We start from the raw sequence: 56,860 nt of genomic DNA on the forward strand, positions 1-56,860 counted from the left end.
CAATGCGGATGGAGAGCCATGCGGGAAACAGCAGAAAAGGGAAACAAACCAGAAGCGGCAGAATGTAGTATCCGCGCGAGTTCAGGTAGATAAAGAAGTTCCAGCCGCTGGCAGGGGTGAAAAGGGTTACCTCCACGTCGGAGTGGGGCGATTTCAGGGTTCGGCTGGTCCAGATGCGACCTTCACTTTGAACGTGCTCCATTTCACCTTGTCGAGTATTTGTTACCCCTGCGGGTGCTCCGTCGGATGAAAAAATAACGGTATTATTTTTGCGAACGATGAGGTTAATCGACAGCAGGGGATCTTCCCCTCCGCCGTAACCTTCACGCAGCGCCTTGCTGAAGGCCTCCAGCACGGCGGTACGGTCCTGCGGGCGTCCGTCCATACGCTCAGCCAGGGTAAAAACGGTTTCGTACGTTTTGCTGCCCGTGATGATAGGAGGGCTACGCAGGTCCTCCCACAGAATGAAGGTTAAAAAAAGACACCACAGCAGGGTAAGCAGCAGCATCTGGGCGATGATAATTCGCCGTACCAGCGTCGGTCGCCTCAGGTGATACCAGACGTTTTGCATCAACCGGTCACCTTCTGTATTGAGACGGTATCAATAACGTACCCGACGCCCCGGACCGTTCGCACATAGCCGTCGCCGATTTTTCGCCGTAAATTTCCCATATGCACGTCGAGCGCGTTGCTGAGGTTCTCTTTGTTGCCGAATATCCTTTCTTCCAGAAACCGCCGGGTCAGCACGCGGTCCGCGCGCAGCATCAACGTTTCCAGCAGCGCGTATTCACTGGCCGTTAAATCGATATGGCGCGCGCTCACCGTCACGCGACGCGTCGGTATATGAAGAGAGAGCCCGCGAATTTCTATCGCCTCATTCTCAAAACCGTAGCTGCGCCGTGCAAGAGCCCTCACTCGCGCCAGCAGCTCGGCGAGAATAAAAGGTTTGACGAGATAGTCGTCCGCGCCGGCATCCAACCCCCGCAGGCGATCCTGCAATGTTCCTCGCGCCGTCAGGATGATGACCGGGATCCCCTTGAGCTGCTGACGCAAACGCGTCATCAGGCTCATGCCATCTCCGTCGGGCAGGCCGAGGTCGAGCAAAATAAGTTCCGGCACGCAGACGTCAAGCTGATGCAGCGCATCCTCTTTACGGCGAACCCATATGACGTCAAACCCTTGATCTGAGAGAGCGATACGTACGCCATTGCCGAGATCCAGGTCGTCTTCGATTAGTAGAATTTTCACATTGGTAACGGTATCAACCGTGAATGAAGAACATCTTAAGAAAAAAACGGTATCAGGAAATCAGCCTGGTATACAGCACCTGCTTGCGCTTCAGCGTTTCTTCATTTTCGGCTCATAAGAACCTTAGGGTGAGTATTCAAAATGGGCGTTCTGGCGGTTAACCGCATGCATCGTCATCATTTGAATCCATAAGGACTTCCTTAATGAGAAACATCGAACTGCGTCATACGTTCCCTCATTTACTTTCGGGCCGCTGCCTGAAAACCATCGTGCCGGGCGTCGTTCTGGCGTTACTGGCTACGCCTGTGCTGGCGGAAGAACAGCGGCAGGGTAACGTCTTAACCCTGGGGGGCGGCGTGGACGTAGGACCACGCTATTCGGGTTCAGATAAAACCCGCGTCTCAGCGGCTCAGGTAGTGGATTATTCCATGGAAAATGGATTCTTTATCGGCACCACGCGAGGGATCGGTTACGGTAACAACATCGGCAACCTGGATTACAGCGCAGCGCTGAGCTATAGAACGGGCCGTAAAGATAAAGACGTGAGCAGCGATTCGATCGGCTCCGGCAGCGACGAGCTGCGAGGAATGGGGGAGATTAAAGGCTCGGCTATCGTAGTGCCCGGGCTTGAGTACAAGGTGACCGACTGGCTTCACCTGCAGCTGCAGGCTGAGGTACCGGTTTCTGAAAGAGACAACGGTGAAGCGGTACATTTTGGTATTTCCAGCCCGTTCTACACCTCACCAAAAAATGAGGTGGCGCTGGCGCTGACCGGCAGTTGGGGATCGGACAAGTATATGCAGACGTACTACGGGGTAAACGCCGCCCAATCGGCCGCATCGGGTTTTGCCCGACATGACGCCGGGGCCGGGATTTATGCCTGGTCGATGAACCTTGACTGGACCCACAAGCTCACCTCGCGCTGGAGCGTACTTGCCTCAGCGGGTGTGACGCAGCTGACGGGGGATGCAGGGGACAGCCCGATTGTGCAACGCAAAACGTCACCTACGGGGAGTTTGAAGGTGACGTATAGTTTTTAGCTTGTGGTTTTGAGCGTGCACCAGCGGTAATTTAAGCCCCTCCGGTTGAGACGGTGGGGCGGTTCCCCTTACGGGCAGTTACAGCACTGCACACATGGTTGACGGATTTATCTAAAGCTCCATTGGGCCGTGATGACAAAAACGGAGGGGATGATAATACCCACATCCATACCAAAATAAGACGTAAAATTATACTGAAATCCATGATATATGTAGGGAGAAAAACCTATCCCTGTTACTTTTTTAAAATCATGGTATGAACCATGGTCGCCACAATCATCGAAAGTATCAAAGAAAAATTCGCCTACATATCCATAGATTCCCTTAAAAACCCAACCGTTATTCCATCCAGCCCAGTCTCTTCTTACGCCGGCGGCCAGACATCTGTCATTAAAGCTGTTTTTCATTGTGCCTAGCACAACACTATATTTCGACGTATCCGAGAATTTCCGCTCCACGGATATAAACTTGTTTTCAAAGTTCTCCGTGTATTGTCCGTGATTATTTGTCAGATGATAAACGTATGAGCCAGTGTTAATTGAATACAGATTTATTTCATCTGCAGAGCAATTCAATGTCGCCAGATAGAAACTTCCGCACCAAAGCCATGCGGGGTATCTTTTCAGGATTATCTGCTTATGTGGAATATTATCCATATTCGCTCGCTTTGGCTAACGTACTGAAATTTTAAAGGGGGATTTTCGATCTGCAGTTGCAAAAATTTTAGCATATATACGGAAACTTGAGATACTCACTTAATGGGGCGGGGGCTGAGATCGCCTTACAGAACATGTTCAGCAAACCATTTCGCCCACACGCTTACAATGCTCAAAATCCGCTTTTTTATAACCCCTTAATTCATAGCCCCAGGTATAATGTCTGCTCAGATAAACGGCAAAGAGGAGGTGACAAGATGCTGACATATATCACCATAGGTACAAATGACCTTCAGCGCTCCGTGGCGTTTTATGACGCTGTTTTTAACGTGCTTGGCTATTCACGTTTGCCTGCCTGGACAGAGAACTGGGCAATGTGGGGAGATGAAAATCATCCGGATGAGGGATTCAGCTTCTGTATTTGCCCTCCTTTTGACGGGCATCCCGCAACGGCGGGAAACGAGACAATGTTCGCATTCCGTGCAGATAACGCGGACCTTGTCAGACGTTTCCATGCAGCAGGACTTCTTGCGGGAGGGAAAAATGAAGGCGCGCCAGGGACACGAACCGCGTACGGCCCCGATTTTTATGTTGCCTATCTTCGCGATCCTGACGGGAATAAGCTGGCATGTGTTTTTCAGCACTATTCGCCGGAATCAGATGAAAATTCAAAGGAACAATAGTTACTCCATGGATGAAATTTTAGGATGTTTAGCGGTGACGAAATCAGCCGTGCGATAAAGCTATATCAATAAAGGTGTCTACAGCAAATTGTGAAAGTAACGCTGTTGTTCCATAGTTGCTGAAGCAGTTTTGAGCGAGGAGTGGACGCTGGCCTTTTATACTCGCCGATCTGTCTGACGTATGTATCATAGATTCATGGGCGCATGACTATGCGCGGAGATTGCACATGCTTATTTATAACGTTTTGGACGTCATATGGCGTTAAGCGTAAGAACGATCGATGGCTGGTATTTCGCGCTAACCTGACCGAGATAGTTTTCTCGACTCTATGACATCGCTATTCCAGACGATATGAGAGAAGGTGAGATTACCAGCGTGCAGCACTGCAGCGTCCGGCCAGGCCAACCCCGGCTAAGGGGTAGTTTATGAACTATGTTTAATACCAGTCAGAAAAGTACGATGGCTGTAGTTTTATCAGGAACTGAGAGGCGGCGGCCTCAGTCCGGAGCATTTGAAAGCCAGAACCTCACTGAGAAGTGTGCCAGCATGACGTGGCAAATATCCCTGTCCGGAGAAGAATGTGTTCGGAAAACTATTGTTAAACTACATGCCAGGTTTACAAAATTTGTTAGCCTACGATAAAAGCTGGCTAAAACATGATGTTAAAGCCGGGTTATCCGTTGCGGCTGTAGCGCTACCCGTTGCGATTGCTTACGCTGAGCTGGCGGGTGTTGGGGCAATTGTAGGGCTCTATTCCTGCGTTTTACCAATGATAGCTTACGCACTGTTTGGCTCTTCACGCCAGCTTATTGTGGGCCCAGATGCAACGACATGCGCGGTGATTGCGGCCGTCGTGTTTCCGCTTTCTGCGGGGAATCCCGAACTACACTGGCAGCTGACAATTATCATGACATTGATGATGGGCGGGTGGTGCCTGCTTGCCAGTAAATTCCGCCTGGGCGCACTTGCCGATCTGCTTTCTCATCCCATTCTTACCGGCCTGCTTAACGGCGTAGCGGTGACGATTATTGTCGGGCAACTAGGCAAGGTGTTGGCGATTAAGCTTGATGAGGCGCAGGTTATTGAAAAAATAATCGCCTTGCCAGGCCGACTTTCAGATAGCCATTTATTAACCGTAGGGATATCCCTTTTTACGTTAATTATTTTAATGGCGATTAAAACGTATCGCAGCCAGTGGCCAGCGCCTTTAATTGCTATTGTGATAACAACGGCGCTGGTATGGGTGACCTCTGCGCAACAGTATGGAATTGCCACGATTGGGGGAGAAGGCTTCCATCCCGGTTTACCCATCGTTAACTGGGGGGCGTTCCAGCCCGGTCCGATGCGTGATTTAGTGATCCCGGCGCTGAACCTGGCGTTGGTCAGTTTTGTCAGCCTGATGCTGACCGCCCGCAGTTTCGCCGCGAAAAATGGCTATGAAATTAATGCTGATGCAGAGTTCCGCGCGCTGGGTATTGCGAACATTATGTCGGGGTTATCTCAGGGGTTTGCTATCAGTGGCGCCGATTCCCGGACCGCGGTTAATGATTCGGTTGGGGGGAAAAGTCAGCTGGTTTCGGTGGTCGCAGCTTTGATCATCGGTATTGTCGTGGTGTTTTTCACTCAGCCATTACAATACATTCCGGTATCTGCGTTAGGTATAGTTCTAATGTATGCCTCGTGGTCATTAATCGATTTACGTGGATTATGGAACCTGAGGCGCAGAAATAAGCAGGCATTTCGTCTGGCCTTTTTCACGTTTGGCTGCGTTTTAATTATCGGCGTTATCCAGGGGATCGGCCTTGCGGTGTTGCTTGGCCTGTTACAGTTCCTTCGTACAGTGTTTCGTCCCTCTGAGCACCTGCTGGGCACTGACGACGATGGAATGATTCACTCATTAGGAAATACGAACGATATTAAAATGGTCCCGGGCGTGCTGATGTATCGATTTAACTCGCCGTTGACCTATTTTAACGTGGCTTATTTTAAACGTCGGGTTTTGAACCTGGTTGATGGGGCTGCCTTACAGCCTAAATGGGTGGTCATTGATGCCGTTGCCTGCTTCACCTATTCAGACATCAGCGTTCTGGCAACCATTAATGAGTTAAAGCGCGATCTGAAAGGTCGACAGATAAAATTAATCCTTGCGGGCAGGAAAACAGAGTTAACCCGCTGGTTTAAAGAGAGTCGGCCAACAATGAATGATGATGACATGATTCTGGCGCCAGACCTCTACCTGGCACTTCGGTTCATTCAAAGTAAAGAGAGTGCGAGTGAATCAGGAGGAGAGGTTTAAACCATCCTGGCTTGCCCGCCATCCGCGAGCAAGCCACACCCCTTAGCGATACAGCGTCTTTTCCGCAACCGGAATAAGCAGCCCCGATCGCCAGTCCGCGAGCGTCAGCTGCGCAAGCCTACCCAGCGCGGTATAAAACGGATGCCCGGCGTTGTCGACAAATACGGACAGGAAGCGGGTGCTCCATGGCAGCAGGTGCCAGGCCAGAAGCCGATCGCACTCAGCATCGCGACCATTCTCGGCCAGCCACGCTGCCAGCAGCAGCAATGTCCCAAAGTGGTCTTCCGGTTCGTTCTGCTGCATCTCAAACGCGATATTGTTCTCCCGCATCCACTGACGCAGGGCGAGGGTCGAGTCGCCGAACAGCACGGATTCGCGGTCGAGCCAGATGGAGCCCCACGGCGGAGCGGGCAGGGCGTAAGGGCCAATAAACAGCCGTTGCCACGCGTCCGTCAGCGGCTCGTCGGCAGGCGAGGCAAAGGATTCGTCAATGGGCTGCAGCGTTTCCGGCGGCAGAGGCCAGTCCTGAACCCAGTCGCCCGCGGTCAGGGCCTTGACCAGCGGAGCAGCCTGCTCGCTGTCGGGTGAAAAATAAAACAGCGCGCCCAGTACGCGGGCGCTAAACGCGAACGATTCACGCTGTGAGACGTCTTTCATTACATCTTCCTTGCTCGCGCGGATTTCGCCCGCGCGACTGTGTTAAACCAATTTATAGACCATAGAATAAACAACGGTCATGCGCTTCACTTTTTAGACCTTCTCGATCTGCACCAGATTGGTGTGCTGCGGGTTGCCTTTTGCCAGCGGCGACGGGCGGTGCGTGGTAAGCGTGTTGATGCATGAGCCGTGGTCGATACGATCGCCGTTCATGTTGGCGTCGTGCCAGGCACCCTGGCCCATGGCGCTCACGCCGGGCATGATGCGCGGCGTGACTTTCGCTTCAATTCTCACCTCACCGCGATCGTTAAACACGCGCACCGTATCCCCGTTCTTAATACCGCGTTTTTCGGCATCAACAGGATTAAGCCAGACCTCCTGGCGGCAGGCTGCTTTAAGCACGTCGACGTTACCGTAGCTTGAGTGGGTACGGGCTTTGAAGTGGAAGCCAAACAGCTGCAGCGGGAACCGCGCGCGCTCGGGCGCATCCCAGCCGTCAAAGGTCGAGGCATAGACGGGCAGAGGGCTGATGGTCTCATCTTTTTCAAGCTCCCAGGTGGCCGCAATCTCCGCCAGCTTGCTGGAGTAAATCTCAATCTTGCCCGAAGGCGTTTTCAGCGGATTGGCATCCGGGTTTTCGCGGAACTTTTTATAGGCCACAAAATGTCCGTTCGGATCTTTACGCTTGTAAATGCCCATTTTTTTTCAGCTCGTCATAGGACGGCAGCTGAGGGTCTTTTTCGAGCATTTTGGCATACAGATACTGCAGCCACTGCTCCTGCGTGCGTCCTTCGGTAAATTTCTGATGGATATCCGGCCCGAGGCGTTTCGCCACTTCGCTCATGATCCAGTAGATGGGCTTGCGCTCAAACTTCGGCGCAGTCACGGGCTGGAGGAAAATCAGGTAGCCCATATTGCCCGCATAATCGTTAGGAATGATGTCTTCCTGCTCGACGGTCATCAGGTCCGGCAAGATGATATCGGCGTATTTCGCTGACGACGTCATGAAGTTATCGATGACCACAATCATTTCGCACTTGCTTTCATCCTGCAGGATATCGTGGGTTTTATTGATATCGGAGTGCTGGTTGATGATGGTATTGCCCGCGTAGTTCCATATGAACTTAATCGGCACGTCCAGCTTATCCTTTCCGCGTACGCCGTCGCGCAGGGCGGTCATTTCCGGCCCGCGGGCGATGGCATCCGTCCAGCTGAAGCAGGAGATTTGCGTTTTGACCGGGTTATCCGGCAGCGGCATACGCTCAATGGTGATGGTGTAGGTCGACTCTCGCGCGCCGCTGTTCCCGCCGTTGATCCCCACGTTTCCGGTGAGGATCGGCAGCATCGCGATGGCGCGCGAGGTCAGCTCGCCGTTCGCCTGACGCTGGGGTCCCCAGCCCTGACAGATATAGGCCGGCTTCGCGGAGCCAATTTCCCGGGCAAGCTTAACGATGCGTTCTGCGGGAATGCCGGTGATGCGTGAGGCCCACTCCGGCGTTTTCGCCGTGTGGTCATCGCCCTGGCCGAGAATATACGCTTTGTAGTGACCGTTAGCGGGCGCGCCTTCCGGCAGCGTTTTTTGGTCGTAGCCAACGCAGTATTTGTCCAGGAACGGCTGGTCGACCAGGTTTTCGTCGATTAATACCCAGGCAATACCCGCCACCAGCGCGGCATCGGTTCCAGGACGGATCGGGATCCATTCATCTTCGCGTCCGGCTGCCGTGTCGGTGTAGCGCGGGTCGATAACAATCATGCGCGCGTTGGACCGCTCGCGGGCCTGCTCAAGATAGTATGTAATCCCGCCGCCGCTCATGCGCGTTTCCGCCGGGTTATTGCCGAACATCACCACCAGTTTAGTGTTTTCGATATCCGAGATGCTGTTGCCGTCGTTGCTGCCATAGGTGTAGGGCATCGCGCAGGCAATTTGCGCCGTGCTGTAGGTGCCGTAGTGGCTCAGGAAACCGCCGTAGCAGTTCATCAGGCGCGCCACCAGCGAAGCGTAAGGGGAAGAGCGGGTGATATTGCCGCCGACAATTCCGGAAGAGTAGTTGATATACACCGCTTCGTTGCCATATTTAGCCACCACGTCTTTCAGGCTGGCGGTGATAGTGTCGAGCGCTTCATCCCACGTGATGCGTTCAAACCTGCCTTCGCCGCGTTTGCCCACGCGCTTCATCGGGTAGTTCAGACGGTCAGGGTGATTGATGCGGCGGCGGATTGAACGTCCGCGCAGGCAGGCGCGCACCTGGTGATCGCCATACACATCCTCGCCGGTGTTGTCCGTTTCGACCCAGTACACTTCGTTGTCACGCACGTGCAGACGCAGCGCACAGCGGCTGCCGCAGTTGACAGAGCAGGCGCCCCACACGACGGTATCTTCAGGGGGCTGGACGGCGCCCTTCACCGCGGCGGCAGCGCTTTTAAGACCAAATGGAAGCGAGATCCCACCAGCGGCAAGCGCCAGAGAACCTATCGCCGTAGATTTCACGAGAGTTCGACGGCTAATTCCGCCGTGATTTTCAGCATCGGACATGGCTCACCCCATCATTATAATTGCGTATTATTTTTCCCGAAATGATATCCGGGCTAATGATGGGGTGAGTGTCACTAATTTGGGGAGACTAAATATTAATCCTTATCAAATCAAAGTGGATTGAAGCTCAATTACTGAGGTTCAGCTGCCGCACCGCTGCCAGTGCGGGTGTACAAAATCTTAAACGTGTCGTTAGCGCAGTGGCCCACCACCTGCGTGCCTGGCTGGTCGGCCTGGTCGTTCGGCACGATGTTCAGCGTAAAACCTGACTCAGGCACGCCGTTGTTGACGATCTTCTGCTGAATGTCGCTTTTCACGCGCTCGCAGGAATCCGGTGCCGCCAGCGCGGCCGTCGAGGCACTCATTAACAGCAGGGCGGTAATCCAGGGTAACCGTTTCATCTATAGCTCCTTTTCTCTGTGTGTTGAATTAGTGTAGCAGGGGAGACTTAAGTCTATGTTTTTATCTGTAATTTTCTGATTAATCTTAATGCTGTTACGCGTAGCTGGCTCCCCCGCGCGGCGAGCCGCTATCATTTAATCGAACGGGAATGCTCTGGTGAGACATTCTCAAATATTTCATCAAAAAAACGATGAAACGCATTAAAGCACTCAGCAATCATCTGGCTGGCTTTATTTCTTTCCTCTTCCGTTAAATTCAGGGTATCTACAATCTCATCCTCGCTCCCCATTGAATGTCCAGTCTCATGACTCAAATGTAAATGACCGCAGTATTCCAGCTGTTTATCCGTGCCCTTTGTTATGGATGCCAGCGTATCAAATGTCGCATTGCCGGTTGCCTCCATGACTTCAATTACGATTAAACGCATTTTGGCGCTTTGATTGTGAAGTGTCTGAATTAAATGGTAAGTCAGCTTTCGGCTGTTAATCAGGTTATCAGACCACAGAAAGCTCAGGTGTTCTGTGAGGCTAGCGGCGGAATTTTGCCCGCTGGTCTGCAGATCGTTTAGAAACCAGGGCCAGTGTTCGGCATCCTCCCTGGCATGGGTATTCACTGCCCGTTCCAGCGCATTGGCGGGCGTCGCAAACGGCAAAATATATTTATTAATATCGGCAAAGCTCATGACAAAATGTGAAATATAGGGTAAAAACCTCAGTCGCTCATCAAGCGATAATGCATCGTCATTGAGATAATTAAATAACGGATGATTCAGGAAGTTCGTTTTGTAATATTCAATCTCTTTTGAAATGCCCGTCATAATATATCCTTTAGCGTTGACCGTTCCCCATAAAATATAGCCTGGTTTCCCGTCTGCGTGGGCGAGACCGGTTTTCTCCGCGTTCAGATGATTCGTTTTCACTATCGCGTAAGCCGCTGTATTTGCTAATATGATTGGGAATAATCTCCCTTTACGGAAATGAATGTGAAGATATACGCAGCGATAACGCTACTGGCAGCAACACTGGTGGGGTGCGACAACAGCTCCGCGCCGCTGTCGTTTACGCCCGAGATGGCGAGTTTTTCAAACGAGTTTGATTTTGACCCGCTGCGCGGCCCGGTCAAAGACTTTACCCAGACGCTGTTCAACGAGAAGGGCGAAGTGTCCAAACGGGTCACCGGCACCGTCTCGTCGGAAGGGTGTTTCGATACGCTGGAGCTGCACGACCTGGAGGCCAACACCGGCGTGGCGCTGGTGCTGGATGCCAATTACTATCTTGACGCTGAAACCCAGCAGCGCAAAGTGAAGCTGCAGGGGAAATGCCAGCTGGCCGAACTGCCGTCAGCCGGGATAACGTGGGATACCGACGACAACGGTTTTGTGGTGGCGGCGCACGGCAAAGAGATGGAAGTGAAGTATCGCTACGACGCGGATGGCTACCCGCTGGGCAAAACCACCGTTTCCGGGGATCAGCACCTGTCCGTTCAGTCGACGCCGTCTAAAGATCTTCGCAAAAGAATGGATTACTCGGCCGTGAGCATGTTGAACGACAAGCCGCTGGGTAACGTGAAGCAGAGCTGCGACTACGACCGCCACAATAACCCGGTGAGCTGCGATCTGACGATCACGGACGACAGCGTCAAACCCGCCGTTGAGCGCAAGTACACCATCAAAAATACGATTGAATACTACTGAGAATAAAACCGCGCAGGTTACTGCGCGGTCGGTTTCAGCAGGCTGGCGCCAGACGGTTTATGTCCGGCCAGGTGCTGATGCTGGAAAATGCACATGCGAATGGTATTGCGGTATTCACCGTTAATAAAGAACTCGTGAATCAGCTCGCCTTCCACCATAAAGCCCAGCTTGCGGTAGATATGGATCGCTTTCTCGTTCTCTTTATCCACAATCAGGTAAAGCTTGTAGAGATTCAGAACGTTGAATCCGTAATCCATTGCCAGCTTGGCCGCCCGTGACGCAAGGCCTTTTCCCTGATGCTCAGGGGAGATGATTATCTGGAACTCCGCCCGGCGGTGAACGTGGTTGATCTCAACCAGCTCCACCAGCCCGGCTTTTTCACCTTCACACTCCACCACAAAACGACGTTCACTCTGATCGTGAATGTGTTTATCGTAGAGATCGGACAGCTCGACAAACGCCTCGTAAGGCTCTTCGAACCAGTAGCGCATTACGCTGGCATTGTTGTCGAGCTGGTGCACAAAGCGCAGGTCTTCACGCTCCAGCGGACGGAGTTTGACGTCGCAGGACACCGACATTACGGGGCTACCGTGCGGCCAGTGCGGCGATCCAGGCAGCGCAGGGTGTTTGGCTCCCAGTATGCATTGACGTTTGCACTTTGCTGACACTTATCGCGTGCGTCAAAAGCAACATCTTCTTTGTCCCACTCTTTTTCGGCACGTTTGTTGACCTTCTGGCGAAGGCTACGGGTGTCATTCCATTGTTCTTTGTCCATAGCGGCGTTCTGGCGGCTTTGCGCGCTGTCACCAGACTCAATAATGAGCTTGCTGGTTTCTGCTGTCGCAGAGGCGGCAAAGGCGAACGATGACAGCGCCAGCAGGGCTGTCAGACAAAGGCGTTTGCTTAATGTGGTCATAGCGTTTCCTTTTAAATGGGTGCAGGTAATCAGGTTACCCCGTACAGATTCTACACTAATGCGAAATGACGGCATACCCGCGGGGCAAGTATGGAAAAGTAAAGAGCATCATCAGGTATGATGGTTAAATAAATCCTCACCTGACGTGAAATATGCTTAAAACGACACTGCTTTTTTTTGCCACCGCGCTATGCGAAATCATCGGCTGCTTCCTGCCCTGGCTCTGGCTGAAGAAGGGGGGAAGCGCACTGCTGCTGATCCCTGCGGGCGTCGCGCTTGCCCTGTTTGTCTGGCTGTTAACGCTGCATCCGGCGGCCAGTGGTCGCGTTTACGCGGCTTACGGTGGTGTTTATGTGTGTACAGCGCTGCTGTGGTTGCGCGTCGTGGACGGCGTCAAACTCAGCGCATACGACTGGGCCGGGGCGCTGATTGCCCTGTGCGGTATGCTGATTATTGTGGTGGGATGGGGGCGCGCCTGAGCCCCCGGTTTTTGTGATCGTTAGCTGATTTTATGATCTTTATACTTGTATGGTAGTAGTGTAGTTGCGTAAGTTTCCAGCATCACAACGAGCGATGTAAGGAAAGGAATTATGAAGATTGTCGCGGCTGACGTGTTTGTTACCTGCCCGGGGCGGAACTTTGTCACCCTTAAAATCACCACTGATGAGGGGATTGTCGGTCTCGGTGACGCTACGCTAAACGGGCGCGAGCTCTCCGTGGCCTCATACCTGAAGGATCACCTTTGCCCGCAGCTGATTGGCCGCGATGCGCACCGCATCGAAGACATCTGGCAGTTTTTCTATAAAGGCGCCTACTGGCGTCGCGGCCCGGTTACCATGTCGGCCATCTCCGCCGTAGATATGGCGCTGTGGGATATCAAAGCCAAAGCGGCCAACATGCCGCTCTACCAGCTGCTGGGCGGCGCCTCCCGGGAAGGAGTGATGGTCTATTGCCATACCACCGGCCATACCATTGACGACGTGCTGGAAGATTACGCCCGCCATAAAGAGATGGGCTTCAAGGCGATCCGCGTGCAGTGCGGCGTGCCGGGCATGAAAACCACCTACGGCATGGCCAAAGGGAAGGGGCTGGCCTACGAGCCTGCGACCAAAGGCGACTGGCCGGAAGAACAGCTCTGGTCCACCGAAAAATACCTCGATTTCACGCCGAAGCTGTTCGACGCGGTGCGCAGTAAATTCGGGTTCAATGAGCATCTCCTGCACGACATGCACCACCGCCTGACGCCCATTGAAGCGGCGCGCTTCGGCAAGAGCATCGAAGCATTCCGCATGTTCTGGATGGAGGATCCAACGCCTGCGGAAAACCAGGCCTGCTTCCGTCTGATCCGCCAGCACACCGTCACCCCCATTGCGGTAGGCGAAGTGTTTAACAGCATCTGGGACTGCAAGCAGCTTATCGAAGAGCAGCTTATCGACTATATCCGCACCACCATTACCCACGCGGGCGGCATTACCGGGATGCGTCGCATCGCTGATTTTGCCTCGCTCTATCAGGTGCGTACCGGTTCACACGGTCCGTCGGATCTGTCGCCCGTTTGTCATGCCGCCGCGCTGCATTTCGACCTGTGGGTGCCGAACTTTGGCGTGCAGGAATACATGGGCTACTCCGAACAGATGCTGGAAGTCTTCCCGCACAACTGGCGCTTTGATAACGGCTATATGCATCCGGGCGATAAGCCGGGGCTGGGCATTGAGTTTGATGAAAAGCTGGCGGCGAAATACCCCTACGATCCGGCCTATCTGCCGGTGGCCCGCCTTGAAGACGGCACGCTGTGGAACTGGTAAGCGAGGAGCAAACGATGAAAAGCGTAGTGATTCAGCAGCCAAACCAACTGGTGATTGAAGAGCGGCCGCGCCCGGAGCCAGGCGCAGGCGAAGTGCGCGTCAAGATTAAACTGGCCGGGATTTGCGGTTCAGACAGCCACATCTACCGCGGGCATAACCCGTTTGCTAAGTACCCACGCGTCATTGGCCATGAGTTCTTTGGCGCGATCGACGCCGTAGGCGAGGGCGTTGATGCTGCCCGCCTGGGCCAGCGCGTCTCGGTTGACCCGGTGATCAGCTGCGGGCACTGCTACCCGTGCTCGGTGGGAAAACCGAACGTCTGCACCTCGCTGGTGGTGCTGGGCGTTCACCGTGACGGCGGCTTCAGCGAATATGCGGCAGTACCTGCACAAAATGCCTGGCCCATTCCGGATGACATTCCTGATAAACACGCCGTTATGGTGGAGCCCTTCACCATCGCCGCCAACGTGACGGGGCAGGCCAGTCCCACCGGGCAGGACGTCGCGCTGATTTACGGCGCAGGCCCGATGGGGCTGGTCACCGTGCAGGCGCTGAAAGGCGTCTATCAGGTGAAGCAGGTTATCGTGGTTGACCGCATAGACGAGCGCCTGGCGATGGCCCGGCGCAGCGGCGCGGATTGGGTCTTTAATAACGGCGAGCAGTCGCTGCAGGCCGCACTGGACGAAAAGGGCATCAAACCGACGTTAATCATTGATGCCGCCTGCCATCCAGCTATTTTGCAGGAAGCGATAACCCTGGCCTCTCCGGCGGCGCGCATCGTGCTGATGGGCTTTTCCAGCGAGCCGAGCCAGATTGTTCAGCAGGGCATCACCGGCAAAGAGCTGGCGATCTTCTCCTCGCGCCTCAATTCCAATAAATTCCCGGTCGTCATCGACTGGCTGAAGAAGGGGCTGATCGACCCGGAAAAACTGATCACCCATACCTTTGACTATCACCATGTAACAGACGCCATCGAACTGTTTGAAAAAGACCAGCGGCAGTGCTGCAAAGTCTTACTCACGTTCGGCCAATAATCAAATACGCGGTTAAGAGCCTGCGCAGACAGGCTCTGGTGGTACGCATCTTACCTTTCAGAGATAGCCATTATGACGCAAGCACAACCTCAAAGAACCACTTCCGATCTGGTGAAAGCCGCCGTTTCCGGCTGGCTGGGCACCGCTCTGGAGTTTATGGACTTTCAGCTTTACTCGCTGGGGGCCGCCCTGGTCTTCCATGAGATCTTCTTCCCCGAACAGTCCGCCGCGATGGCGCTGATCCTGGCGATGGGGACCTACGGCGCAGGCTATATCGCACGCATTGTCGGCGCCTTTATCTTCGGCAGAATGGGCGACAGCATTGGCCGTAAGAAGGTGCTGTTCATCACCATCACCATGATGGGGATCTGCACCACGCTGATTGGCGTCCTGCCGACCTACGCGCAGATCGGGATTTTTGCCCCCGTGCTGCTGGTGACGCTGCGCATTATTCAGGGCCTGGGCGCCGGGGCTGAGATCTCCGGGGCGGGGACCATGCTGGCGGAGTACGCGCCGAAAGGGAAACGCGGCATCATCTCCTCGCTGGTGGCGATGGGCACGAACTGCGGAACGCTCAGCGCCACGGCGATCTGGGCGGTGATGTTCTTTGTCCTCGATCGTGAAGAGCTGATTGCCTGGGGCTGGCGCGTGCCGTTCCTCGCCAGCGTCGTGGTGATGATCTTCGCCATCTGGCTGCGTATGAATCTCAAGGAGAGCCCGGTCTTTGAGAAAGTAAACGATGCACAAAGCGTGCAGCCGGATACCTCGCTGGGTTCCATGGTGAAAAGCAAATCCTTCTGGCTGGCGACCGGCCTGCGGTTTGGTCAGGCGGGTAATTCGGGTCTGATCCAGACTTTCCTTGCCGGGTATCTGGTCCAGACGCTGCTGTTCGATAAGGCCATCCCGACCGATGCGCTGATGATCAGCTCCATTCTCGGGTTTATCTCCATCCCGCTGCTGGGCTGGCTTTCCGATAAAGTGGGGCGCCGTCTGCCGTATATTATCCTCAACATCTCCGCCATTCTGCTCGCCTACCCGATGCTGTCGATCATCGTCGATAAGAGCTATGCGCCGGGGACGATCATGCTCTCTATCATCGTTATCCATAACTTCGCCGTTCTGGGGCTCTTCGCGCTGGAAAATATCACCATGGCGGAGATGTTTGGCTCGGGAAATCGCTTTACGCGTATGGCCATCTCCAAAGAGGCGGGCGGTCTGGTGGCGGTGGGCTTTGGTCCGGTGCTGGCAGGGATCTTCTGCAATATGACCGGCTCCTGGTGGCCCATTGTTGCCATGCTGGTGGCCTATTCCGCGATTGGACTGGTCTCGGCGATCCTGATGCCGGAAGTGCGCGACCGTGATTTGAGCGCGGCGCATGACGCAGCCGAGTCTGCGCCAGAAGAGAGTGTGGGTTACGGTGCTGTCTCTTCGCGACGCTAGTGGTTTACAGCCTGCGCGACCTGTCACACAACTTTGTTTTTATGTCACACCAGATGAGCAAAAGTTAATATATATCAAAAAATCAAACGGCAGTTTCAGTATGGTTGATGGCAGTTCTCTTTTTACTCCAACTGCCATTCTAGTTGGTATAGTCAGCAGGCGCTGCCGCTTCAAAAAGAGCGGCAGCGATCCACAGCTTTCTAATTAACGAGTCTTAATCATGGAAAACACATTATTAGAGGCCAACGCGACGCTGCCTCAGTACGATCGCGACAGCCTTCAATCACGCATTGTACATTTAGGCTTCGGCGCATTTCACCGGGCGCACCAGGCGGTATACGCCGACATCCTCGCCGCTGAGCACGGCAGCGACTGGGGCTACTGTGAGGTTAACCTGATTGGCGGCGAGCAGCAGATTGCCGATCTGAAGGCCCAGGATAATCTCTATACCGTGGCGGAGATGTCTGCCGATGCGTGGACTTCCCGCGTAGTTGGCGTAGTCAAAAAGGCGCTGCATGCGCAGGTTGACGGGCTGGAGACGGTGCTGGCGGCGATGTGCGAACCGCAGGTGGCGATTGTCTCGCTGACCATCACTGAGAAGGGGTACTGTCACTCACCGGCGACCGGGCAACTGATGCTCGATCATCCGTTTATCGTCGCAGACCTGCAAAACCCGCACCAGCCAAAATCCGCGCCGGGTGTCGTCGTGGAAGCGCTCGCGCGCCGTAAGGCGGCGGGTCTGCCGGCGTTTAGCGTGATGTCCTGCGACAACATGCCGGAGAACGGTCACGTGATGCGCAATGTCACCTGCGCGTACGCCCGAGCGGTAAACGGTGAGCTGGCGGACTGGATCGAATCCCACGTCACCTTCCCGTCAACTATGGTGGATCGCATCGTGCCCGCGGTCACTCCCGATACGCTGGATAAAATCGAACGGCTGACCGGCGTGCGCGATCCGGCGGCGGTGGCCTGTGAACCGTTCCGCCAGTGGGTGATCGAAGATAACTTTGTGGCGGGTCGGCCTGCGTGGGAAAAAGCCGGAGCCGAGCTGGTCTCGGACGTGATCCCGTTTGAAGAGATGAAGCTGCGCATGCTCAACGGCAGCCACTCGTTCCTGGCGTACCTGGGCTATCTGGCGGGCTATCAGCATATCAACGACTGCATGGAAGATAAGAACTACCGCCTCGCCGCGCACGCGCTGATGCTCAACGAGCAGGCGCCCACGCTGAAGGTCAAAGGCGTCGATTTAGGACGCTATGCCGATCTCCTGATTGCCCGCTACAGCAACCCGGCCCTGCGCCATCGGACCTGGCAAATTGCGATGGACGGCAGCCAGAAGCTTCCGCAGCGCATGCTGGATTCCGTGCGCTGGTACCTGGTGCATCAGAAGCCTTTCCCGCTGCTGGCACTGGGCGTGGCAGGGTGGATGCGGTATGTCGGCGGCGTGGACGAGCAGGGTAATGCGATTGACGTGAGCGATCCGCAGCTGGCAGTGATTCAGGCGGCGGTTAAAGGCAGTGCGGAAGGGGAAAGCCGGGTCAAGGCGCTGCTCGGCATCGAGGCCATCTTCGGCAAGGAGTTACCGCGTGAAGCCGTCTTTGTTGACGCGGTGATGAAGGCCTACCTGACGCTGCTGCAAAAGGGAGCGAAAGCGACCGTGGAGCAGTATGTGTCTCATCGGTAATTCAGCACATGCCGCCGTGCGCGGCGGCATGTCTGCGCACCGCTTAGTGCATACCCAGGCGAATCAGCTCAATCGGTTCGAACTTACCTTCGCATCCTTCCACTTCAACCGTTTTGCTGCGGCGCACCTGCGCGGCATCCAGGCCGTCGCTGTGGATCGCTTTAATCACGCCAGTTTTGCCCGTGCCGCTAATCATGACGCGGCTGCCGGTAGTGATTGCATTGCGGTTACGGTCGTATGTCATCATGGTATTTTCTCCTCTCTAACCTGTTCGTTACGGCGTTATTTCAGGGTTGCCGTTCACGGAGCATATAAATACGCCTGTCTGCATCACATGTTTTTGTTTTTGATCAAACTCACACTTTTTTCTTTATTGTGCCGGGCGCTGACGGTTCACTACAGCAATTTACAAAGCAGACCGTTATTTTCATTAAATGATAGTTTCAGCAGGGAAGCGTTGAGGGTTGGTTTATATTCCTGATGCCATTCTGGGTACAGGAAATAACCCTTTCATCGGAATAAGGAGTCAGGCTTATGTATAAGAAGATTTTGATGCCTGTTGATGTGTTTGAAATGGATTTGAGCGACAAAGCGGTTCGCCACGCGGCAAACCTTGCGAAGGCGGAGGGCGCCTCGATTACCCTGGTCAATATTCTGCCGGCCAGCAGCCGATCCCTGCTGCGTGGATTTAACGCCGATATTAAAAAGTTCGAAGAGTATATGACCGAGGAATCCGGTAAGAAGATGAACGCGTTAAAAAGACTTTTCGATATTTCGCCGGAGAAAATTGACAGCCTGGTTCGCTTTGGCAACGTCCGCGATGAAATCATCAGGCTGAGCAAAGAAGGAGAATATGACGCGATCGTCATCGGGTCGAAAAATCCGGGCATCAGCACCCATCTGCTGGGGTCAAATGCGGAATCTATCCTGCGCTACGCCACTATTCCGGTGTTAGTCGTTCGCTAAACCCATCGCCGCGTCCGAAAGGGGCGGCGAATATTACTCTTCGCTAAACCACTCGCTATTTTCCTGACGAATCAGCTGCACGGATTCGCTAATTTCCTGCAGATGCAGCGTCATCGCTTTTTCCACGCCGTCCGGGTCGCGTTTTTCCAGCGCGCTGAAAATATCATGATGCTGTCGAAGCAGCATTTCCGGCGGGGAGACGTGATCGAGGCTCATATAACGCACGCGGTCGATGGTGGCCTTGATGTTTTCGATGGTGTCCCAGGCAAGCTGGCAATCCGCAATCTGCGCCAGTTTCTGGTGGAATTCATCATCAAGCTGGAAGAAATCATTCAGCTGCTTACGGTCAATCGCAATTCGCTGCTGATGCAGGTTTTGCTCCAGCAGGTAACACTGCTTGTCGTTGATGAGCGTTGCGGCACGGCGCGCCACCGCGCATTCAATGGCCTGGCGAACAAAACAGCCGTTGCGCACCTGAGAGAGTGAAATTTTGTTCACGTAGCTGCCGCGCTGCGGGCGGATCTGAATCAGACCGTTTTCCGCAAGCTTAATAAACGCTTCACGCACCGGCTGACGGGAAACGTCAAAACGCACGGACACCTCTTTTTCAGAAAGCGGCGTTCCCGGTGGGATCAGGCAATGGACAATATCACGTCGCAAAATGCGATAGATTTGCTGGTTTACGGGCTGGGTGGGGTTGAGTTGCGATTCAGCGGCCATGAGTTGTCATTTCTCAGAGAGTTAGCCTGAACATACTACCATTCTTTTATAACCCGAAACAGACCCGGCCCGCAGGCCGGGAAGGGCAGATTTAGCCGCGATGGACGCTCAGTCCGGCAAAACTCTGGCTGACCGGCATCATTTCTACTGTATTGATGTTGACATGTTTTGGCAGCGTCGCCACCCACCAGACCGTCTCGGTGACATCTTCCGGCGTCAGGGCGTTAGCGTTTTCGTAGGTTTTGTCTGCTTTCGCGTCATCGCCCTTGAAGCGCACGTTGGAAAACTCGGTGCCGCCCACGAGGCCCGGCTCGATGTCGGTGACGCGAATGGCGGTGCCGTGCAGATCGGTCCGCAGGTTAAGGCTGAACTGGCGCACAAACGCTTTCGTCGCGCCGTAGACGTTGCCGCCCGCATAAGGCCAGCTTCCGGCGGTGGAGCCGATATTGATAATGTGGCCGCGATTACGTTCAACCATGCCCGGCAGCACCGCGCGGGTCATATAGACCAGCCCTTTATTGTTGGTGTCGATCATGTTTTCCCAGTCTTCCACGCTGGCTTTGTGGGCGGGCTCCATGCCCAGCGCCAGACCGGCATTGTTGACCAGCACGTCGATGGCGCGCCATTCTGCTGGCAGATTCGCAATCATCTCTTCGATCGCCGCGCGGTTACGCACGTCCAGCTGCGCGGTCAGAATGCTGTCGCCTAGTTCGTCCTTCAGCTCCTGCAGACGTTCCTGACGGCGGCCGGTCGCGATAACCTTGTGCCCGTTGGCGACGAAGCGACGCGTGATGCTTTCACCAAAACCTGCCGTTGCCCCGGTAACTAAAATAATCATCTCACTGTTCCTCAACGCTTTTTGTGTTGTACTAACATAGCACGGCCGCAGAGGGTGCGTTAAGGCAACATTTGTATGACGGCGTTGCAGGGGATGGCGGCCTGGCCTACTCTGGGAGGATACCCGTACTCAGGAGCGAAAGATGACGGCCACCAATCCCTTTTTTGACATCAGCCTGCTGCCTTACCAGGCCCCCCATTTTGATAAGATCGACGACAGCCACTATCGTCCGGCCTTCGATGAAGCCCTTCGCCAGAAGCGGGCGGACATTGACGCGATTGTCTCTCAGTCCGCTGCGCCTGACTTCACGAACACCGTACTGGCGCTGGAGAAAAGCGGCGCTTTGCTCGCGCGCGTCAGCAGCGTGTTCTTCGCCATGACTTCCGCGCACACCAATCCGTATTTACAGGAGCTGGAAGAACAGTTCTCCACCGAGCTTGCCGCGCTGGCAAACGATATCTGGCTGAATGACGTGCTGTTCGCCCGCGTGGAAAGCGTCTGGCAGGACCGTGCCGCGCTGGACGCCGAATCCCGTCGTCTGGTCGAGGAGACGTATCAGCGGTTTATTCTGGCCGGTGCGCGTATGAATGAGACGGAAAAGGCCGAGCTGAAGGCACTGAATACCGAGGCTGCCTCCCTGACCAGCCAGTTTAACCAGCGCCTGCTGGCTGCCGATAAAACGGGTGGGCTGGTGGTGGATTACGCGCACCAGCTTGACGGGCTCAGCGCCGGTGAAATCGCGGACGCCGCGCAGGCTGCCGCGGAGCGAGGGCTGAACGATCGCTGGCTGATCCCGCTTCTGAACACCACCCAGCAGCCCGCGCTTTCCGCGCTGCGCAATCGTCAGACCCGCGAAAACCTTTTCAACGCAGGCTGGACGCGCACCCAGAAAGGGGATGAAAACGACACTCGCGAGCTGATCCTTCGTCTGACGGCGCTGCGCGCGCGGCAAGCCCGCCTGCTGGGCTTTGAGGATTACGCCAGCTGGAGTATCGCCGATCAGATGGCGAAAACCCCGGCCGCCGCGCTGGAATTTATGCGCGGCATTGTGCCTGCCGCGCGCGCCCGCGCGGAACGCGAGCAGGCCGACATTCAGAAAGTCATTGACGATGAGCAGGGCGATTTCACCGTCCAGGCCTGGGACTGGGCGTTTTATGCCGAACGCGTGCGCCAGGCAAAATATGCCCTTGATGAGTCGCAGATCAGGCCCTACTTTGCGCTCAATACCGTGCTGCAGGATGGCGTATTCTGGGCCGCCAGCCAGCTGTTTGGCATTCGCTTCGTCGAGCGCTTTGATATCCCGGTGTATCATCCGGACGTCCGCGTATGGGAAATTTTCGACCACACCGGTGAGGGCATGGCGCTGTTTTACGGTGACTTCTTTGCCCGTGATTCCAAACAGGGCGGGGCATGGATGGGGAATTTCGTCGAGCAATCCTTCGAGTTTGCTGCCCGTCCGGTGATCTACAACGTCTGTAACTATCAAAAACCGGCGAATGGCGGTGTCGCGCTTCTCTCCTGGGATGACGTGATAACCCTGTTCCACGAGTTTGGCCATACGCTGCACGGTCTTTTTGCCAGCCAGCGTTTCGCCACGCTTTCCGGCACCAATACGCCGCGTGATTTTGTTGAGTTCCCGTCGCAAATCAACGAGCACTGGGCCAGCCATCCACAGGTGTTTACCCATTATGCGCGCCATTACGAAACCGGGGAGCCGATGCCGGACGCTCTGCGGGAAAGCATGCTCAACGCGACCCATTTCAACAAGGGGTATGACATGACGGAGCTGCTGGCTGCCGCGCTGCTGGACATGAACTGGCACGGCATCGGCGAGGCCGTTTCGGACGTTGAAGGCTTTGAAGCGGCAGCGTTGAAAAAAGAAGGGCTGGATCTGCCCGCCGTACCGCCGCGCTACCGCAGCAGCTATTTTGCCCATATTTTCGGCGGCGGGTACGCGGCGGGGTATTACGCCTACCTGTGGACGCAGATGCTGGCGGATGATGGCTATCAATGGTTTGTCGAGCAGGGCGGCTTAACTCGTGAAAACGGGCAAAAATTCCGCGAGGCGATTTTGTCTCGTGGTAACAGCACGGATCTGGCTGAACTTTATCGCAGCTGGCGCGGGCGCGATCCGAAGATTGAACCGATGCTGGAGAATCGCGGGTTGAGCGAATAGCGACAGTTTCGTCAGAAAAAAGAGCCGGGCTTTACGCCCGGTTTTTTAATTTCATCTTGCTGGTAAATGCTTTAGCAAAAAAGTTTTAACAGGCATTCTTTATAAATAAAAAATGTGAGATTAAAACTCGCTTCTACCGGTATATATAATTTTCCAAGTGTAGTCTGTAAGTGAGTGAATAATTAATACTTTGATCTGGATTGTAAAAATAAAAAATCTTTTAACTGCGAATTTTTAGCTATAAATTTTTATTATTTTGTGCCGATAAATGAAAATGGCATAAGAATCGACGCAGTAGCAGTCAAGAAGGCGAAAGATGACCCTACCTCTGAACAATCCGGGCTTCACGGATACCGAGCCTTCTAAAGGCCTGATAAATAAAACTTTTAGCTATATAGTAACGTTGTTGATAAGTATTTTTATTGCAGCAATAATTTCCCTGCTCATAATAAAAGATAATGTTAATGAAATCAGCGACAAGCACGATGAATTTTTGTTAAGGAAGGCCCTGGATACCCGCCAGGAAAACATGCGAAGTCATTTGAAAGACAATGCCGAGTGGGGAGATGCCTACAAACATCTTCATCTGACCACTGACGTTCACTGGGCATGGGATAAGCAGAATCTGGGTAAGTCCCTGTATGACAACTTTGGCTACGAAGGGGTGTTTGTTCTCTCTCCGGAAGGGAGCACGCGATACAGCGTGGTTGACGGGAAACTGAAGCTTCAGGATCTGGAGCGCTGGTTAGACAAATCAACCAAAGACCGTTTACTGCGTGAGATAAGCATAAAAAATGGATTGCCGGTTTCTGTGCTAACGCTTATCAATTCGGTCCCGGCCATTGTTTCTGCTGAATGGATAACGACCGGCGATGATACGAGCGTGCAACCCTTACCGGGAAAATCTTCGACAATGGTGTTTATAGATAAGTTAACGGCTAAAAAACTCCTCACGATTGGGCAGGATGCCGGCATTCTGAATGTTCGTACCTCACCGGCTACAGTGACTTCTCAAATAAATAATCAGACGGAATTTACCTTAAGCACCCAGAATGGTGATGTGCAAATTATCTGGGACGGTGAAAATCCCGGCCAGGCGTTGATAATTTATTTTTTGCCATTACTCATTCTTTCAGTCGTTCTGACGGTATCAATGACGCTAATATTAATGCGTCATATTATGCACAAGGCGAGAATGCTTGATGAAAATAGCTTTCTCCTTGAGCAGGCGCGATTAAATCTAATTACGAGTGAAAAACGATTCCGGGACGTCAGTGAAACAACCAGCGACTGGTTCTGGGAAACAGATTTATCGTTAAAGATAACATGGCTGTCAGGTCGTTTTACTACAATAACGGGATATGAAAATAGCAAATGGATAGGCCGCAGCCTGGATGAACTCTTTCCGTCGACTAGCGGGTTATCACATGCCTGTGCCAGCCAGCGGGACTTAACTGAGCGCTTTGAATTTAAAAACTGTCCTTATACTCACGCGCATCAAACCACGTCATATTGCACGCTCCTGGCAAAATTTTCTGCTCAGCCTGATGGAACGGTGGTTTTGCGAGGCGCGGCAACCGATGTCTCTCAGGAAGTTGAAGCAACAAAACGTGTGGAGTTTCTGTCACGTCATGATGAATTAACCGGTCTGCCGAACCGCTATCATATTAAGGAATTTCTGGCAGGCCAGCTGGCTAAAGAAGACCTTAACCATTATCCCTTTGCCATGATTTGTCTCGATTTAGACAAGTTTAAACCCGTCAATGATATTTTTGGGCACTCTACTGGGGATGCTCTGCTCGGTGAGGTCGCTTCACGTCTTAAATATTGCGTTCGACGAGGTGATTTTGTCGCACGGCAGGGAGGTGATGAATTTATGATTCTCCTCGGCAACACCAGCCAGCAAGACCAGATTGAAGAGGTGTGTCGCCGTATTGTGCAAGAACTGAACCGACCTTTTTCCATTGAAGGGAATGAGGTAGCGATAGGTGTAAGCATGGGCATTGCACAGGCTCCCCGGGATAGCATCAGCGCAAACGATCTTCTACGCTATGCAGATATTGCGCTGTATCAGGCAAAGCAATCCGGCAGAAACCGATGGGTCTATTATCGCCCGGATATGTCGGAAAAGCTGACCGAACGCAGGAAACTGGAAGTAGAGCTGAAGACCGCGATTCGCGAAGAACAACTCTACCTGGTTTACCAGCCCCGTTATAACCTCCGGTATTCTAAAATAGAGGCCGTCGAAGCGCTGGTACGCTGGCAGCACCCGACTCGGGGGACCATAATGCCCGACCAGTTTATTCCGCTGGCAGAAGAAACCGGGCTTATTATTAGCCTGAGCAACTGGGTCATACGCAAAGCGTGTGCGGAAACGAAAGAAAAATTGCCGGGATTATCGGTATCCGTAAATATTTCTGCTATCGAATTCCAGGCAAGCGATCTTGCTGAAAGGATTAAAGAGCTACTTCGCGAAACAGGGCTTGAATCCAACCGCCTGGAAATAGAAGTGACGGAAAACGTAACGCTTTCCGATCCTGAAAAAACGCTGCAGACCATGAAGTCTCTCAAAAAAATGGGCGTGCGCATTCTGATTGACGATTTCGGAACCGGCTACGCCTCTCTGAGCTATCTGCGGAAGTTTCAATTTGATGGGCTTAAGCTCGACAAGAGCTTTATTTTTACCCTGGGTGACTCGCCGCAGAACCAGTCAGTCGTGGAGAAAATTATCGACCTGGGGAAAGCCTATTCCATGGCGGTAACCGCAGAGGGGGTGGAGACCGTCGAACAGCTCTCTTTTCTTAAAGAAAATAAATGTGATGAGGTTCAGGGCTACCTGCTTGGAAAACCGGTCGCCATTACGGACTTAAATTTAAACGCAAGCAGAGTAAATCTCTAAATCGCGTTTTCACTCAGGGAAGCGTAACTGAAAAACCGGGCTTCTCGCCCGGTTGAGTATTTACATTGCGTGACAGCTAACGGACGCAATAATTTTATTCCCGCCCATATTGCCCATAATCAGTTCGAGTAATTTTCGGTATTCCTCACGGGTAATCACCTCAGCCCGAATTTCGGTTTTTCCCTCAGCCTGCGCCGTGGCGGAATAAATCGCTTTCAGACTTAACGTCAACTCTTTCGCCATATTTACGACGCTTTGCCGCACCGCATCTTCATGCTCGTCAGCACAGGTGATTTTCAGAACATAGCTTTTTTCGCCTTCATGGAGCACGGGCAGCTGATTAATCCGCTGCGCGGCTTCGCGAAGCAATATGTTGGCGCAGAGAATAATTAAGCTGGCCATAGCGGCATTCCAGAACTGGCCTAAACCACATAGCACGCCAATTCCGGCCGAGCACCACAGCGTGGCGGCGGTGTTCAGACCACGAATATTCATTCCTTCACGCATAATGACGCCTGCGCCAAGAAAGCCTATTCCGGAGACGATTTGTGCTGCGATGCGCCCCGGACTATCAGGAGAGGTGGATACCGAGCTTAAGATGAACACTGCCGCGCCCGTGGCAACCAGTGCATTGGTACGAAGTCCGGCCATACGCTGGCGCCACTGTCTTTCCGCGCCAATAATTGCGCCCAGCAGCATCGCTGCGAGCAGATGAGAGATATAAGGGAGCATCAGCCTGTCGCCTGTAAACGTTAATAAATAATAAGCGTCAGTGCTTTGCTAAGCACATCATAACGCCGTTTAAATGCTAAACGTGTCAGGACGACGGTGGCGGAAAGAGTGAATGTGTAAACATGAACATGCGATGCCCCACAAATTGAGTGGTTTTACTATTTCGGGATACAATCGCTTAAAGAGGATTGCTGCCCACCCTTTCAGGTAAGCAGCGAGAAAATTGCGCTAGCTTACCTTCGTATCGACGATAAAATGACTTTCCAACGAAGGTCTCCTGTGAAAATTTATTGCCAGTATAGTCAGGCGAAATAATGAGTAAAGCGAAAAAACAGCCTCCGTTATGAATTGTTTAAGTTCGAAAGGCATATTTTTAAGACGTCATCTGATTTTCAAAAATACCCGGTATACTACATTTCCTTTTTTTCAGGCGATAACAGACAAAGGCAGGAAGTATGTCTCTTCGTTCGCTGCGGGCATTATGCCTGACAAGTTTTTTCATCGCGGATGTCCGCGATGGCCTCGGTCCTTTTCTCGGTATTTTTCTGACCGAACGCCACTGGACCCCTGATGATATCGGCATCCTGATGACGGCCGGTGGTCTGGCGGGATTACTGGCCACGCTGCCGGCGGGATTCATCACCGACACCTCACGCAGCAAGCGGAGCGTGCTGGCGCTGGTGTGCCTGCTCATCACCCTTAGCACGCTCCTGCTCTGGTTTAGCCAGCAGAGCGGCGTTGTCGCCGTGTCGCAAATCGTCACCGGTATCTGTGCGGCGTTTGTCGGGCCGCTGATCGCCGGGATTACGCTGGGTCTGACCGGCCAGAGCGGGTTCAGCGCGCAGATGGGTAGAAACGAAGCGTTCAATCACGGCGGCAACTTTGTTACCGCACTGATTGCAGGCGGCATTGCCTGGTACTGGGGAGTCGGCGGGATTTTTCTGCTGATGACCTGTACCACGCTGTTAACGCTCTGCGCGCTGCTTGCCATTCGCAACCGGGATATTGATAACGACGCGGCGAGAGGACTGTCCTCTTCGGAGAGCCTGCCGGTTCCCGGCTTTGCCGTGCTGATTAAAAACCGGGCGCTGTTTGTGACAGGCCTGACGCTGCTGCTGTTTCATCTGGCGAACGCCGCGCTGCTGCCGATGCTGAGCATGAGGGTGGCCGCGGCACCCGCATCGATCAACCCCGGTTTGTACGCGGCGGGCACCGTTATCATCTCTCAGGCCGTGATGATCCCCGTCGCCATCTGGGTCGCCCACCGAATAGACCGCTACGGCTACTGGCGCTTGATTATGCTGGCGCTGCTGGTGATGCCGGTGCGCGCCGCGCTGGCGGCGTCTACGGACGCGCCGCTCATGATGATCCCGGTACAAATTCTTGACGGGCTGGCCGCAGGGATCCTGGGCGTCGCGGTACCGTCGTTTATCGTGGTGCTGTTGCGCGGGAGCGGGCACGTCAATGCCGGGCAGAGTGTGGTGATGCTGATGCAGGGGATTGGGGCATCCATGAGCCCGGCGTTAACCGGCACGATTGCAGGTCATTACTCATTTGCCACGGCATTCAGTGTCCTGAGCGCGCTTGCGCTGGTGGCCGTCCTGCTCTGGTGGCGCGTTGCGCACCGGAGCTGGGAAACGGACAGTACGCCGGGTGGGCCATAGCCGCCACCCGGCGTCACGCTTACGCCAGTTCGTTAGGGCACGCTTCGCCCTTTTCCAGCTGCTGCAGGTTACCCAGCGTGGTTTCCGAAATGCTGATCAGCGCTTCGGCAGTCAGAAACGCCTGGTGTCCGGTAAACAGCACGTTATGGCAGGCTGACAGGCGGCGGAACACGTCGTCCTGGATGACGTCATTAGACTTGTCTTCAAAGAACAGATCGCGTTCGTTCTCATATACGTCCATCCCCAGCGCGCCAATTTTCTGGGTCTTCAGCGCTTCGATAGCGGCCTGAGAATCAACCAGCCCGCCGCGGCTGGTGTTGATGATCATCACGCCATCCTTCATCTGGTCAAATGCCGCCTGGTTAAGCAGGTGGTAGTTCTCCGGCGTCAGCGGGCAGTGCAGGGAGATCACGTCGGACTGCGAGAACAGCGTCGGCAGGTCGACATATTCCACGCCCAGATCCAGCGCTGCGGCGCTCGGGTACGGATCGAACGCCAGCAGACGCATGCCAAAGCCTTTCAGAATGCGCAGGGCAGCCACGCCAATTTTACCGGTGCCGATCACGCCGGCGGTTTTGCCGTACATGGTAAAGCCGGTCAGTCCTTCCAGCGAGAAGTTAGCGTCACGGGTACGCTGATAAGCGCGGTGAATACGACGGTTAAGCGACATCATCATGCCAATCGCATGTTCAGCCACCGCTTCCGGGGAGTACGCCGGAACGCGCACCACCTTCAGACCCAGCTCTTTCGCCGCATCGAGATCCACGTTGTTAAAGCCCGCACAGCGCAGGGCGATGTACTTCACCCCTTGTCTTTTCAACTCTTCCAGCACCGGGCGACTGCCGTCATCGTTTACGAAAATGCAGACGCCTTCACAGCCGTGCGCCGTTTTGGCGGTTTTTTCGGACAGCAGAAAGTCGAAAAATTCAAGCTCAAACCCGTAAGCCTCGTTAACATGTTGCAGATACTTTTTGTCGTACTGCTTTGTGCTATATACCGCGAGTTTCATAAGACTTTCTCCAGTGATTTTGCATTCACGTTAGCATGATTAAAATTATCTTACAATTTCTAAAATATTATTGAATTCAATAAGTTCTATCAATTATTCTAGAGCATCTATCCTTAAAAATGGCATTCCCTTCAACTGACTGGCTAAACATGCGACAATGATCGGCACTGCCGGCTTAATTCTTTCGCTAAATCAGGATATTAACTGCCCATGAAGGGTAAATACAAAGCCGCTCTTGCGCTTTTACTGCTGTTCATACTGTTGCCGCTGACGCTGCTGATGACGCTCGCCCAGTGGGTCCCGACGCTCGCCGGGATCTGGCTGCCCGTGGGGACGCGCATCGCGTTCGAAGAGAGCCCGAAACTAACCCGCCACGCGCTGGTGATCCCCAATCTTCGCTATCTGGTTGAAGACTGCGAAATTGCCCGCATCGATAACGTGACGCTGTCACATCCGAGCCGCTGGAAGCTGGATATCGGCGCGCTGGATTTAAATTCCGTCTGTCTGAGCAAAATTCCTCAGTCAGCGCCTTCAACGGTCGCCCCGAAAACGCTCGCGCAATGGCAGGCAGTATTACCCAATACCTGGCTCACGATTCACCGTCTGACGCTCTCTCCCTGGCAGCAGTGGCAGGGCGAGCTGCGTGCGTCGCTGACCCCGTCCAGTCAGGAGATCGCCTATAAAGGCGAGCAGGTCAGCATTAAAGGCACGCTTCGCGGTCAGACGCTCTCGGTCAGCCAGTTCGATGTACAGCTCCCGGACCAGCCGCAGCCGATTAAGCTGGTGGGCGAATTTACCCTGCCGCTGGTACCGGATGGCGTACCGGTGAAAGGCCACGCGGTCGCGACCTTTAACGTGCCACAGTTGACGTCTCTGGTCGATGCCGATCTGGACTGGGAAGACAATCAGGGACAGCTGGTGGTGATGGAGCGGGACAATCCCGATCCGCTGCTCGACCTGCCGTGGCAGATCACGGCGGAACAGCTGAACATCAGCGACGGGCGCTGGAACTGGGATCTCTCGGGTATGCCGCTGAGCGGGCGGGTGTCCCTTCGCGCCGACAACTGGCAGCAGGGGCTGGATAAAACCACCCTGACCGGACGGCTGAATGTGCTTACCCACGGTGATGCGGGGAAAGGCAACGCGGTACTGAAGATCGGGCCAGGCAGGCTCAGCATGGAAAACAGCGACATGCCTCTGCACCTGAGCGGCGAGGCAAAGCAAAACGATCTCATTCTTTACGCTAAATTGCCCGCAACGCTGACCGGCAGCCTGTATGAACCGCAGCTGGCCTTTGAGCCGGGCGCGCTGCTCCGCTCGCGCGGGCGCATCATTGACTCACTTGATATCGATGAAATCCGCTGGCCGCTGGCGGGCGTGAAGCTCACCCAGAAGGGCGTGGATGGCCGTTTACAGGCGATTCTGCGCGCCCATGAAAACGAGATGGGCGATTTTGAACTCCACCTGGACGGTCAGGCCAGCGACTTCTTACCCGATAACGGCCTGTGGCAGTGGCGCTACTGGGGGAAAGGCGGTTTTACGCCGATGCATGCCCGCTGGGATGTCGCCGGGAAAGGCGAATGGCGCGACAACCTTATTGAGCTGACGGCGCTCTCCACCGGTTTTGACAAGCTCCAGTACGGCACGATGGAGGTCAGCAAGCCTCGCCTGGTGCTGGAACAACCGGTGCGATGGTTGCGTGACCCCGAAAAACCGACCTTCAGCGGCGCGCTGTCGCTTAACGCCGGGCAAACCCGTTTCTCCGGCGGCAGCGTGTTGCCGCCATCGGTCCTGACCTTTAGCGTCGACGGCAGCGACCCGACTATTTTTCAGTTTAAGGGCGACCTCCACGCGGACAAAATCGGTCCGGTACAGGTAAACGGGCGCTGGGATGGCGTGCGCCTTCGCGGGCAGGCCTGGTGGCCGAAACAGTCTCTCACCGTATTCCAGCCGCTGATCCCGCCGGACTGGAAAATGACGCTGCGCGACGGGGAACTGTATGCGCAGGTCGCCTTCTCGGCGGCGGCCGATCAGGGTTTTGAAGCGGGCGGGCACGGCGTGCTGAAATCCGGCAGCGCCTGGATGCCGGATAACCAGATTAACGGCGTCGATTTTGTGCTGCCGTTCCGCTTCAGCGACGGAACCTGGTCTCTGGGCACGCGCGGTCCGGTGACGCTGCGCATCGGTGAAGTGGTAAACCTGGTGACCGCACGAAACATTACTGCCGATCTACAGGGGGACTATCCCTGGACGGAGGACAATCCGCTGCTGCTCACCAACGTGAAGGTGGAAACCCTCGGCGGGAAGATCACCATGCAGCAGCTGCGGATGCCGCAGCACGATCCGGCCCTGCTGCGGGTGGACAATATCTCTTCGAGCGAGCTGATTAGCGCCGTTAATCCGAAACAGTTTGCCATGTCGGGGCCAGTCAGCGGGGCGCTGCCGTTCTGGCTGGACAATGAAAAATGGATCATTAAAGATGGCTGGCTGACCAACCCGGGCCCAATGACGCTTCGCATCGACAAAGATACGGCCGACGCCATCGTTAAAGATAATATGGTTGCGGGTGCCGCGATTAACTGGCTCCGCTATATGGAAATTTCGCGTTCGTGGACGAGAATCAATTTAGATAATCTGGGTGAATTAACCATGCAGGCGACCATCAAGGGGAACAGCCGGGTGGATGGCAAAAGCAGCTCCGTCAACCTGAACTATACCCATGACGAGAATGTCTTTACCCTCTGGCGTAGCCTGCGCTTTGGGGACAACCTGCAAACCTGGTTTGAGCAACATGCGGCGATACCTGCTCCCCGCAGTTTGACCGGCAAGGAAAGTGAGGAACAACAATGAAAAAGATGGCTGGTGTGCTCACCGTTGCCGTTGCCGCGCTACTGACCGGCTGTACGCCGCGTATTGAAGTCGCTGCGCCAAAGGAGCCGATTACCATCAATATGAATGTCAAAATCGAACATGAGATCCACATTAAGGTCGATAAAGACGTCGAAACCCTGCTTAAATCGCGCAGCGATCTGTTCTGAGGACGCCATGAAACGAGTAGCACTGATTTTACTGGCGCTGGGGATGAACGTGCAGGCGGCTGCGCTCACCCTGAACGATGCCCGGGCGCAGGGGCGCGTGGGGGAAACCCTCAGCGGTTATCTTGCCCCGATTCAGCAGGACGCCGAAACGCTGGCGCTGGTCAATCGCATCAACGCGGCGCGCACGGAAAGCTACCAGAAGCTGGCTGACAGCAATAATTTGCCGGTCGATGAAGTGGCCAAAATGGCTGGGCAAAAACTGGTTGCCCGCGCGCAGCCGGGCGAGTACGTGAAGGGTATTAACGGAAAATGGCTCAGAAAGTAGCTAGCGGTAGCGCCTGCGGTATTCACCCGGCGAAATGCCAAAACGCTGCTTAAACGCCGTTGAAAAATGGCTATGGTCGGTAAACCCCCAGCTGTAGCCAATGCCCGCCAGCTTTTCATCATCCCCGGCCGAGCGCAGCACCTGCGCGCAGAGATCCAGACGACGGTTTTTAATGTACTGCGCGACCACCAGCCCCTTTTCGGCAAACATGCGGTAGAGGCTGCGCACGGACATACCGCTCTCGGCGGCAATCCATTCAGGACGCAGCGATTCAGACTGAATATGGTCGTCAATCAGCGCCACCACATGCTGGAACTGGCGCTCCTTGCGCGGCTGAATGATTTCACGCTGCTGGAAAGCGGGGCGCAGCAGGCAGATCATCGCTTCGAGCGCCGCTTCGCTTTCACGATCGCTCAGGTCGGCATTGCTCATACTCTCCATCAACAGGCGATGGCTCAGCTGTACCGTGGGTAAGGTGCGGGAAAGGGCGGTCGCGCAGCTTATCTCCTGGAAACGACACTGCTGCTCAATAATCTGACGCGGAACCAGGAGCGAAATCTGGCGGGATTTTTCCTGCCAGTTGATTGAACAGGGACGCGACGCGTCAATCAGCGTGATATCACCGGTTTTGAGCAGCGCGCGACGGTCATCCTGCTCAATTTCTGCACTCCCTTCGAGCTGGAACACGGTATAGAACCAGGCATCGTTACTCTGTTTGATCTCCTGACGGGAGCGGAACAGGTTAACGCCACCCGCGGTCACGGTACTGAGCTTCAGGCTGCGCGCATAGCTGGTCTCCAGCTCGCCGTAGAATTTACCCCCGGTGGGCTGCGCGTTAAAACGCCCGCAAACCTGGTTAATTTGCGCCAGCCAATGCTGATACTGTTCCTGCTCGCTTGCACACGCCATCGTTTCTCTCACTGCACCGTCAACGTTTTCGCATTGTTGCATTTGTGTTGCATTTTGTCAGAGCTATGAGGCTGACTATAGGAAAGAACACTCACCGGTAACAGCGATATAAGCGGCAATTATCGCGATTTGCGGAGCCTGTCACAGGTGGCAAAGCGAATGTCACAGAGACAAAAGCGAGAATGCAAAACCCCTCTTAGACTGGATGAACACCCTGCGAAGAATAACGAAGGAGTATCCTATGTCTGAATCACAGGTGGCTATTCAGCCTGCCGTGCAGCAGTTTTTAGACCGACATCATGGCCTGTGGATTGAAGGGCGTCAGGCCGCGTCGGACAGTGAAAAGCGGCTGAACGTCTACAACCCGGCTACGGGCGAGGTGATTGCCTCGACTGCCGATGCCAGCGTCGATGACGTTGATCGTGCCGTCATGTCCGGCTGGCGCGCCTTTGTGGCCCGCACCTGGGCCGGAAAACTCCCGGCGGAGCGCGAGCGGATCCTGCTCCATTTCGCCGATCTGGTGGAACAGCACAGCGAGGAGCTGGCCCAGCTTGAAACGCTGGAGCAGGGCAAATCCATCAACATTTCCCGTATGTTTGAAGTCGGCTGCACCCTGAACTGGATGCGCTATACCGCCGGGCTGACCACCAAAATTTCGGGTAAAACTCTCGATCTTTCTATCCCGCTGCCGCAGGGCGCCCGCTATCAGGCGTGGACGCGTAAAGAGCCGGTTGGCGTGGTGGCCGGGATTGTGCCCTGGAACTTCCCGCTGATGATCGGCATGTGGAAAGTGATGCCAGCGCTGGCAGCTGGCTGCTCTATCGTCATTAAGCCGTCTGAAACCACGCCGCTGACCATGCTGCGCGTGGCAGAACTGGCCAGTGAAGCGGGCATCCCGGATGGGGTGTTCAACGTGGTGACCGGGAGCGGCGCGGTGTGTGGCGCGGCGCTGACCTCGCATCCGCATATCGCGAAGGTGAGCTTCACCGGCTCAACGGCGACGGGTAAGCAAATTGCCCGCGCGGCGGCGGACACGCTAACCGGCGTGACCCTGGAGCTGGGCGGGAAAAACCCGGCAATTGTGCTCAAGGATGCGGACCCCGCGTGGGTGATCGAAGGCCTGATGACCGGCAGCTTCCTGAACCAGGGGCAGGTGTGCGCGGCGAGCTCGCGCATCTACATTGAGGCGCCGCTGTTTGACACGCTGGTCAGCGGGTTTGAACAGGCGGTGAAATCCCTGAGCGTCGGGCCAGGCATGTCGCCGGAAGCGTTTATTAACCCGCTGGTGTCGCGCGCGCATTGCGACAAGGTGCAGACCTTCCTCGATGAGGCGAAGTCGCGCCACGCGGAGCTGATCGTCGGTAACCGGGGGCCGGAAGGCAAAGGCTATTACGTTTCACCTACGCTGGTGGTGAACCCGGATGCCTCGCTGCGCCTGACCCGCGAAGAGGTGTTTGGCCCGGTGGTCAACCTTGTGCGCGTCGCCGACGGGGAAGAGGCGCTCCAGCTGGCAAACGACACCGAATATGGCCTGACGGCCAGCGTCTGGACGCAGAATATCAGCAAGGCGCTGGAGTATACCGACCGGCTGCAGGCGGGCACCGTCTGGGTGAACAGCCATACGCTGATCGACGCCAACCTGCCGTTCGGCGGCATGAAGCAGTCCGGTACCGGACGCGATTTTGGCCCGGACTGGCTGGACGGCTGGTGTGAAACCAAGTCGGTGTGCGTGCGGTATTAAAAAGCAAGCCGGGTAAGCGCAGCGCCACCCGGCTTTTATCTACAGCGACCACCGATCCCGCCCGGCCTCTTTCGCCCGATACAGCGCCGCATCGGCGCGGGCGATGATCTCGGTGCCCGCTAACCCCTCGGCCATGCTCGCGATCCCCATGCTCACGGTGACATGGTCGCTGACCGTCGAGGCGCCGTGCGGTATGGCTTCCGTACGCAGGCCGTCCTGAATACGTAGGGCAACCTTTTCCGCGATGTTCTCCGGGCAATTAAACAGAATCACCAGAAACTCTTCGCCGCCGTAGCGTGACACCACATCGTCAGGCGTGCGCACGGACTGCTTCAGCACGCGCGCCACGCGCGTCAGACAGTCGTCGCCCGCCTGGTGCCCGTAGGTATCGTTGTAGCGCTTGAAGTAGTCGATATCCAGCATGATCACCGAGAAGGTTTTTTTCTGCTCAACCGCGTTCTCCAGCACCACCTCCATTTTCCGGCGATTGGCGGTTTTGGTTAACGGGTCCTGATGCGCCAGCGCGTCCAGCCGCGAAATAAGCAGCTGATTTTGCTGGTTACGTCGCCAGGCTTCGTCAAACCAGCTCAGCAGAATGAAACGCCCGCAGATCAGGATCAGCGTAAACACGCTCCAGATAACAACGAAGTGTAGGTTGAGGCCATCGTTTCGTATCCAGCTTGCTATCGGCAGGGTGATCCAGAGCGGGAGCACAAAGGCGAGCAGCCCTTCAGGGTAGAAATAGAGCGCCGTCAAACCGGCGAGTAACAGAATAACGCACAGCGGCCAGACGTGCGGGAGCAGCAGCTGGGTGATAAACCAGAAGCAGGAGACCGACCAGATGGCGCTACAGATAAACAACACCACGCTGATACCGGCGATACGCCGCCAGGCCATGAGGATCAGCGCGGCCGAGAGGATGATAATACCGAGCATGGAGGCATCAACCATTCTCGTCAGCTGGGGCGAGTGGGGATAAAGGGGATCGCTGGGCTTAAGCAGAACGTGTCGCAGCAGAATCATCACCGCAAAGCTGATATTGACGAAGGCCAGCCACGGCAGGTTCATCGCCAGCCCGTGCATGACCATGGCATGGCGCGTTGGCCAGGTCGCCCGTTCCAGCGACGGTTTTTTTCTTTTTTCCATAAAGCCCTTTCCCGTCCGGGGGATAAATCATGTCGATGAGATATCTGTAACTATAAGCAAGCCAGGACGATCCTCAAACGCCAGGGCAAAAAAAACCGGGCTATTGCCCGGCGGGTGGTTATTTTTCGTCTTTTTTCTTCCCGAGCGTTGGCGTCTCGTCGAAGAAGTTCCACGGCTTAAGCAGGGTATGCACCCATTCCGTTGGCATGATCGGCCACTCTTCCGCGCGCGCCACGTGGGTGGTGCCGGTGGTCATCCAGACCACGTCATCCTGATCGTTCAGCGACTCGTTATCCTTGCTGTACTGCCCAAGGCCCGTGTCGTGGATGGAGCGGTTCGGGAATTTCCCTTCCGGGTAGAGCTCATCCGGATGGTAACGGGTCACCCACAACTGTTTGTCCATAAAGCTCAGGCGATGGTAAATCCACTCGTCCGGTGCAAATTTCGCGCCGGTTGCCACCGGGTGCGTCCCCCCCGCGTAAGGGATAATCTGGTACGAGACCGGGTTGCCCATGCGGTTCTCTTTACTTGTGTTGCTCAGCAGTCGAATCGTGCCCGGGTCGAACTTCTGCGCCGCCTGCTGCTCGGTATCAATATCGTACTGATTAATCTGCATGGTGCTGGTGCGCGGGCCCCCGGCGGTATTCGGCTTCACTTCCGGATCCATCGCCACCAGCTTGTTGTTGATGCCGTCCACGTCCATATCAAGACGGAAGTTGTAGATGTGCTGGTGCGTGGTGCCTACGATGTTGTGGTCGATCAGCGTGCCGTATTTTGTATCGTCTTTGGCGGTGGCATCGTGCATGGTTTTTGCCTGCACGCCTTTCACCGCTTCGATACCCGTCGCGCCGGCGTCAATGCCGATGGTGCCATTTTCATGGAACACCCAGTCGAAGATGTAATCGTAATTGCCCACGGTACTCACCCAGCGCACCACCAGTTCGCGGCGCTCGGTGCTTACGTTAGGCTGGCCCATCTCCTGATGCTTATATTCCGGCCCCGCGTAGCGTTCGAAAATCGCAATCGCGCGCGGGATCTCCATCGGCGAGCCGGTATAGTCCGGGATAGTTTCGTTGAGCATCACCGCGTTGGACGGCACGTCTTTACCGCGCACCAGAGGGGAGGTCAAGGTACCCATGCCGTAGTCGCCGGAATCAAGATAGGCCTTGAAGTACCAGCCCACGTCCGGATCGCCGTAAGGAACAATCATGCCGCCGAGCGACCCCTGATACATAATCTGGCGCTTTTTGCCGTTGTCGCTATACGTGACGGTTGAAATCATCGGGCCGACGCGGGAGTCCAGGCTCAGGTGGAAATCCCAGTTCTGCCAGTGCACCATATCGCCGGTAATGGTGTAGTTCTTGCCTTCCGGTTCAATGATGTCGAGCGGTTTTTTAGGCGTCTCTATACGGTCGCGGCCATCGTAGGGGCGCGGCGTCATCGGGACCGGAACAACGGCGCCTTCTTCTATTTTCTGGATTTTTTTCTGCTCCAGATCCACCACGGCCACCAGGTTCTCAATCGGGTGCGCCCAGTAGTTGCCGTCGCCGACGTCGAGATAGCTCACCACTTTCAGCAGGCGATCTTCCTGCTTCAGGCCGTCTTTACCGTCGAAATAGCCGACGGTCAGCGGCGTGGTAATCACTTTTTTCGGGTCCGTAATACCGTGCTTTTTCAGCACCTCGGCAAACTCCGTGCTCTCGTTGATGATCTGCTGTACCGCGGTGAAATCATCCAGCAGGACCATGCCGTGCGCGTCTTTCACCGGCTCCCAGCGCAGGATTTTTTTATCCTTCAGATCCACCAGGCTTTCGATAACGTGCTTCCCATCGAGCATCACAATCTTTGCCTGACGCGGGGCATCCACCGCCGTACCGTTAAGCACAAAGTCCCACACTTTGGCTTTCTCTGGCTCAGCAAGGGCAATTTGGGTAAAGCGGGTATTCGGTTTAAAATCCGCTGAGGCTTTGACAATCTCAACGGCCTGCTTAATTTCGTCCGCCGTCAGCGCGTTTAGCGGGTGAGGGCGTTTTTCAACCTGGAAGGTCTGGTCAAGGCCGGACTGGAAAACATCGTTGATGAAGCTGTCAGAGATAAAGGCTTTTTTGCCTTTCATCACCACCGGCACCTCGAGCTTGAGGGTTTTCCCGTTGACGATGGCGGTTTTAGCGCCCGGTTTGACCTTCACAAAGGCGCCGTCTTTCGCAATGGTGAACATCTGTGCGTAATCATCCCACTGAACGTCCGCACCGAAGTCCTGCAGCGTTTTGTCCATCGGGACCATATGCGCCTCACTGCCGTGGGCGAAAACAGGGGATTGCCAGGCGCAACACAGCGCAACGGCCATAGCCAGCGCCGTTCTACGGGCAGAAAAAGAAGAATTGCTTCCCATCGTAGACCTCATTTTGTTGTGTTTGTTGTGTTTGTTGTGTTTATTGTGTTGTGACAGCCTTATCCTGACAGGCCCCTGAGAAAAGCGTTTGCCTGCATCTGCCAGATTATTTGCCAGTCTTGCCAGGTTAAAAAAAGAGCGGGGCGATGTCACACCCCGGCTGGTCGTCGTAGGCCGGGTAAGCATCGCGCCACCCGGCAGGAAAGGCGGTGAAGGGAAGGTGTCAGAAATCCCCCTGCTGGCGCGCCACCAGCGTCAGGATGGAGTAGAGCGCCACGGCCTGCTGGTGCTGGTTGAAGATCTCAACCGCCCATTCCACCACGCCGGTTGGTTTTTCCTCGGCGGTACGCTGTTTCTTCAGCGTTTTACGCTTGCAGGTCAGACGCACCTGAATGGTATCGCCCGGTTTAACCGGCTCGATAAAGCGCAGGTTTTCCATGCCGTAGTTGGCAATGACTGGCCCGACGCCCGCATCAACGAACAGTCCCGCCGCGGCGGAGATCAGGAAGTAGCCGTGCACCACGCGCTCGCCAAAGATCGACTCTGCCGCGCCGATCTTGTCCATATGGGCGTAGAAGTGGTCGCCGCTCAGGCAGGCAAAATTCACGATGTCCGCTTCCGTCAGGGTGCGGCGCGGCGTCAGCAGGCTGTCGCCCGGCTGTAGCTCCTCAAAGTATTTGCGGAACGGATGCACGCGATCTTCCTGCACCGCTGCGCCACGCACCCACTGCTTGCCGATGGCGGCCAGCATGGTCGGACTGCCCTGAATCGCGGTGCGCTGCAGGTAGTGCTTCACCGCGCGCAGGCCGCCCAGCTCCTCGCCACCGCCCGCACGTCCGGGACCGCCGTGCACAAGCTGCGGGAGCGGGGAACCGTGGCCGGTGGATTCTTTCGAGGCTTCCTCGTTGAGGATCTGAATACGCCCGTGGGCGCGCGCCGCACCGGCAATAAACTGGCGGGCAATGTCCAGGTCTGCGGTAACCAGCGTGCCCGCCAGGCTGCCGCCGCCCGCGCGGGCAAGCTGTATTGCGTGCTGTGCGTTGCGATACGGCATCAGGGTCGCGACCGGCCCGAAAGCCTCCGTTGCGTGGACGGCAGGGGTTTCATCCGGCTGCGGGCAGAACAGCAGGGTCGGCGGGAAGAACGCGCCCGCGGCCTGCAAATCCGCTTTGCCGCCCAGGCGGACCTGGCAGCCTGCGGCGATCAGGTGATCCACTTTCTCCTGCACGTCCGCACGCTGTTCGGCGTTGACCAGCGCGCCCATCTTTACCCCTTCCTGCGCCGGGTCGCCCACCACCACCTTTTCCAGGCGGGCAACCAGCGCCTGGCTCACGGCGTCAATCTGGCTCTGCGGGACGATAATGCGGCGAATGGCCGTACATTTCTGCCCGGCTTTGGCGGTCATCTCGCGCACCACTTCCCGGATGAACAGGGCGAACTCCGGCTGCTCCGGCGTGACGTCTTCCCCCAGCACGCAGCAGTTCAGTGAGTCGGCTTCCATCGTGAACGGAATGGCATTCGCCACAATATTCGGGTGCACGCGCAGGCTTTGCCCGGTGCTGGCGGAGCCGGTAAAGGTCACTACGTCCTGGCTGTCGAGCTGATCGAGCAGATCCCCCGCGCCGCCGCAGATCAGGCTGATAGCGCCGTCCGGCACCAGCCCGCTGTCGACGATGGATTTCACCATCGCCTGCGTCACCTGCGCGGTGGCGGTGGCGGGTTTGATGATGGCGGGCATGCCGGCAAGCCAGGTCGGGGCCAGCTTTTCCAGCATCCCCCAGCAGGGGAAGTTAAAGGCGTTGATGTGCACCGCCACGCCGGACTTCGAGGTCAGGACGTGACGCGCGGCAAAGCCGCCTTCTTTTGACAGCGGGATCGGTTCGTCTTCCGGCCACACGGTGTCATCCGGCAGCTCGCGGCTGCCCAGGCTTGCGTAAGTGAAGAGGGTGCCGATCCCGCCTTCGATATCGACCCAGCTGTCTGATTTTGTCGCCCCGGTCTGGGCGGACAGGGCATAAAACGTCTCTTTCTCGCTAAGCAGGTGCTTTGCCACCGCCTTCAGCATGGCCGCGCGTTCGATAAAGGTCATCGCGTGAAGCGCTTCGCCGCCGCGCTCAATCGCATAGCGACGGGCGGCCGCCATATCCAGCCCTTCGCTGGTCACGCTCCACAGCGCTTCGCCACTGATGGCGTGATGAATAGTGCGTTCGCGGCCCCGGCCAGACTGCCAGGAACCGGATAAGAAGCTGGCTAACTGCTGCATCGCTTATCTCCAAATGTTACGTAATTTACTCATTAATAGTTTAATCATGAATCATAAAAATCAAGCGGCGTTTTTAATGAATTGTTAATGATGTGATCTGACTGGATGAATTTCAGAATACGAAGGCCCGCTTATCAAGGCTTTCAGCAAAAGGCTTGCGAGCAACGTCACAGAATCAGGAAACAATTCTTGGGGTTATATTTAACCTTTGTGTAACTTTTAAAAAACAAAGTGATTCAACATTACGCTTTAATTTGCAAACTAACGAATCATAAAGGTGATGACGTGACGCAAGAACAACGGTTTGAGCAGCGCATAGCGCAGGAGACGGCGATTGAGCCTCAGGACTGGATGCCTGACGCCTACCGTAAGACGTTGATCCGTCAGATTGGCCAGCATGCGCACTCCGAAATTGTCGGCATGCTGCCGGAAGGGAACTGGATCGCCCGCGCCCCGACGCTGCGCCGAAAAGCGATCCTGCTGGCGAAGGTGCAGGACGAAGCCGGACACGGGCTTTACCTCTACAGCGCGGCGGAAACGCTGGGCTGCGCGCGGGAAGACATCTACCAGAAGATGCTCGACGGCAAGATGAAATACTCCTCCATCTTCAACTATCCGACCCTGAGCTGGGCCGATATCGGCGTGATCGGCTGGCTGGTGGACGGCGCGGCCATCGTCAACCAGGTGGCGCTGTGCCGCACTTCCTATGGTCCGTATGCCCGCGCGATGGTGAAAATCTGTAAAGAAGAGAGCTTCCACCAGCGTCAGGGCTTTGAGGCCTGCATGGTGCTGGCGCAGGGCAGCGAGGCCCAGCGCCAGATGCTCCAGGACGCCATCAACCGCTTCTGGTGGCCGGCGCTGATGATGTTCGGGCCAAACGACGACAACTCGCCGAACAGCGCCCGCAGCCTGGCGTGGAAAATCAAGCGCTTCGGCAACGACGAGCTGCGCCAGCGCTTTGTCGACAACACGGTGCCGCAGGTGGAGATGCTGGGCATGACGGTGCCCGATCCCGACCTGCGCTTCGATGACGAGAGCGGTCATTACCGCTTCGGCGAGATCGACTGGCAGGAGTTTGACGAGGTCATTATCGGGCGCGGCATCTGCAACCACGAACGCCTGGCCGCCAAGCGTAAAGCCTGGGAAGAGGGCGCGTGGGTGCGGGAAGCCGCGCTGGCGCACGCCGAAAAACAGCGCGCCCGTCAGGCCGCATAAAGAGGAAATAACCATGAGCAATGTCTACTGGCCGCTATACGAAGTGTTCGTACGCAGCAAACAGGGGTTATCCCACCGTCACGTGGGCAGTCTGCATGCCGCCGACGACCGCATGGCGCTGGAAAATGCGCGCGATGCCTACACCCGGCGCAGCGAAGGGTGCTCTATCTGGGTGGTTAAGGCGAGCGAGATTGTCGCGTCCCAGCCGGAAGAGAGCGGCGAGTTTTTCGACCCGGCGGAAAGCAAGGTCTATCGACATCCGACGTTCTACACCATCCCTGACGGCATCGAGCACATGTGAGGCAAAGAATGAATTCAGTGACTGCCTATGCCCTGCGTCTGGGCGACAACGGTCTGGTGCTTTCCCAGCGTCTCGGCGCCTGGTGCGGCCACGCGCCGGAGCTGGAAATCGACCTCGCGCTCGCCAATATCGGTCTCGACCTGCTGGGCCAGGCGCGCAATTTCCTGACCTATGCCGCGGAGCTGGAAGGCCAGGGCGATGAAGACACGCTGGCGTTTGGTCGCGACGAACGCCAGTTCCGCAACGTCCTGCTGGTGGAGCAGCCGAACGGCAGCTTCGCCGACACGATTGCCCGCCAGTACCTGATGGATGCCTGGAACGTGGCGCTGTACGAACGCCTGACCCAAAGCCGCGACGGCCAGCTTGCCGCCATTGCCGCCAAGGCAATTAAAGAGGCGCGCTACCACCTGCGCTTCAGCCGCGGCTGGCTGGTGCGTCTGGGCGACGGCAGCGAAACGTCCGCGCAAAAAATGCAGCAGGCCATCGACAGCCTGTGGCGTTTTACGGCGGAGCTGTTTGAGGCGGATGACGTTGAGCTGGAATTGATTGACGCCGGTGTGGCGGTTGACCCGCGCCTCCTGCGTCAGCCGTGGGAAAGTGAAGTCTTTGCCGGTCTGAATGAAGCCTGCCTGCAGGTGCCCGCCGAGGTGGCGTACCGCACCGGGGGCAAGAGGGGGCTGCATACCGAACATCTGGGCCCGATGCTGGCGGAAATGCAGTATCTCCAGCGCGCGTATCCCGGTCAGCAGTGGTAAAGGAGAACGCTATGCAAAGCCTCGTCGACATCGCGCCCGCGCAAATCCCGCAGATCTGGGCGCTGTTAGGCCAGATCCCCGATCCGGAAGTGCCGGTGTTAACCATCACCGATTTAGGCATGGTGCGCAGCGTAAAGGCGCAGGGGGAAGGCTGGGTCATCGGCTTCACGCCCACCTACTCGGGCTGTCCGGCGACGGAGCACCTGCTGGGGGCGATCCGTGAGGCGATGACCGCGCACGGCTTTACTCCGGTGCACATTGTGCTCCAGCTTGAACCCGCCTGGACCACAGACTGGATGACCGCCGACGCGCGTGAGCGCCTGCGGGCGTACGGCATCAGTCCGCCGGTGGGGCATAGCTGTCACGCACACGCCCCAGCCGAGGTGAGCTGCCCGCGCTGCGCCAGCACCGACACCGCGCTTATCAGTGAATTTGGTTCGACGGCCTGCAAAGCGCTCTATCGCTGCAACACCTGCCGTGAGCCCTTCGACTATTTCAAATGCATTTGAGGCTGCCATGACAACGTTTCATTCATTAACAGTGGCAAAAGTGGAACCCGAAACCCGCGACGCGGTAACCATCACCTTTGCGGTGCCGCAGGCGCTGCAGGAGGCCTACCGCTTCCGCCCAGGCCAGCACCTGACGTTAAAAACGAAGCTTGGCGGGGACGAGCTGCGCCGCTGCTACTCCATCTGCCGGAGTACCGCCCCGGGCGAAATCAGCGTGGCGGTCAAGGCGATTGAAGGCGGGCGCTTTTCCCGCTATGCCCGGGATGAGATCAAAGCGGGCATGGCGCTGGAGGTAATGGTTCCTCAGGGGCAGTTTGGCTACCAGCCGCGGGCCGAACGCGAAGGCCACTATCTGGCAATTGCGGCAGGCTCCGGGATCACTCCGATGCTGGCGATTATCTCCGCGACGCTTGAGACCGAACCGAACAGCCATTTCACCCTGATCTACGGCAACCGCAGCAGCCAGAGCATGATGTTCCGCCAGGCGCTGGCGGACCTGAAGGACAAATACCCGCAGCGCCTGCAGCTGGTCTCCATATTCAGCCAGGAGCGGTTGGACAGCGACCTGCTGTATGGCCGCATCGACGGGGAAAAGCTGCAGGCGCTGGCGAAAACCCTGATCAACTTCCGCCAGTACGACGAGGCGTTTATCTGCGGCCCGTCCGCAATGATGGACGACGCGGAAGCCACGCTGAAGGCGCTGGGGATGCCGGACAAATCCATTCACCTTGAGCGCTTTAACACCTCCGGAATCACCGTTAAGCGCGCGGCGCACGTGCAGGTGGGTGGGCAAAAAGTGACCGTTCGCCAGGACGGGCGCGACCGTGAAATCACCCTGACGGCGGACGACGAAAGCATTCTCGATGCCGCCCTGCGTCAGGGAGCGGATCTGCCGTATGCCTGCAAGGGCGGCGTCTGCGCCACCTGTAAATGCAAAGTGCTGCGCGGGAAGGTGGACATGGCAACCAACTACAGTCTGGAGCCGGACGAGCTGGCGGCCGGGTATGTGCTGAGCTGCCAGTCGCTGCCGTTAACCGCCGACGTGATCGTCGACTTCGACGCGAAGGGGATGGCATGAGCGAACTGATTGTTACCCGTCATGGCCGCGTGCTGCAGCTGACGCTAAACCGTCCGGCGGCGCGCAACGCCCTCAACAACGCGCTGTTGACCCAGCTTGCGGAACAGCTTGAGGCCGCTGCCGTGGATGCCGAGATTTCCGTCTGCGTGATTTACGGCAGCAAGCGCTGCTTTGCCGCCGGGGCCGATCTCAACGAAATGGCGGAGAAAGACCTGCTCGCCACGCTGAACGATATCCGCCCGCAGCTGTGGGCGCGTATCAATGCTTTTCCTAAACCGCTGATCGCCGCCGTAAACGGCTTCGCCCTGGGGGCGGGCTGCGAGCTGGCGCTGCTGTGCGACGTGGTGATTGCCGGTGACAACGCCCGTTTCGGCCTGCCGGAAATCACGCTTGGCATCATGCCCGGCGCGGGCGGCACCCAGCGCCTTATCCGCAGCGTCGGTAAATCGCTGGCCAGCAAAATGGTGCTGACCGGCGAGAGCATTTCCGCCGGGCTGGCGCTGAACGCCGGGCTGGTGAGCGACGTTTTCCCGGCGGCGCTGACGCTGGAGTATGCCCTGAAGCAGGCGGCCCTGATGGCGCGCCACTCGCCGCTGGCGCTGCAGGCGGCCAAACAGGCGCTGCGCCAGTCCCAGGAGGTGCCGCTCCAGGCCGGTCTGGCCCAGGAGCGCCAGCTGTTTACGCTGCTTTCTGCCACCGAAGACCGCCGGGAAGGCATCAACGCCTTCCTACAAAAACGCACTCCCGACTTTAAAGGACGCTAATTGTGGAATTTATTCTCAGTCATGTAGAACAGGGCGTGATGACCCTTACGCTGAACCGTCCGGAGCGTCTGAACAGCTTTAACGACGTGATGCACCAGCAGCTGGCCGACTGCCTGAAACAGGCCGAGCGCGATGACACTATCCGCTGCCTGCTGATCACCGGGGCAGGACGCGGCTTCTGTGCCGGTCAGGACCTGAACGACCGCAACGTCGACCCCAACGGCCCGGCGCCGGATCTGGGCATGTCCGTCGAAACCTTCTACAACCCGCTGGTGCGCCGCCTGGCAAAGCTGCCGAAGCCGGTCATCTGTGCCGTTAACGGCGTAGCGGCGGGCGCGGGCGCCACGCTGGCGCTCGGGTGCGACATGGTGATTGCGGCGCGCTCCGCCAGCTTTGTGATGGCCTTCAGCAAGCTCGGTCTGGTGCCGGACTGCGGCGGCACCTGGCTGCTGCCGCGCGTGGCCGGACGCGCCCGCGCCATGGGGCTGGCTTTGCTCGGCGACAAGCTCAGCGCCGAACAGGCGCAGGCGTGGGGCATGATCTGGCAGGTGGTGGATGACGAGCAGCTCTCCACCACGGCACAGCAGATGGCCCTGCATTTTGCGTCGCAGCCGACCTTCGGCCTGGGGCTGATCAAGCAGGCGATCAATGCTTCGGAAACCAATACTCTGGACGCTCAGCTCGATCTCGAGCGCGACTATCAGCGCCTGGCCGGGCGCAGCGACGACTACCGCGAGGGCGTTAGCGCCTTCCTTGCGAAGCGCGCGCCGAACTTTACGGGGAAATAAGATGCTGAACATACGTACGGTCGCCGTGATCGGCAGCGGCACGATGGGTGCCGGGATTGCCGAAGTGGCGGCCAGCCACGGGCATCAGGTGCTGCTCTATGACATTTCCAGCGATGCGGTATCCCGCGCTATCGACGGGATCCGCCAGCGTCTGGCCTCCCGTGTGACGCGCGGAAAACTCTCCGCCGATGCCGGGAGCCAGACCCTTGCCCGGCTTGTTCCCGTCACGGAGATCGACGCGCTCTCCGCGGCCGATCTGGTGATTGAAGCGGCCTCCGAGCGGCTGGAGGTGAAAAAGGCGCTGTTTGCCCAGCTGGCTGAGATCTGCCCGCCGCAGACGGTGCTGACCAGCAATACCTCCTCCATCTCCGTCACGGCGATTGCGGCGGACGTCCACCACCCGGAGCGCGTCGCAGGGCTGCATTTCTTTAACCCGGCGCCGGTGATGAAGCTGGTGGAGGTGGTCAGCGGGCTGGGGACCTCCCCGGAAGTGGCCGACGCGCTGTGCGAGCTGGCGCTGAACTGGGGCAAACAGCCCGTTCGCTGCCAGTCAACGCCGGGGTTCATCGTCAACCGCGTCGCGCGTCCGTTTTATTCCGAAGCCTGGCGCGCGCTGGAAGAGCAGGTCGCCCCGCCTGAGGTGATTGATGCCGCCCTGCGCGACGGCGGCGGTTTCCCGATGGGGCCGCTGGAGCTGACCGACATGATTGGCCAGGACGTGAATTTTGCGGTGACCTGCTCGGTATTTAACGCCTTCTGGCAGGAGCGTCGTTTTCTGCCTTCGCTGGTCCAGCAGGAGCTGGTGCTGGCTGGAAGGCTGGGCAAGAAAAGCGGGAAGGGCGTGTACGACTGGCAGGGCGACAAACCTGACGTGCAGTGGGTTGAGTCGGTGAACGACAGCTATAGCCCGATGCGCGTGGAAAAAATACGTGACGGTGTCACAGAAATTGATGATGTGTACCTGATTGAAACGCAGGGAGAGACCGCGCAGGCGCTGGCGCTGCGGCTCAACGGCCCGGTAGTTGTGGTCGACCGGATTGAGCGTGACGTGGCGGTCATTGCCGCCGCCGCCAGCAACCCGCATACCGCGACGCAAAAAGCTATCCGCTACCTGCAGCAGCAGGGACACCGGGTGGTGCGAATTGCCGATTATCCCGGCCTGCTGATCTGGCGAACGCTGGCGATGATTGCCAACGAAGCGCTGGATGCCCTGCAAAAAGGGGTCGCCAGCGAGAAGGATATCGACACGGCCATGCGCCTGGGCGTGAACTACCCGAGCGGGCCGATCGCCTGGGGTGAGCGCCTGGGCTGGCAGCGCCTGCTGACGCTGCTGGAGAACCTGCAGCGTCATTACGGCGAAGAGCGCTATCGCCCCTGTTCACTGCTGCGCCAGCGCGCGCTTCTGGAGAGTAGCTATGAGTCATAACGCCTGGCATAACGCCCGCACCATGTACGAACGGGACGCCTGCGCGCAGGCGATGGGGATGGACATTGTCGAGATGGACGAGGGCTACGCGGTGGTAACCATGACCATCACCCCGCAGATGCTGAACGGCCACAAAACCTGCCACGGCGGGCAGCTGTTTTCGCTGGCGGACACTGCCTTTGCCTACGCCTGCAATAGTCAGGGGCTGGCGGCGGTGGCCTCCGGCTGCTCGATTGATTTCCTGCGTCCGGGCTTCGCCGGGGACACGCTCACCGCCACCGCGCGGGTTAAGCATCAGGGCAAGATGACCGGCGTGTACGACATTGAAATCCAGAACCAACAACAGAAAACCGTCGCCCTTTTTCGCGGAAAATCTCACCGCATCGGCGGCAGCGTGACAGGAGAGGCCTGATGCGTGACGCATTTATTTGTGATGGCGTTCGAACCCCGGTGGGCCGTTACGGCGGCGCGCTTTCCGCTGTTCGAACTGACGATCTCGGTGCCGTTCCGCTGCGCGCGCTGCTGGCCCGCTACCCGCAGCTCGATCTGGGGCGGATTGACGACGTGATTTTCGGCTGCGCCAACCAGGCGGGGGAAGATAACCGCAACGTGGCGCGCATGTCGTCGCTGCTGGCCGGGCTGCCGCAGACGGTATCCGGAACCACCATTAACCGCCTGTGCGGTTCCGGGCTGGACGCGATTGGTTTTGCCGCGCGCACCATTAAGGCGGGCGATGGCGAGCTGCTGATTGCGGGCGGCGTGGAGTCGATGTCGCGCGCGCCGTTTGTGATGGGCAAAGCCACCGCCGCGTTTCAGCGTCAGGCGGAGATCTTTGATACCACCATCGGCTGGCGATTTGTGAATCCGCTCATGCATCAGCAATTCGGAACTGACAGTATGCCGGAAACGGCAGAGAATGTAGCTGAATTGTTAAATATCAGCCGTGCCGATCAGGACGCGTTCGCCCTGCGCAGCCAGCAGCGTACCGCGCTGGCACAGCAGAACGGCATTCTGGCGCAGGAGATCGTGCCGGTGCAGGTGCCGGGTAAAAAAGGTGCGATCACAGCGTTCAGCGTGGATGAACATCCGCGCGCGGACACCACGCTTGAACAGCTTGCCGGGCTGAAAACGCCGTTCCGTAAGAACGGGGTGGTCACGGCGGGGAATGCCTCCGGGGTCAACGACGGCGCTGCGGCGCTGATCGTCGCCAGCGAGAATATGGCGCTGGCGCAGGGGTTAGTCCCGCGCACGCGGATCGTGGCGATGGCGACGGCAGGCGTGGAGCCACGTCTGATGGGGCTCGGCCCGGTGCCGGCCACCCGCAGGGTGCTGGAGCGCGCCGGACTCAGTATTCACGATATGGACGTCATCGAGCTTAACGAAGCTTTCGCCGCGCAGGCGCTGGGCGTGCTGCGTCAGCTGGGCCTGCCGGACGATGCCGCGCACGTTAACCCGAACGGTGGCGCGATTGCGCTGGGCCACCCGCTGGGCATGAGCGGCGCCAGGCTGGCGCTGGCCGCGAGTAATGAACTGCACCGACGCGGCGGGCGCTACGCGCTGTGTACGATGTGCATCGGTGTGGGTCAGGGCATTGCCATGATCCTTGAGCGTGTTTGAGCATAAAAACAATGTGAGTACCCTACAATGACAAATACAACAAAGCTTGATCCGATTGAAACGGCCTCCCTTGACGAGTTACAGGCGCTGCAGACAGAGCGTCTGAAATGGACGCTGCATCACGCCTACAACAACGTGCCGATGTACAAACGCAAGTTTGACGCCGCGGGCGTTCACCCTGACGATTTCAAAGAGCTGGCGGATATCCGTAAATTCCCGTGCACCACCAAGCAGGACCTGCGGGATAACTATCCGTTCGATACCTTTGCCGTGCCGATGGAGCAGGTGGTGCGCATTCACGCGTCTTCCGGCACCACCGGCAAACCGACTGTTGTCGGCTACACGCAGGGCGACATTGATAACTGGGCCAACCTGGTGGCCCGCTCCCTGCGCGCGGCGGGCGGCAGCGCGAAGGACAAAATTCACGTGGCGTATGGCTACGGCCTGTTTACCGGCGGGCTGGGGGCGCACTATGGCGCAGAGCGTTTAGGCGCGACGGTGATCCCGATGTCCGGCGGCCAGACGGAGAAACAGGCGCAGCTGATCCGTGATTTCCAGCCGGACATGATCATGGTGACACCATCCTACTGCCTCAACCTGATTGAGGAGCTGGAGCGCCAGATGGGCGGCGATGCCAGCGGCTGTTCCCTGCGCGTGGGCGTCTTCGGCGCCGAGCCGTGGACGCAGGCCATGCGCCGCGAAATTGAAAAACGCTTGGGCATTACGGCGCTGGACATCTATGGCCTCTCCGAGGTGATGGGCCCGGGCGTGGCGATGGAGTGTATCGAAACCGTCGACGGCCCGACCATCTGGGAAGATCATTTCTACCCTGAGATCGTCAACCCGAACGACGGCACGCCGCTGGATGACGGCCAGCAGGGCGAGCTGCTGTTCACCACGCTGACCAAAGAGGCGCTGCCGGTGATCCGCTACCGCACCCGCGACCTGACGCGCCTGCTCCCGGCCACCGCGCGCAGCATGCGCCGTATGGACCGGATCAGCGGCCGCAGCGACGATATGCTGATCATCCGCGGCGTCAACGTCTTCCCGTCGCAGCTGGAAGAGGAGATCGTGAAGTTCGAACATCTTTCGCCGCACTACCAGCTGGAGGTGAACCGTCGCGGACATCTTGATTCACTTTCCGTGAAGGTGGAGCTAAAAGAGAGCAGCCTCACGCTGACCCACGAGCAGCGTTGTCAGGTGTGCCACCAGCTGCGCCACCGCATTAAGTCGATGGTGGGGATTTCCACCGACGTGACGATCGTGAACTGCGGCAGCATCCCGCGCTCGGAGGGAAAAGCCTGCCGGGTGTTTGATTTGCGTAAAGCGGCGGCCAACGGTTAAGTTTCCTCTCACCCCGGCCCTCTTCCAAAGGGAGGGGGTTAGGGTGAAGGGCTATCCCAGAATCCTATGCTATGATTCATCCAGGACAAAAATAACAACAGAATGAATCACATGAATAAACTCGACGCCTTTATCCAGCACGCGGTCAGCTCCGTTCCCGTCAGCGGGACCTCGCTTATCTCCTCGTTATACGGTGACGCGCTTTCCCATCGCGGCGGTGAGATTTGGCTCGGCAGCCTGGCTGCCTTACTGGAAGGCATGGGGTTTGGCGAACGGTTCGTGCGTACCGCGCTGTTTCGCCTCAACAAAGAGGGCTGGCTGGACGTCTCGCGCATCGGACGACGTAGCTTTTACCGCCTGAGCGATAAGGGGCTGCGCCTGACGCGTCGCGCGGAGAATAAGATCTACCGCGCGGAACTGCCCGCCTGGGACGGAAAATGGCTATTGCTGCTCTCCGAGGGGCTGGATAAAACCACCCTGGCCGACGTTAAAAAGCAGCTGATCTGGCAGGGGTTTGGCACGCTGGCGCCGAGCCTGATGGCCTCGCCGTCGCAGCATCTTGCGGACGTGCAGTCCCTGCTTCACGATGCCGGCGTGGCGGAAAACGTGATTTTCTTTGAAGCCCACTCGCCGCTGGCGCTCTCCCGCGCCGCGCTGCGTTCACGCGTGGAAGAGTGCTGGCAGTTAACCGAGCAAAACGCGATGTACGAGTCGTTTATCAGCTCGTTCCGGCCGCTGCTGCCGCTGCTGAAAGAGGCCGCGCCCGAGGAGCTGACGCCGGAACGCTGCTTCCAGATCCAGCTGCTGCTGATTCACTTTTATCGTCGCGTGGTGCTGAAGGATCCGCTACTGCCGGAAGAGTTACTGCCCGCGCACTGGGCGGGGCAAAGCGCCCGACAGCTCTGCATAAATATCTATCAGCGTGTCGCGCCGGGAGCGCTGGCGTTTGTCAGCGAGAAGGGCGAAACCTCCGTCGGCGAACTGCCCGTGCCCGGCACGCTCTACTATCAGCGCTTTGGTGGTCTCACAAGCGCATAAGGAGGGAAGATGCCTGTTTATCAAATTGACGGCCTGACGCCGGTCGTGCCTGACGAGAGCTACGTTCACCCAACGGCGGTGCTGATTGGCGACGTGATTCTGGGCAAAGGCGTTTATGTCGGTCCTAATGCCAGCCTGCGCGGTGATTTTGGCCGTATCGTGGTGAAAGACGGGGCGAACATTCAGGATAATTGCGTGATGCACGGCTTCCCGGAGCAGGACACGGTGGTGGAAGAGGACGGGCATATCGGCCACAGCGCCATTCTTCACGGCTGCGTGATCCGCCGCAATGCGCTGGTGGGCATGAACGCGGTGGTGATGGACGGGGCGGTCATTGGTGAAAACAGCATCGTCGGCGCGGCTGCGTTCGTGAAGGCGAAAGCGGAGATGCCCGCCAACCATTTGATTATCGGCAGCCCGGCCAAAGCGATTCGCGAGCTGAGCGAGCAGGAGCTCGTCTGGAAGCAGCAGGGCACGCGGGAATACCAGGTGCTGGTGGAGCGCTGCAAGCTGACGATGCATCAGGTTGAACCGCTGCGCGAGGTTGAGCCTGAACGGAAGCGGCTGACGTTTGATGAGAATTTAAGGCCGAAGTCGGCGGTGTAGGACGGGAAGTCTGCGCCAGGGCACTAACGGGAAGATGTGACCCCGCCTCATCATGCTATAAATCCTCCGACACAGACTCATCACGATAAAGGACGCAGAGTTATGCTGAGAGGAAAACGCGCTGTTATCACGGGCGGCGGCGGGGGATTTGGTCAGGCGCTTTGCGTCTGGCTGGCGCGAGAGGGCGTTGACGTTGATTTTAGCGCCCGTCGCGAGGAGGATATAGAAAAAACTTGCGCCCTCATCGCGGCTGAAGGGTGTGTGGCAAGAGGGTATCTCTGTGATTTAGCCCAGCCGGAATCCGTTTCTCAGTTCTCTTCGCAAGTCTTACATTCAGACAGGCCAATCGATATTTTAATACTGAATGCTGCTCAGTGGCTGTCAGGAACAATAGACGAACAATCGAGCTCTGAAATCGTCAATACCGTTAGTTCAGGCCTGACAGGTTCAATCCTGCTCACCCAGACGCTGCTTTCAGGATTGCGACGCTCAGACGGCGCAGACATCATTGCGATTATATCCGCATGCGGTATTCCGAACTTTACAGATTCCATTGCCCATCCCGCTTTTTTTGCCAGTAAACACGGGCTAAGCGGCTTTCTAACGAAACTGTCAGCACACTTATCCAAAGAAAATATTCGGGTAACCGGGTTATATCCGCCTGATTTTGAACTGACCGGTTTAGATGCACATGTCGATCGTCAAACAAGAATGGGGGAGTGTCTGGTGAATGGACGGTCCATCTGGGAAACGATGCGTTTTGTGCTGACTCAGCCTCGAAGTTGCCATATTAGTACCATCTACTTTCAGGGGCCGACTCGTGAAGATCTGGCGCATCAGGCCTTAATCTGACTGCGGGCACTCACCGTAATTGCTGATAAACGCGTTCAGGCATCCCATTATTCGCAAAACGGTTGCCAGAGATACTAAGGCTGTCTTTTTTCGCCATATCCATCAACAGCGCGATGCCAATGTAATTACTCCAGTTAAAGGTATTTTGCAGCACCACCACCGCATTGCCTTTTTCTTTGTCATAACCGATAAAGCTGGAGTAGCCGCCGATATAGCCGACCTGATAGGTGATTTTTTCCAGACCGATAAAGTCGGTGGTCCAGGCAATACCCTGTATCCCGTCGGGACGTTGAATATCGGTATTTCTGACTTCGGCAAAGACGCTGTCCAGCAAGGGATTGTGGGTCGTCGATACGTGATAGCGCGCATAGGCCGCCAGATCTTCGGCGTTGCTGTATAAGCTCGCTGCCGCCACCATGTTGTTGGAAAAATGCCAGTCCGGCGTGAGCTGTCCGCGCGGGATGAATTTCGGCTGATCGCCTGCGTGGCCGAGGGCGCGCTGCGGGTATCCTTTTAGCTGCTGTGGCGTAAAGCTGCTGTTAGCCATTTGCAGCGGATGGAAAATATAGCGCGAGGCTAAACTCTGGATATCTTCGCCTGTTTTGTGTTTCAGGATATAGCCGATCAGCGCGTAGCCGGTATTGGAGTATTGCGGCACTTTATTCTTTGGCGCTTGCCATTCGGCGAGGTAACGCAGCACGTTATCGCTATCCAGCTCGCCGTAGAAATTATCGCCCGTGCTTAAATAGCTGATGAATTTTCCAAGCATCGGAACATCCATATTCTGACGCGGCAGGCCGGAGGTGTGGGTTACCAGTTCAAGCAGGGTGATTTTTTGTGCATCCGCGCTAAGCGGGGTACCTGGCGGTAACAATGTTGCCAGGCTATCGTTCCAGTTCAGTTGCCCTTTATTGACCAGACAAGCCACCACTTCCGCCGTGATCCCTTTGCTGAGCGAGCCGAGAGCAAACAGGGTGTCGGGCATGACCGGATAACGATTGACCGCATCGGTTACGCCCCAGGTGTAAAACTGCGGTGAGCCGTGATTATGAATGACCGCGACCGTCATTCCCGGAACGGATTTTTGCGCCATGTAGTGACGCACCACGCTGTCAACGTCGCCATCCAGCGAATCATGGGTGAGAAGTTCCTGAGTACCTTCCGGGGAGGACATTTGTGAAAGCGTGCCACAACCGCTGAGGAGTGGGAGAGTAAGCAGAAGCCAGCGAAATTTTTTTGTTATGTTCTGCATACCTGATAGCGAGTGTGGTGGTCATTGGCGCGCCAGGAATGTATCACAAATAGCCTGCTTGAATGTAAACTTTCTACACGGTGACGGCCCTGTGGATGGTCACCGTGACTTTTCGGCCAACTTTGAGGGATTTTGTATGACTCGCTTTTATCAACTTACCGCCACCCGTCTGGATGGACAGCTTACCTCTATGGCCGACTATGCCGGAAAGGTGGTTTTGGTCGTGAATACCGCCAGCCAGTGTGGCTTCACGCCGCAATATGCTGGTCTTGAAGCGCTGTACAAGAAGTACGCCGATCGGGGGTTAGTGGTGCTGGGCTTCCCCTGCAACCAGTTCGGTAAACAGGAACCCGGCGGCGCCGACGAAATCTCGAAAACCTGTTACATCAACTACGGCGTGAGTTTCCCGATGTTCGAGAAGGTTGAGGTTAACGGTAGCGCAGCGCATCCGCTGTTTCGTTATCTTAAAAACGAATTACCCGGCGTGCTGGGTGAGCGAATTAAGTGGAACTTTACTAAGTTTCTTATCGGACGCGACGGTAAACCACTGAAGCGCTTTGCTCCGATGACTACCCCAGAGAAAATGGAGGGGGAGATTGTTGAGGCTTTGCGGAGTTAGGTGCTGTGGTGACTGGAGCATTCCACAAATCCAGTGCTAACGAAAATGAATTATATGGAAGCTGGCAACGGACGCCCCTCGATTGTGGAAGGTCTTACTGCCTTTCCTTATGACTGCTTTGTGCCAGGAGCGGACGTTGAGGAGAAGATTATTTTGATGCGAAATATTTACGTAATATTGTTTCTAATAGCGAAAAAACGACAGTCACTCTTTTGGGAGTAATCAACTGGTAAGGCCGATATAAATAAAATTGCCATTTCTCCTGTCGCAGTTCAGGCAGTGGGGGAACAAGTTGACCGCTTGCTAAGTACTCCCTACAGATAAAATCGCTGGATTGTACAACCGTTTTCCCGGCCAATGCAGCCTGAATCTCGGCGTATGGGTCTGTAGTATAAAACTCAATATGACGAGGGACAAAAGTATTCACTGCGTCACTCATAAACTCAAATGATTTTCCCGTCTCAGGATTAATTAAACCACTAAATGGATAACGCTGTCGAAGATCTTCTAAATCAGTTGGTGCTCCCAGGCGAGCAATGAGTTCAGGGGACGCAACCAGAATATGTTCAACTTGCCCGATATTTTTAATTATAAAGTTTGGATTAGGTTCTCGCCCTACACGTATACCTATATCGATACGATGCTCGATAGTATCAAGTTTCATCATATCTAAACGCCAGTCGATAAATAACTCAGGATATGGACGTAGAGCAGTCAAAAGTTCATACAAGATTTGTTCATGATTTGGAAATCGAAGTAATGTGATACGAACAATACCCTTCATTTCATTATCATCTTTCGCTGCCTGAAATAGCTTTTCAGAATCTTCCAGCAAGCGCTTCGCTTGGGGTAAAAATAACTCACCGAAACTGGTGAGAAAGATCGAGCGAGTATTGCGTTTGAAAAGAGGTTCACCAAGCTGTTTCTCCAACTCAGCGACTGTTCGGGTTACTACTGATGGTGAAACCGACAGCTTTATGGCTGCTTCGCGGAAGTTCAGGGTTTCAGAGGCAATGATAAAAAACTTTAGAGCATCAAGTTTGTTCATGATTGTTGTGAAAATTGCAATAATGTATTTTGATAATAGCAATTAATTTGCAACTATTCCAGTCATATAATCGAACAATCAAATAAGCAACCTCTCTTACTTTTCAGAATTCAAAAGAGTAAATTATGTCAATTCAACCAGTAGAGTTAAACAAAGCCTATCGTTTATTGCAGCTCGGGCCAACGACGATGATATCGGCTAAAAATAATGGTATTGAAAATGTCATGGCAGCTGCCTGGGTGGGATTAGTAGGCAATAACAAAGTGATGGCTTTTATAGGTCCACAGGCATTTACACGCGGCCTTGTCGAAAAAAGTGGATATTACGTTGTCCAGGTCCCAGTAGTAAATCAGATGGAAATGGTTTTATATGCAGGCGGTCACAGTTATTCTGACACACCCGAAAAAAACAATAAAATCCCACTTTTTTATCAGAAAGAGTTTGATCTGCCTTTAGTTGTAGGTTGCGCTGGCTGGCTAGTCTGTAAGGTTATACCCAATGAAGAAAATGAAAAGCAGCACAACTTGTTCATGGGGGAAATTGTCGGAGCATGGAGTGATGACCGCGTTTTCAGGAATGGGCACTGGATTTTTGATGATGCGCCTGATGAACTACGTACTGTCCATTACGTAGCTGGCGGACAGTTTTACGCCATTGGCAAAGGTACAAAATTTAATTATGGTCCGGGAAAAGACTAATCCTTACTTCTGTATAAATGTAGCCATATAAAATGGCTACATAG

General features: G+C 56.0%; 52 protein-coding genes and 1 pseudogene (1 of these 53 only partly in view). 33 read left to right on the forward strand and 20 right to left on the reverse strand.

Translation table 11 applies throughout. The features are described 5' to 3' along the window. Positions 1 to 571: the 5' end (the start) of a sensor histidine kinase gene (locus AB3N39_RS09480; RefSeq protein ID WP_367897245.1), read on the reverse strand. 818 nt of this gene lie to the left of the window's left edge; only the first 571 of its 1,389 coding nucleotides appear in the window; its start codon is at positions 569 to 571; the stop codon falls past the left edge of the window. Continuing rightward, positions 571 to 1,248, reverse strand: coding sequence for a response regulator transcription factor (locus AB3N39_RS09485; protein ID WP_111965744.1), 678 nt, complete (start codon positions 1,246 to 1,248; stop codon positions 571 to 573). The genes AB3N39_RS09480 and AB3N39_RS09485 overlap by 1 nt, the downstream gene beginning before the upstream one ends. A gap of 203 nt (positions 1,249 to 1,451) precedes the next feature. On the opposite strand from AB3N39_RS09485, the gene AB3N39_RS09490 reads away from it, so the two are divergent. After that, positions 1,452 to 2,288 carry a MipA/OmpV family protein gene (locus tag AB3N39_RS09490; RefSeq protein WP_136194778.1) on the forward strand — a complete coding sequence of 279 codons (837 nt, stop codon included), beginning with the start codon at positions 1,452 to 1,454 and terminating at the stop codon, positions 2,286 to 2,288. A gap of 107 nt (positions 2,289 to 2,395) precedes the next feature. Here AB3N39_RS09490 and AB3N39_RS09495 read toward each other — a convergent pair whose 3' ends face one another. After that, on the reverse strand, positions 2,396 to 2,944 hold the full coding sequence (locus tag AB3N39_RS09495) for a hypothetical protein (RefSeq protein WP_367897246.1): 549 nt from the start codon (positions 2,942 to 2,944) through the stop codon (positions 2,396 to 2,398). A 257-nt stretch (positions 2,945 to 3,201) separates the two neighbouring features. Here AB3N39_RS09495 and AB3N39_RS09500 point away from each other — a divergent pair, with 257 nt between their 5' ends. Together AB3N39_RS09500 and AB3N39_RS09505 are read left to right on the forward strand one after the other, a co-directional pair. Beyond that, positions 3,202 to 3,627, forward strand: a complete 426-nt coding sequence (locus tag AB3N39_RS09500; RefSeq protein WP_367897247.1) for a VOC family protein — start codon at positions 3,202 to 3,204, stop codon at positions 3,625 to 3,627. A 581-nt stretch (positions 3,628 to 4,208) separates the two neighbouring features. Next, complete coding sequence (locus AB3N39_RS09505; RefSeq protein WP_136194780.1) at positions 4,209 to 5,924, forward strand: SulP family inorganic anion transporter; 1,716 nt, start codon at positions 4,209 to 4,211, stop codon at positions 5,922 to 5,924. A gap of 42 nt (positions 5,925 to 5,966) precedes the next feature. Here the strand turns inward: AB3N39_RS09505 and dmsD are convergent, their stop codons facing one another. The 4 genes and pseudogenes from dmsD to AB3N39_RS09525 all read right to left on the reverse strand — a co-directional run bounded on the left by dmsD (position 5,967) and on the right by AB3N39_RS09525 (position 10,435). Further along, the gene (gene dmsD, locus AB3N39_RS09510; protein WP_367897248.1) at positions 5,967 to 6,581 is read right to left on the reverse strand and encodes a Tat proofreading chaperone DmsD; all 615 of its coding nucleotides are present in this window, start codon (positions 6,579 to 6,581) and stop codon (positions 5,967 to 5,969) included. Between the two features lie 93 nt (positions 6,582 to 6,674). Further along, positions 6,675 to 9,114: pseudogene (gene ynfE / locus AB3N39_RS09515) on the reverse strand (selenate/tellurate reductase subunit YnfE). 131 nt (positions 9,115 to 9,245) lie between these two features. After that, positions 9,246 to 9,515: a DUF1161 domain-containing protein gene (locus AB3N39_RS09520; protein ID WP_021241220.1), complete on the reverse strand. Its 270-nt coding sequence runs from the start codon at positions 9,513 to 9,515 to the stop codon at positions 9,246 to 9,248. Positions 9,516 to 9,646: 131 nt separating this feature from the next. Beyond that, positions 9,647 to 10,435: a hypothetical protein gene (locus tag AB3N39_RS09525; RefSeq protein WP_136194783.1), complete on the reverse strand. Its 789-nt coding sequence runs from the start codon at positions 10,433 to 10,435 to the stop codon at positions 9,647 to 9,649. 63 nt (positions 10,436 to 10,498) lie between these two features. On the opposite strand from AB3N39_RS09525, the gene AB3N39_RS09530 reads away from it, so the two are divergent. After that, positions 10,499 to 11,209 carry a YnfC family lipoprotein gene (locus AB3N39_RS09530; protein WP_111965770.1) on the forward strand — a complete coding sequence of 237 codons (711 nt, stop codon included), beginning with the start codon at positions 10,499 to 10,501 and terminating at the stop codon, positions 11,207 to 11,209. 17 nt (positions 11,210 to 11,226) lie between these two features. Here AB3N39_RS09530 and speG read toward each other — a convergent pair whose 3' ends face one another. Further along, positions 11,227 to 11,787, reverse strand: a complete 561-nt coding sequence (gene speG / locus AB3N39_RS09535; RefSeq protein WP_048030664.1) for a spermidine N1-acetyltransferase — start codon at positions 11,785 to 11,787, stop codon at positions 11,227 to 11,229. After that, entirely contained in the window at positions 11,787 to 12,125 is a 339-nt protein-coding gene (locus AB3N39_RS09540) for a DUF1283 family protein (protein ID WP_008502414.1), read from the reverse strand. The genes speG and AB3N39_RS09540 overlap by 1 nt, the downstream gene beginning before the upstream one ends. A 152-nt stretch (positions 12,126 to 12,277) precedes the next feature. Here AB3N39_RS09540 and AB3N39_RS09545 point away from each other — a divergent pair, with 152 nt between their 5' ends. The 5 genes from AB3N39_RS09545 (at position 12,278) to AB3N39_RS09565 (ending at position 18,088) form a co-directional block, all read left to right on the forward strand. Beyond that, entirely contained in the window at positions 12,278 to 12,604 is a 327-nt protein-coding gene (locus AB3N39_RS09545; RefSeq protein ID WP_111965753.1) for a YnfA family protein, read from the forward strand. 111 nt (positions 12,605 to 12,715) lie between these two features. Beyond that, positions 12,716 to 13,930 (forward strand): starvation-sensing protein RspA, encoded by a 1,215-nt coding sequence (gene rspA / locus AB3N39_RS09550; protein ID WP_048222955.1) that lies wholly within the window; start codon positions 12,716 to 12,718, stop codon positions 13,928 to 13,930. Between the two features lie 14 nt (positions 13,931 to 13,944). Continuing rightward, on the forward strand, positions 13,945 to 14,964 hold the full coding sequence (locus tag AB3N39_RS09555; protein WP_367897249.1) for a Zn-dependent oxidoreductase: 1,020 nt from the start codon (positions 13,945 to 13,947) through the stop codon (positions 14,962 to 14,964). Between the two features lie 72 nt (positions 14,965 to 15,036). Beyond that, positions 15,037 to 16,404 (forward strand): MFS transporter, encoded by a 1,368-nt coding sequence (locus AB3N39_RS09560; protein ID WP_133294313.1) that lies wholly within the window; start codon positions 15,037 to 15,039, stop codon positions 16,402 to 16,404. Between the two features lie 220 nt (positions 16,405 to 16,624). After that, positions 16,625 to 18,088 (forward strand): mannitol dehydrogenase family protein, encoded by a 1,464-nt coding sequence (locus AB3N39_RS09565; RefSeq protein ID WP_136194785.1) that lies wholly within the window; start codon positions 16,625 to 16,627, stop codon positions 18,086 to 18,088. 43 nt (positions 18,089 to 18,131) lie between these two features. Here AB3N39_RS09565 and ydfZ read toward each other — a convergent pair whose 3' ends face one another. Next, on the reverse strand, positions 18,132 to 18,335 hold the full coding sequence (ydfZ, locus tag AB3N39_RS09570) for a putative selenium delivery protein YdfZ (RefSeq protein ID WP_014883679.1): 204 nt from the start codon (positions 18,333 to 18,335) through the stop codon (positions 18,132 to 18,134). Between the two features lie 287 nt (positions 18,336 to 18,622). Between ydfZ and AB3N39_RS09575 the strand changes: the two genes are divergently transcribed. After that, on the forward strand, positions 18,623 to 19,054 hold the full coding sequence (locus AB3N39_RS09575; RefSeq protein WP_111965759.1) for a universal stress protein: 432 nt from the start codon (positions 18,623 to 18,625) through the stop codon (positions 19,052 to 19,054). Between the two features lie 33 nt (positions 19,055 to 19,087). On the opposite strand, the gene AB3N39_RS09580 is transcribed toward AB3N39_RS09575, so the two are convergent. Together AB3N39_RS09580 and ydfG are read right to left on the reverse strand one after the other, a co-directional pair. Continuing rightward, positions 19,088 to 19,774, reverse strand: a complete 687-nt coding sequence (locus AB3N39_RS09580) for a GntR family transcriptional regulator (RefSeq protein ID WP_008502405.1) — start codon at positions 19,772 to 19,774, stop codon at positions 19,088 to 19,090. A 91-nt stretch (positions 19,775 to 19,865) separates the two neighbouring features. Continuing rightward, complete coding sequence (gene ydfG, locus AB3N39_RS09585) at positions 19,866 to 20,612, reverse strand: bifunctional NADP-dependent 3-hydroxy acid dehydrogenase/3-hydroxypropionate dehydrogenase YdfG (protein WP_023292548.1); 747 nt, start codon at positions 20,610 to 20,612, stop codon at positions 19,866 to 19,868. Positions 20,613 to 20,754: 142 nt separating this feature from the next. Between ydfG and dcp the strand changes: the two genes are divergently transcribed. Continuing rightward, positions 20,755 to 22,788, forward strand: coding sequence for a peptidyl-dipeptidase Dcp (gene dcp, locus AB3N39_RS09590; protein ID WP_133294315.1), 2,034 nt, complete (start codon positions 20,755 to 20,757; stop codon positions 22,786 to 22,788). 316 nt (positions 22,789 to 23,104) lie between these two features. Further along, positions 23,105 to 25,687, forward strand: a complete 2,583-nt coding sequence (locus AB3N39_RS09595) for an EAL domain-containing protein (protein ID WP_133294316.1) — start codon at positions 23,105 to 23,107, stop codon at positions 25,685 to 25,687. A gap of 60 nt (positions 25,688 to 25,747) precedes the next feature. Here the strand turns inward: AB3N39_RS09595 and AB3N39_RS09600 are convergent, their stop codons facing one another. Continuing rightward, positions 25,748 to 26,419 carry an MgtC family protein gene (locus AB3N39_RS09600; RefSeq protein ID WP_133294317.1) on the reverse strand — a complete coding sequence of 224 codons (672 nt, stop codon included), beginning with the start codon at positions 26,417 to 26,419 and terminating at the stop codon, positions 25,748 to 25,750. Between the two features lie 455 nt (positions 26,420 to 26,874). Between AB3N39_RS09600 and AB3N39_RS09605 the strand changes: the two genes are divergently transcribed. After that, the gene (locus tag AB3N39_RS09605) at positions 26,875 to 28,083 is read left to right on the forward strand and encodes an MFS transporter (RefSeq protein WP_367897250.1); all 1,209 of its coding nucleotides are present in this window, start codon (positions 26,875 to 26,877) and stop codon (positions 28,081 to 28,083) included. 19 nt (positions 28,084 to 28,102) lie between these two features. Here the strand turns inward: AB3N39_RS09605 and AB3N39_RS09610 are convergent, their stop codons facing one another. Next, positions 28,103 to 29,092: a 2-hydroxyacid dehydrogenase gene (locus AB3N39_RS09610; RefSeq protein ID WP_127730659.1), complete on the reverse strand. Its 990-nt coding sequence runs from the start codon at positions 29,090 to 29,092 to the stop codon at positions 28,103 to 28,105. Positions 29,093 to 29,302: 210 nt separating this feature from the next. Here AB3N39_RS09610 and AB3N39_RS09615 point away from each other — a divergent pair, with 210 nt between their 5' ends. The 3 genes from AB3N39_RS09615 to AB3N39_RS09625 are packed head-to-tail and all read left to right on the forward strand — an operon-like array spanning position 29,303 to position 32,455. After that, complete coding sequence (locus AB3N39_RS09615; RefSeq protein WP_248173947.1) at positions 29,303 to 31,942, forward strand: YdbH family protein; 2,640 nt, start codon at positions 29,303 to 29,305, stop codon at positions 31,940 to 31,942. Next, a complete protein-coding gene (locus AB3N39_RS09620; protein ID WP_014169918.1) occupies positions 31,939 to 32,130 on the forward strand; it encodes a YnbE family lipoprotein in 192 nt (63 codons plus the stop codon). Before AB3N39_RS09615 ends, AB3N39_RS09620 begins: the two co-directional genes overlap by 4 nt. A gap of 7 nt (positions 32,131 to 32,137) precedes the next feature. Then, positions 32,138 to 32,455 (forward strand): YdbL family protein, encoded by a 318-nt coding sequence (locus AB3N39_RS09625; RefSeq protein WP_127730663.1) that lies wholly within the window; start codon positions 32,138 to 32,140, stop codon positions 32,453 to 32,455. Here AB3N39_RS09625 and feaR read toward each other — a convergent pair whose 3' ends face one another. Further along, on the reverse strand, positions 32,456 to 33,364 hold the full coding sequence (feaR, locus tag AB3N39_RS09630) for a transcriptional regulator FeaR (protein ID WP_248174107.1): 909 nt from the start codon (positions 33,362 to 33,364) through the stop codon (positions 32,456 to 32,458). A gap of 241 nt (positions 33,365 to 33,605) precedes the next feature. Here feaR and AB3N39_RS09635 point away from each other — a divergent pair, with 241 nt between their 5' ends. Further along, the gene (locus tag AB3N39_RS09635) at positions 33,606 to 35,105 is read left to right on the forward strand and encodes an aldehyde dehydrogenase family protein (RefSeq protein ID WP_302234873.1); all 1,500 of its coding nucleotides are present in this window, start codon (positions 33,606 to 33,608) and stop codon (positions 35,103 to 35,105) included. A gap of 39 nt (positions 35,106 to 35,144) precedes the next feature. Here the strand turns inward: AB3N39_RS09635 and AB3N39_RS09640 are convergent, their stop codons facing one another. The 3 genes from AB3N39_RS09640 to paaZ all read right to left on the reverse strand — a co-directional run bounded on the left by AB3N39_RS09640 (position 35,145) and on the right by paaZ (position 40,906). After that, positions 35,145 to 36,251: a GGDEF domain-containing protein gene (locus tag AB3N39_RS09640; protein ID WP_115874951.1), complete on the reverse strand. Its 1,107-nt coding sequence runs from the start codon at positions 36,249 to 36,251 to the stop codon at positions 35,145 to 35,147. 118 nt (positions 36,252 to 36,369) lie between these two features. Continuing rightward, positions 36,370 to 38,643: a primary-amine oxidase gene (gene tynA, locus AB3N39_RS09645; protein WP_136194792.1), complete on the reverse strand. Its 2,274-nt coding sequence runs from the start codon at positions 38,641 to 38,643 to the stop codon at positions 36,370 to 36,372. 223 nt (positions 38,644 to 38,866) lie between these two features. Next, a complete protein-coding gene (paaZ, locus tag AB3N39_RS09650) occupies positions 38,867 to 40,906 on the reverse strand; it encodes a phenylacetic acid degradation bifunctional protein PaaZ (protein WP_367897251.1) in 2,040 nt (679 codons plus the stop codon). Between the two features lie 285 nt (positions 40,907 to 41,191). Here paaZ and paaA point away from each other — a divergent pair, with 285 nt between their 5' ends. The 14 genes from paaA to AB3N39_RS09720 all read left to right on the forward strand — a co-directional run bounded on the left by paaA (position 41,192) and on the right by AB3N39_RS09720 (position 53,199). Beyond that, entirely contained in the window at positions 41,192 to 42,121 is a 930-nt protein-coding gene (paaA, locus tag AB3N39_RS09655) for a 1,2-phenylacetyl-CoA epoxidase subunit PaaA (RefSeq protein WP_232057385.1), read from the forward strand. Positions 42,122 to 42,134: 13 nt separating this feature from the next. Then, on the forward strand, positions 42,135 to 42,422 hold the full coding sequence (gene paaB, locus AB3N39_RS09660; RefSeq protein WP_003857353.1) for a 1,2-phenylacetyl-CoA epoxidase subunit PaaB: 288 nt from the start codon (positions 42,135 to 42,137) through the stop codon (positions 42,420 to 42,422). Between the two features lie 8 nt (positions 42,423 to 42,430). Continuing rightward, on the forward strand, positions 42,431 to 43,177 hold the full coding sequence (gene paaC / locus AB3N39_RS09665; protein ID WP_133294325.1) for a 1,2-phenylacetyl-CoA epoxidase subunit PaaC: 747 nt from the start codon (positions 42,431 to 42,433) through the stop codon (positions 43,175 to 43,177). Positions 43,178 to 43,188: 11 nt separating this feature from the next. Continuing rightward, the gene (gene paaD / locus AB3N39_RS09670) at positions 43,189 to 43,686 is read left to right on the forward strand and encodes a 1,2-phenylacetyl-CoA epoxidase subunit PaaD (protein WP_367897252.1); all 498 of its coding nucleotides are present in this window, start codon (positions 43,189 to 43,191) and stop codon (positions 43,684 to 43,686) included. A gap of 7 nt (positions 43,687 to 43,693) precedes the next feature. Beyond that, the gene (gene paaE, locus AB3N39_RS09675; RefSeq protein WP_348942700.1) at positions 43,694 to 44,764 is read left to right on the forward strand and encodes a 1,2-phenylacetyl-CoA epoxidase subunit PaaE; all 1,071 of its coding nucleotides are present in this window, start codon (positions 43,694 to 43,696) and stop codon (positions 44,762 to 44,764) included. Continuing rightward, positions 44,761 to 45,528: a 2,3-dehydroadipyl-CoA hydratase PaaF gene (paaF, locus tag AB3N39_RS09680; RefSeq protein ID WP_367897253.1), complete on the forward strand. Its 768-nt coding sequence runs from the start codon at positions 44,761 to 44,763 to the stop codon at positions 45,526 to 45,528. Before paaE ends, paaF begins: the two co-directional genes overlap by 4 nt. Then, positions 45,528 to 46,316 (forward strand): 2-(1,2-epoxy-1,2-dihydrophenyl)acetyl-CoA isomerase PaaG, encoded by a 789-nt coding sequence (gene paaG, locus AB3N39_RS09685; RefSeq protein ID WP_367897309.1) that lies wholly within the window; start codon positions 45,528 to 45,530, stop codon positions 46,314 to 46,316. The genes paaF and paaG overlap by 1 nt, the downstream gene beginning before the upstream one ends. A 1-nt stretch (position 46,317) precedes the next feature. After that, the gene (gene paaH / locus AB3N39_RS09690) at positions 46,318 to 47,742 is read left to right on the forward strand and encodes a 3-hydroxyacyl-CoA dehydrogenase PaaH (protein WP_143345053.1); all 1,425 of its coding nucleotides are present in this window, start codon (positions 46,318 to 46,320) and stop codon (positions 47,740 to 47,742) included. Then, positions 47,732 to 48,154 (forward strand): hydroxyphenylacetyl-CoA thioesterase PaaI, encoded by a 423-nt coding sequence (paaI, locus tag AB3N39_RS09695; RefSeq protein ID WP_143345054.1) that lies wholly within the window; start codon positions 47,732 to 47,734, stop codon positions 48,152 to 48,154. Before paaH ends, paaI begins: the two co-directional genes overlap by 11 nt. Next, positions 48,154 to 49,359, forward strand: coding sequence for a 3-oxoadipyl-CoA thiolase (gene pcaF, locus AB3N39_RS09700; protein ID WP_367897254.1), 1,206 nt, complete (start codon positions 48,154 to 48,156; stop codon positions 49,357 to 49,359). Before paaI ends, pcaF begins: the two co-directional genes overlap by 1 nt. A 27-nt stretch (positions 49,360 to 49,386) precedes the next feature. Then, a complete protein-coding gene (gene paaK / locus AB3N39_RS09705) occupies positions 49,387 to 50,703 on the forward strand; it encodes a phenylacetate--CoA ligase PaaK (RefSeq protein WP_136194799.1) in 1,317 nt (438 codons plus the stop codon). A 102-nt stretch (positions 50,704 to 50,805) separates the two neighbouring features. Next, entirely contained in the window at positions 50,806 to 51,741 is a 936-nt protein-coding gene (gene paaX / locus AB3N39_RS09710) for a phenylacetic acid degradation operon negative regulatory protein PaaX (protein ID WP_028016008.1), read from the forward strand. 9 nt (positions 51,742 to 51,750) lie between these two features. Then, on the forward strand, positions 51,751 to 52,347 hold the full coding sequence (gene paaY / locus AB3N39_RS09715) for a phenylacetic acid degradation protein PaaY (protein ID WP_143345056.1): 597 nt from the start codon (positions 51,751 to 51,753) through the stop codon (positions 52,345 to 52,347). Between the two features lie 102 nt (positions 52,348 to 52,449). Beyond that, a complete protein-coding gene (locus AB3N39_RS09720; protein ID WP_367897255.1) occupies positions 52,450 to 53,199 on the forward strand; it encodes an SDR family oxidoreductase in 750 nt (249 codons plus the stop codon). Positions 53,200 to 53,209: 10 nt separating this feature from the next. Here the strand turns inward: AB3N39_RS09720 and AB3N39_RS09725 are convergent, their stop codons facing one another. Further along, the gene (locus tag AB3N39_RS09725) at positions 53,210 to 54,451 is read right to left on the reverse strand and encodes a serine hydrolase domain-containing protein (RefSeq protein ID WP_367897256.1); all 1,242 of its coding nucleotides are present in this window, start codon (positions 54,449 to 54,451) and stop codon (positions 53,210 to 53,212) included. A 136-nt stretch (positions 54,452 to 54,587) separates the two neighbouring features. Between AB3N39_RS09725 and AB3N39_RS09730 the strand changes: the two genes are divergently transcribed. Then, positions 54,588 to 55,070, forward strand: coding sequence for a glutathione peroxidase (locus AB3N39_RS09730; RefSeq protein WP_288461670.1), 483 nt, complete (start codon positions 54,588 to 54,590; stop codon positions 55,068 to 55,070). A 148-nt stretch (positions 55,071 to 55,218) separates the two neighbouring features. Here the strand turns inward: AB3N39_RS09730 and AB3N39_RS09735 are convergent, their stop codons facing one another. Beyond that, entirely contained in the window at positions 55,219 to 56,118 is a 900-nt protein-coding gene (locus tag AB3N39_RS09735) for a LysR family transcriptional regulator (protein ID WP_136194802.1), read from the reverse strand. Between the two features lie 125 nt (positions 56,119 to 56,243). Here AB3N39_RS09735 and AB3N39_RS09740 point away from each other — a divergent pair, with 125 nt between their 5' ends. Continuing rightward, positions 56,244 to 56,816, forward strand: coding sequence for a flavin reductase family protein (locus tag AB3N39_RS09740; protein WP_248173988.1), 573 nt, complete (start codon positions 56,244 to 56,246; stop codon positions 56,814 to 56,816). Positions 56,817 to 56,860: the final 44 nt, after the last annotated feature.

Source organism: Enterobacter vonholyi (genome assembly GCF_040834095.1).
Taxonomy (GTDB): Bacteria; Pseudomonadota; Gammaproteobacteria; order Enterobacterales; family Enterobacteriaceae; genus Enterobacter; species Enterobacter vonholyi.

Bases quoted from the DNA above. Each gene is read 5' to 3' on its own strand.
- AB3N39_RS09490 (WP_136194778.1), top strand. From the start codon at position 1,452: ATGAGAAACATCGAACTGCGTCATACGTTCCCTCATTTACTTTCGGGC.
- AB3N39_RS09495 (WP_367897246.1), bottom strand. From the start codon at position 2,944: ATGGATAATATTCCACATAAGCAGATAATCCTGAAAAGATACCCCGCA.
- AB3N39_RS09500 (WP_367897247.1), top strand. From the start codon at position 3,202: ATGCTGACATATATCACCATAGGTACAAATGACCTTCAGCGCTCCGTG.
- dmsD (WP_367897248.1), bottom strand. From the start codon at position 6,581: ATGAAAGACGTCTCACAGCGTGAATCGTTCGCGTTTAGCGCCCGCGTA.
- AB3N39_RS09520 (WP_021241220.1), bottom strand. From the start codon at position 9,515: ATGAAACGGTTACCCTGGATTACCGCCCTGCTGTTAATGAGTGCCTCG.
- speG (WP_048030664.1), bottom strand. From the start codon at position 11,787: ATGTCGGTGTCCTGCGACGTCAAACTCCGTCCGCTGGAGCGTGAAGAC.
- AB3N39_RS09540 (WP_008502414.1), bottom strand. From the start codon at position 12,125: ATGACCACATTAAGCAAACGCCTTTGTCTGACAGCCCTGCTGGCGCTG.
- AB3N39_RS09545 (WP_111965753.1), top strand. From the start codon at position 12,278: ATGCTTAAAACGACACTGCTTTTTTTTGCCACCGCGCTATGCGAAATC.
- rspA (WP_048222955.1), top strand. From the start codon at position 12,716: ATGAAGATTGTCGCGGCTGACGTGTTTGTTACCTGCCCGGGGCGGAAC.
- AB3N39_RS09555 (WP_367897249.1), top strand. From the start codon at position 13,945: ATGAAAAGCGTAGTGATTCAGCAGCCAAACCAACTGGTGATTGAAGAG.
- AB3N39_RS09560 (WP_133294313.1), top strand. From the start codon at position 15,037: ATGACGCAAGCACAACCTCAAAGAACCACTTCCGATCTGGTGAAAGCC.
- AB3N39_RS09565 (WP_136194785.1), top strand. From the start codon at position 16,625: ATGGAAAACACATTATTAGAGGCCAACGCGACGCTGCCTCAGTACGAT.
- ydfZ (WP_014883679.1), bottom strand. From the start codon at position 18,335: ATGATGACATACGACCGTAACCGCAATGCAATCACTACCGGCAGCCGC.
- AB3N39_RS09575 (WP_111965759.1), top strand. From the start codon at position 18,623: ATGTATAAGAAGATTTTGATGCCTGTTGATGTGTTTGAAATGGATTTG.
- AB3N39_RS09580 (WP_008502405.1), bottom strand. From the start codon at position 19,774: ATGGCCGCTGAATCGCAACTCAACCCCACCCAGCCCGTAAACCAGCAA.
- ydfG (WP_023292548.1), bottom strand. From the start codon at position 20,612: ATGATTATTTTAGTTACCGGGGCAACGGCAGGTTTTGGTGAAAGCATC.
- dcp (WP_133294315.1), top strand. From the start codon at position 20,755: ATGACGGCCACCAATCCCTTTTTTGACATCAGCCTGCTGCCTTACCAG.
- AB3N39_RS09595 (WP_133294316.1), top strand. From the start codon at position 23,105: ATGACCCTACCTCTGAACAATCCGGGCTTCACGGATACCGAGCCTTCT.
- AB3N39_RS09600 (WP_133294317.1), bottom strand. From the start codon at position 26,419: ATGCTCCCTTATATCTCTCATCTGCTCGCAGCGATGCTGCTGGGCGCA.
- AB3N39_RS09605 (WP_367897250.1), top strand. From the start codon at position 26,875: ATGTCTCTTCGTTCGCTGCGGGCATTATGCCTGACAAGTTTTTTCATC.
- AB3N39_RS09610 (WP_127730659.1), bottom strand. From the start codon at position 29,092: ATGAAACTCGCGGTATATAGCACAAAGCAGTACGACAAAAAGTATCTG.
- AB3N39_RS09615 (WP_248173947.1), top strand. From the start codon at position 29,303: ATGAAGGGTAAATACAAAGCCGCTCTTGCGCTTTTACTGCTGTTCATA.
- AB3N39_RS09620 (WP_014169918.1), top strand. From the start codon at position 31,939: ATGAAAAAGATGGCTGGTGTGCTCACCGTTGCCGTTGCCGCGCTACTG.
- AB3N39_RS09625 (WP_127730663.1), top strand. From the start codon at position 32,138: ATGAAACGAGTAGCACTGATTTTACTGGCGCTGGGGATGAACGTGCAG.
- feaR (WP_248174107.1), bottom strand. From the start codon at position 33,364: ATGGCGTGTGCAAGCGAGCAGGAACAGTATCAGCATTGGCTGGCGCAA.
- AB3N39_RS09635 (WP_302234873.1), top strand. From the start codon at position 33,606: ATGTCTGAATCACAGGTGGCTATTCAGCCTGCCGTGCAGCAGTTTTTA.
- AB3N39_RS09640 (WP_115874951.1), bottom strand. From the start codon at position 36,251: ATGGAAAAAAGAAAAAAACCGTCGCTGGAACGGGCGACCTGGCCAACG.
- tynA (WP_136194792.1), bottom strand. From the start codon at position 38,643: ATGGGAAGCAATTCTTCTTTTTCTGCCCGTAGAACGGCGCTGGCTATG.
- paaZ (WP_367897251.1), bottom strand. From the start codon at position 40,906: ATGCAGCAGTTAGCCAGCTTCTTATCCGGTTCCTGGCAGTCTGGCCGG.
- paaB (WP_003857353.1), top strand. From the start codon at position 42,135: ATGAGCAATGTCTACTGGCCGCTATACGAAGTGTTCGTACGCAGCAAA.
- paaC (WP_133294325.1), top strand. From the start codon at position 42,431: ATGAATTCAGTGACTGCCTATGCCCTGCGTCTGGGCGACAACGGTCTG.
- paaD (WP_367897252.1), top strand. From the start codon at position 43,189: ATGCAAAGCCTCGTCGACATCGCGCCCGCGCAAATCCCGCAGATCTGG.
- paaE (WP_348942700.1), top strand. From the start codon at position 43,694: ATGACAACGTTTCATTCATTAACAGTGGCAAAAGTGGAACCCGAAACC.
- paaF (WP_367897253.1), top strand. From the start codon at position 44,761: ATGAGCGAACTGATTGTTACCCGTCATGGCCGCGTGCTGCAGCTGACG.
- paaH (WP_143345053.1), top strand. From the start codon at position 46,318: ATGCTGAACATACGTACGGTCGCCGTGATCGGCAGCGGCACGATGGGT.
- paaI (WP_143345054.1), top strand. From the start codon at position 47,732: ATGAGTCATAACGCCTGGCATAACGCCCGCACCATGTACGAACGGGAC.
- pcaF (WP_367897254.1), top strand. From the start codon at position 48,154: ATGCGTGACGCATTTATTTGTGATGGCGTTCGAACCCCGGTGGGCCGT.
- paaK (WP_136194799.1), top strand. From the start codon at position 49,387: ATGACAAATACAACAAAGCTTGATCCGATTGAAACGGCCTCCCTTGAC.
- paaX (WP_028016008.1), top strand. From the start codon at position 50,806: ATGAATCACATGAATAAACTCGACGCCTTTATCCAGCACGCGGTCAGC.
- paaY (WP_143345056.1), top strand. From the start codon at position 51,751: ATGCCTGTTTATCAAATTGACGGCCTGACGCCGGTCGTGCCTGACGAG.
- AB3N39_RS09720 (WP_367897255.1), top strand. From the start codon at position 52,450: ATGCTGAGAGGAAAACGCGCTGTTATCACGGGCGGCGGCGGGGGATTT.
- AB3N39_RS09725 (WP_367897256.1), bottom strand. From the start codon at position 54,451: ATGCAGAACATAACAAAAAAATTTCGCTGGCTTCTGCTTACTCTCCCA.
- AB3N39_RS09730 (WP_288461670.1), top strand. From the start codon at position 54,588: ATGACTCGCTTTTATCAACTTACCGCCACCCGTCTGGATGGACAGCTT.
- AB3N39_RS09735 (WP_136194802.1), bottom strand. From the start codon at position 56,118: ATGAACAAACTTGATGCTCTAAAGTTTTTTATCATTGCCTCTGAAACC.
- AB3N39_RS09740 (WP_248173988.1), top strand. From the start codon at position 56,244: ATGTCAATTCAACCAGTAGAGTTAAACAAAGCCTATCGTTTATTGCAG.